Genomic DNA, 57,671 nt, shown 5'->3' on the forward strand with positions numbered 1-57,671 from the left:
CCAGCCAGGGACTGATCCGTTTCAATGCGAAGGAGCAGGCTCTCGGCAGATCCGGTGACGGAGGTGATGTGCACTCCAGTGATACCGAGCAGAGTGTCAGCGCGTTCGCACCAGCGCCCACCGGGACAGGACGTAGAATTAGACAAGTCAGGGTCTCTTTTGAGGTTGGAAGTTTGGTCGCTACCAATTCAAAGAGACCCTGACCCCGTTCCGTGCGCGCCACGCCGCAGCAGCCGCAGAACATCCCGCCATCTCAAATTCCTGAGGACACCCTAACCACGCTCAAATGCGAAGGGCCGTTAACGGACGGCCATCTTCTGGTCGGGTGCCGGGAAGGTGACTACGGATTTGATGTTGGTTCCGTTCTCCATCGCCTCGAAACCGGCCTCCCATTCCTCAAGGGAGTAGACGCCGTCGAGAACGGTATCGGGATTGAGTCGACCGCTGGCGAAGAGTGAGAGAATCCGCTCCCAGGTTTCCCACGTGTGCGAGAAGGACCCATAAATGGTCGCAGCCTTGGCTACCAGCGGATCAAGGCTGTAGCCGAGGGCCTGCGGCCCCCAACCGACCTTGGCGATGGACCCGAGGGGGCGGACAAACTCCATGGATTGGTTCAGGGCAGCGCTGACCCCGGTGGCGTCGACGACGACGTCTGCACCGATTCCGTCGCCAAGGGTCTTGAGGAGAGCGATAGGGTCGTCGGTTCCCAGTTCCACAGCGTGGTCCGCTCCGAATGTCAGTGCCTTCGCCAGACGCCCCTTATCGGCCGCGGTTCCCACCACGACGATGCTGCTGGCCCCCTGCAATTTCGCGACCTGGACAGCCAGCGAGCCGATCGCACCTGCCCCCTGCACCACAACCACGTCCCCGGCCTTCACCGTCGCGCGTTCCACCAGAGCATTGAAGGCCACACAGTAGGGTTCGGTCATCGCTGCCTGTTCGAACGTCACCGAGTCGGGGATGCGATGCAGGACACGCGGTTCGGCAACAAGGTAGCCGCTGAAGGCACCGTCCCTTTTGGCGCCGTAGCCGAGACGGAAGGGGCACAGGTTGTAGCGTCCGGAACGGCAGTAGGCGCACTCGGCGCAGATGTGGGCGGCTGTCTCACAGACCACGCGGTCGCCAGCAGCCCACCCCGTGACCCCTTCTCCGAGGGAATGAATGACGCCGGCGCTTTCGTGGCCAAGGGCAACCGGAAGGTCCATCTCCCAGCTCTGCTTGTTGCGCCAGGCGTGGACGTCCGAGCCACACACGCCCACGGCGCGGGTGGCGATCAGAACCTCGCCATGGCCGGGCCGGGGCTCGGTGATGTCACGGACGTCTACGGCGCCGTCCTCAAATGCATACTTCACGAGTGCCTTCATCGGACCGTTCCTTTCACTTCGGTGGTTTTATTCGGCTGCGGGTGCGCGGTCGTGGGCGCGGACCCGCATGGCCCGGGAGCTTGAGAAGAACTGTTCGCGGGCCTCCACGAGGAAGTCGACTGAGCGGGCCATCTCCTCGAATCCGTTGACACCGTCCTCTATGCTGATCCAGCCGTCATATCCGGCGTCATCGAGAATGCCGAAGATCGCCGGGTAATCATTCAGGCCCTCACCGACCGCGCCGTGACGCAGCAGGTTCGAATACCCCTCCGCCCCGTCGGCGGCCTTGAGGTCCTCGAGCGAGGCTCCCGGTGCAAGGGTTCGGTCGGAGGCCTGCATCGTCACCACACGGTCAATGACGGTTTGGAGGAAATCAACGGGATCGTCACCGGCAACGGTCGCATTCGAAGGATCGAACTGCACGCCGAAGTGTTTCCGATCCTCGATTCGGTTGAGCAAGGCGAGGAACACCTCCCGCTTCTGCGCGAACTCGGGGTAGGACCAGTAGCCGTCTTTGTAGTGGTTTTCGAGTCCAAGCACAATATCCAGTTCCCGCGCAAGGGGAAGGAGTGCGTTGATGTTCTCCGCAGCCCAGTCCAGACCTTCCCCGGTTGTCACCTCGGGATGACGCTGGCCGCTGAGCACGCGGCACGATACCCCGGGCCCGCCGAGGTCCCGGGCAATGCGCATCATTGACACCTGCCGCTCGAATTCACTGCTGCGTACATCCGCGCTCGGGTGGGTGAAATCGGGGGAGGCACAGAACATCGGCATCTCCAGCCCGGTCTCGGCCAGCACATCCTGAACCGGAGCTAAATCGGGCGCACCGGCGTCGAACATTCCCGAGTACAGCTCCACGCCCTCGATGGGAAGCACGGACATGCTCCGGATCCAGGCCGGGACGGACAGGGAACGCTCCACGACGATGGCGTCGAGCTCACCCTTGGGAAACACGCTGATCTTCATTGAACCACCTCCAACTCAATGATAGTACTTTACATTCCTTTGAGCGGGTCCCACAATTGGGAAAAAGCGGGGAAGTGCATAAATTTGTCAGAAAAAGCTTGACCAGGTATGGGACCAAAAGTAGCATTTTTGAGCATGCGCTGGTGTTTTTCAGCGTTCGGACTCGCTACCAAGAGGAAGGCTGAACATGGATATCGAGGCAGATCTTCTAACTTCGTGGGCAACTGCGCTGTTGCGACGCTGGGGGTATACCGATGCAGATGCCGAATTTCTTGCCACCACGCTTGTTGATGCGAACGCCCGGGGTGTGGACTCCCACGGGGTGGTGCGCATTCCGGCCTACGAACGCAGGATCGCGGAGAATCTGGTGGATACACGTGCCGTGCCGAAGGTGGACGTCTCGGGCGCGGTGATCAAGGTTGACGCCAATGGCGCTGCCGGACAGATCGCGGCCAGGGCTGCCGTGGAGTCGGCGCTGGAGCTGAGTCGTGAGGCTGGGATCGCCTGCGCAGCGGTCCGCGGCAGCACGCACTTTGGCACTGCCGGATATTATGCGCGGTGGCTGGCCGGTAACGGTGCGATCGGCATTGTGGTGTCCAACTCGGAACCGATCGTTGTGCCCCATGGGGGGAAGAAAGCGCTGCTTGGTACCAATCCCATAGCGTTTGCCGCACCCACTGAAAGCGACGCGGTGAGTTTGGACATGGCAACGAGCACAAGCGCGATGGGCAAGGTGCTCATCGCCCGGGCCACCGGGCAACAGGTACCCGACACCTGGGGTGTCGACGACGCCGGCAACCCCTCCACCGATCCGAATGCCATCAGCGCACTGCTTCCGGCCGCAGGACCAAAGGGATATGGCCTGGCCTTCCTGGTGGAAATCCTCGGCGGAGTGCTCAGCGGCGCCGCGGTCTCTCACGGCCTTGGCAGTATGTACGCGGATTTCGACCGTCCCCAGGACGTGGGCCACTGGATCCTCGCCATCAACATCGAGCATTTCATGCCCGTTGCCGAGTTCACGAAGCGCTCACAAGCGCTCGTCGAGCTGGCACACGCCACCGAACCCGCCGCACAGGACAACGGCGTACTCGTTCCCGGCGAACCAGAGGAACGCACCAGGGCAGAACGGCTGCGAAAAGGAATTCCGATACCTGATGAAGTGGTCAACGAGCTTCAACAGGTCGGCGAACGCCACGGCGTCGCCTTCCCATGAGGCCCATGTAAACGGCCAATTGGCCGAACGGCCACATTCGATCATCACCCAGAGTACCTCAGCACAAGAAACAGGCGGACAGGCGCCTCAGTTCGAAGGAGAACACCTATGTCATCCGAATCCATCCGGTCACAGCCAGCGGGCACAGTCGTCGAAGGAGACCCGTACCGACTCGATCCTGCTGCAGTCAAAGAGCCGCCCACCACCTGGCTCAAATCCGTCAAGTTTTTCGGCCCCGGCCTGATCGTCTCAGCGTCCATCGTGGGCGCCGGAGAACTCATCACCGCAACTGCACTCGGTGCTCAAGCGGGCTTTATCCTGCTTTGGCTCGTCATCTTCTCCACCCTGGTCAAAGTCGCCGTGCAGGTGGAGATGGCCAGGTACTCGATCGTAACCGGTCAAGGTGGCATGGAGGGGTATGCAAAGGTCCCCCCACGCTTCGGCAAAATCGGGTGGGTATTCATCATGTGGGCCCTGCTGGCACTGGCGAAACTCATCCAGACCGGGGGGCTCATCGGGGGCATGGCGGCCGCCCTGAGCATCCTCTTCCCCATCGGCTCCGGACCCCTTGAAGCCACATCGGTGTCCATCTGGGCCGTGGTGGTCACGATTATCGCCATCATCTCCCTCTATTCAAACCGCTACACCCTGATCGAAAGGGTTGCGGTTTTCCTCACCATGACCTTCGTTGCCGTGACTCTGGTCATCGCACTTGGCCTGCCCCTCACGGAGTACGCATACACCGGTGCAGACCTGGCCTCCGGCCTGTCACTGCAGCTTCCGGTCGGTGCGATCGGCGTCGCCATCGCCATGTTCGGTCTGACAGGGATCGGGTCCGAAGAGATCACTGCCTACACCTATTGGTGTCTTGAGAAGGGGTACGCACGCTGGGCAGGCCCGAACGATGGTTCCGTGGACTACAAGCGGCGCGTGAAGGGTTGGACTGCCGTGATGCAGCGCGATGCCGTGGCTTCCTGGGTCATCTACACAATCAGCACCATGTCCTTCTACATTATGGGCGCTGCCGTCCTTCATCCGCAGGGACTGGTGCCACAGGGCAACGACATGATTCTGGTTCTATCCGAAACGTACTCCAGCACGCTCGGTGACTGGGGCCGCATACTGTTCCTCGTCGGCGCGCTTGCCGTGCTTGGCTCCACCATCTGGGCCGGCATCGCCTCCTGGTCGCGGTCCTGGGCAAACGCGCTGAGCATCCTTGGCGTCTTCGACTGGACCAACGCGACAAAACGCAACAACTGGATGAGATTCTTCATCGTTGCCCTTCCGATCCTGTGGCTGCTCACTTTCCTATGGATCTCCGCACCATTCATCATGATCCTCATCGGAGGCATCGCCGGCGGCATCTTCCTCGCTGGCGTCGGTGTTGCAGCGTGGTACCTGCGCAGGAAGGAAGTCCCCGCAGACCTGCGCGGCGGCAAGTTTTCCAGCGTGGCGCTCAGCGTCAGCGTCATCGCCATCCTGCTGCTCGGCGTCTACAGCGCCACAAGCGCAACCGGACTATTCAGCATCGGATAGGGTACGACCGGCGTCACGGCGTGGCCTCGCGGAGTGAGAACCAACTTTACGGGGCCACGTTGATGGACCACCGAGCGTGACATTGGCCGCGGGAACCCGCCCCCGTTAGGGGAATAGTAGTATTTTGTTAGTAACGTCGGCGGCGAAGGACTGGATCTTGGGTAGGGAACGATGACAGTTGATCGCATTTATGGGGTGCCGAACGAGTCCGGCGGGCTGACTCGTTTCGAGATGATCCTCGACGCCTGGGGACGGCGAATCGTCTCAGGTGAATTCGGCCCTGGCCAAGTGGTCCGTTTGGAGGATTTGGAGCGTGAATTCAACGCATCGCGCACCATCATCCGTGACGTCGTTCGGGTTTTGGAGGCAGCCGGAATAGTTGCTAGCTCCCGCCGGGTCGGCATCACCGTACAGCCTGCATCTGATTGGAATCATCTCGACGCACGTCTGCTTGAGTGGCAGTTGGACGATCCGCTGGCCCGTCCGGAGCGGTTACTGAGGCTGTCCGAGCTGCGCTATGCGGTGGAGCCGGTCGCTGCCTCCTTGATGGCGGCGGACGCCTCCCCGGGGGACCGGTCCCGGCTGGTGCTCGAAGCGGAAAAGCTGTTGCAGTTGGCTACGGAATCGTCGGAGGAGTTTATGCGCGGGGACATCGCTTTTCATGCACGCATCCTCCGATCATCGGGCAACAATTTGTTCATGGAGTTTGAGGACGGATTTGCGGCAGCGATACGCGGCCGACACGGCCATTCTCTGATGCCGGAACGCCCCGATCCCGCCGCAGTTCAACTGCATGTCGACGCCGCTCACGCGATTTTCCACGGAGACCAGGTGGGATCCGCAGAAATCCTGCGACGTCTGCTCGGTGAGGTCTTGGAACGTTTTACTCCGGCCAGCTGAGACAAAGTCCCGCTTGCTTGTAATCCACCGCGTACCGGTACCAAAAGTAATTATCTGAGCCCAGAAAGTGGCAGCCCTATGAAGATGCTGATTCCGAGCACCATGGAACTCACAGTGAAGAATCGTCCTGGCTGGGAAATGGTCGTATACCAACCCGATGTACCCGTCCCCGAGGAGCACCGCGACGCCGAGGCGTTAGTTATCTGGGGTGCCCGGGATCCCGACGTGGTTGCCCTGGCACAAGAGCTGCCCCGCGTCCGGTGGGTACAGGCACTGAGCGCGGGAACCGATGCGATCACCAATGCCGGATTCCCGCCGGCGACGGTCATAACCAGCGGCAGAGGCCTTCACGACGCCACCGTTGCCGAGCATGCGCTCTCGCTGATTCTGGCCGCGGTGCGTTCACTCCCCGGGGCATTGCGTGCCCAAAACGAGCACCGGTGGGCCGCTGAGCTGGGGGGCATGCAAAGCGAAACCAAGGATGAGCCTCTTAAAACCGTTTCCGGAACGCACATTGTCATCTGGGGCTTCGGCAGCATCGGCTCGACACTTGCCAAACATCTTGATGCCCTCGGAGCGGGAGTATCAGGCATCGCGACGAATGCAGGGACCCGTCACGGATTCGAGATCACAGCCACTTCCGATGCGCCAGAACTTCTATCGAAGGCCGACATCCTGGTGATGATTCTCCCATCGACCGAATCGACCCGACATGCGCTTGACCAGGATCTCATCCGCCTCCTGCCACGCCGCGCCTGGGTGGTCAATGTTGGGCGGGGAAGCACGATCAATGAAGCCGCTCTCGCCGCCGCTCTGTCGGAAGGGACGATCGCGGGCGCTGCGCTCGATGTCTTCGAGCAGGAGCCGCTTGGCTCCGACTCGCCGCTGTGGGATCTCGACAACGTCATCATCACTCCCCATGCGGCCGGCGGCAGGCCACGTGGGGCAGGCCAGCTCATCGAAGAGAATCTCTCAGCCCTTGAAGAGGGCCGCACGCTGAGGAATGTCGTAGGTCGGAAATTGCCCGGCCAAACCGGATGACGGCGCGACGAGGTGGCCAAACAAGGCAACCTGGTCGTGGTGTTTACCGCTTCGGCAGATCGTGCGGTGGATTACGACTGCGGCAGTGCGGTGGAGCCAAAGTGAAGATTGTCAGCCGGAGATGGGTGTTCACGCTGCGAGGTGGTCGCCGAGTCAAAATGACGCCGGCAAAAGTTCGGTTTGGCCATAGCGGGCATGGCCCAGTCCGAGACCAATATCGGCGAACTGTGCAAGGAGCTGGGAGTCACGTGGCAATCGCTCCACCGCCACGTCTTCCCGACCTAAGAGCTCCGGTTCGAGGGACAGAAAGTATTAACGAAGCGTCCGTCCAAACCGCATCGGTAAAGTCCGCGCGGGGGCGCGCCAGTTTTAGAGTGGGGCATACTTGGGCGCCCAAATAAGGGCGATGGCCGGCTGTGAACCATCTGGCGGAGCAACGGCCGAGCAGGCCGCACTGTACTGTCTATGTATGGCGGCGATGAGCCTGGATCCGCCGGGCGGGCCGGCATAGATTTCGGGCACTCTCGGTGATAGATGCGTCTTGAAAAACTACTGCTTTCGAGACAGAAGTCCTTTTCCGAGCAACCACTTCCATCGGATCAAGTCGAATAAGCCGCGCTGACCGACCGCCATCGCGCGCTGCTGTTGAGCTCAGGTGCGCCCCGAAGCCTGGTCGACAATTGTAATTTCACTGTGCGTCGTCGGGAACGCCAAGATTGTCGGTGGCGCAGGGCATACTGGTTCCCATGATCCGAAAAATGACGCCCGCACAGCTCAGATCGGCGATGAATAAAGCTGAGCGGGAGCAGAAGCAGGCGATAGACAAGTACAACCGCGAGGCGCGAAGACATAACAGCGCGGTCAAGAAGGGAGTGAACGACTACAACCGTGATGTGCGGGCTTACAACTCCAAGGCACGCGTTCACAACGCCAAGGTTGAGAACCAGCGTGGGCGACTCAATCAGGAGATCCAGAGACTGAACTCGAGACCGGCTGCGACGACCTTCGTGACGTACCGCTCCTCGGTCGACACCCTGACACAAACCTATTCCGTGACAGTGGATAGGCTGGCTAGTCGGACCCTGACGCCTGCGGGGCGGGAACTGGTTGACCGCGGCAGCGAAGAGGCAGCTAACAGCGTTTACCTACTCAACGCCATGGACGGCGACGGCGCGCCGGAGGACGACCCGACCGAGGACGCGCTGCGCAGCCCGAGCATGCAGACCGAGTTGGCCACCTTCGGGCCGGATCTGGTGGACCGATGGACCGGAGCCCTGTTCTCCCTCAGTCCGCGCAACCCCGACGCCGCTCGCCACTTCTGCACCAGCGCCCGCGAAGTACTCATCGCCATGCTCGATCAGGCAGCGCCGGACTCCGGCGTCACCGGAGCGAACCCGGAATGCGCTAAGACGGACAAGGGGGTGCCGACACGACGCGCCAAAGTCGAATACCTTCTGCATCGCAAGGGTGTCGAGGAGGAGTCGATCGAGAACCTCGTAGAAGACGACATGGACAACGCCCTGACGCTGTTCCGCGCCTTCAACGACGGCACCCATGGGCATGCCGGACGGTTCACGATCACGCAACTGAACGCTCTCCGAATCCGCGTGGAGTCGGCGATCGGCTTCATCCACGCCCTTTGCACGGCCTGACCTTTGGGGTGGGTCGCACCCCGCGTTGTGGCCCGCCGGGTGTGACCTCGGTTGGTCCTGAGAACGCCGAGCAGGCCCCACGTATCGATCGGAGTTGGTTTCGGCTCCTCACACCAATTGCACTATCCGGCGTGTTTGTGCGGTTAATATGTCAGCGCTGTCTGCACCTAAGTCGATCTGATATCCCCTAAATCCATCCTTCAGCGGCTGCCTCTGTCGTTCCAGGGTAAACCCGGGTGTGCGGTACTGATCGCGTTGGCGAGCCACTGGTGCGCTGTCGGGTCGAGACGGGAGCAACCAATTCCCGCTAAAAGGGAAAGGGCTGGTAAGCATACGGTTCCGCAGGTTTGGGGGATGGGGACGCCGGCGGGCCATGGAGCGGCCCCTTTCCTTGCTGCGGTGTCGGCCATTTCATCGGAAAAGTTCATGACATCCCAACTCGCGCCGAGTCCGGGTCAGAGAGGCTTGCCGTCTTTGGCGGTGCTCCAGATGTCCCCGATCGACCTACCGCTCTGGAGTGCATCAAGAGTAGCCCGTCGACGGTGATCGCTGGCTTTTAGCAGGTCAGCGACAGTCCGGCCCTCGGCTATGCTGCGGATTGAATTGTCCAAGGCTGTGCCCACGATGAACCGCGAAAAGCCCCGAACAGATTGAACGCTTTCTAGGGCAACGGGGTTACCGTGCATGAGGGCGTTGCGGCAGCGGCTCAAACGGCCCTTGAGTACACCAGCTTCCGCTGCGAACGAGGCGAGCATCTTCAACGCCGTGTCTGCATCGCCGATGCTCTCGAGCAAGGTCTCCGCACGGGCGCGCTCGAATCGACCAGGGCAGGCCGCAATCAGCTGGTCGCGGACATCGAATGCCGTGACAAAACTAAGGTGCCGGCGTCCCGACGGGAAGCTGACGACTTGGTGGAAGAGTGGATCCCCTCCGCCACCGACCCCTGACAGACATTGCTCGACGGCCCACGCCAGGTTCTGGTGGTAGCGGACGAGGGGCCAATCCGCAGCCAGTTTCGACGCGTATGGATCGCCATCCATACCTGTATACGCGGCCAGCCGTTCCATTGCGGCGACCTGGAGCACGATGACCGACTGTTCCGCGATGGTCGCCGTCCCGTTGAGCGCGTTCTCACGCGAGTCCACCTGTCCCGCCTCTCCGACGAGTCGCAAGGCTTCGGCGACGTCTGTGGGAAGTGGCCCGCTCGACAGCAGACCGGCGAGTTCTGTCCTATAGTCCTCGAGGGCGTCCGCGAACCCGTTCATCCCGTAGTGGTCCGGCTCCGTGAACAACGACTCGTCACCAGGTCCGAATGAGTACGTGCCCACCTCACCATCCATCACGAGGCACGAGAACCCAGCCCGGCGCCAAGAGGGGGCACCGGTACGGACGGTCACGAGGCCCACCACCGAGCGGACCTGCGCTACAGCCTCCTCCTTCCAGCCAAAGGAAGGACGATGCCCCAGATCGACCCGAGCGATCACCTCGTGGCGAGGATCCGCGTAGGGATCGAAGATACCACGATCGTGATCGTGTTCAATGACGCGGGTGAGTTCGCTGCGGTACGGATAATCCTGCCATGGAGGCACCAGCGCGTTCGAGATGCACCAATCCGCATCGAAGAAGGTAACTGGGCCCACCTCCAGCACGAATTCCGGCAGACGCGCCGCGGCGAAGGTCAGCCACGCGACACAGTGTCCCGTCGCCGCGGCTTCGCGCACCAATGCATCAGCGGCCGCAAGGCGTTGAGCGTCCGTCCAGCCCGGCGGCACTGCATCCGGGTCGCGAGCCAACGTCGCTTCCGAGGGACTCAAAATGTCGGCCAGACGCCCGAACCGCTCCCCAGGGGCCACGCCCGCGCCGACCAGCATCGCGTTCAGCAGTGCGATGCGAGGCTCGATCACGGTGATGTCCGGATGATCCGCGCGCGCGGCGTCCACGAGATCCTGCCAGGCTGCAACACGCATCGGAGGGGATCGCAACAAAGCTTTGGCTCGACGGGACGCCGCGCCGAGCGACGCAACGTCCGCACGGCGGTTAGCTTTGGGGCCGACAGCTACTCGGTCTAGCGCTTCTATGACCGGCACGCTGAACGGCTGAAACTGTCCCTGTAGCGCTGAGCCGCACGTAGACAGCCCAGCCTCGATATCAGCGCGCAGGGAGCGAGCGTTGTCCCGTCGAGCCCACGCCGAGGAGGGTGCACGGTCCGCCCAGTCGCACCCCTCCGCGACGACCGAGTGCAGAGTGAACGACGACGGCTTCCCGAACCCGCTTGGCAGCGCGGCGGCGAGCGCTGCGCGCCACGAGCCGTCGTCACCCGAACGAAATCGCATGAGAAACTCCTAAACGCGGCTGGCGGGCACCGTCATGCTTGGCGAGGGACTACAGGTACGCTACCGCGGTTGATGGGGTTCTTGCGACGAGGGCACGAGTCCCATAAGTCCTCGCCGTGGAGACTCGCCGTCTTCGTCGACGGATGCTGCTGGAGCGGCTGCTCAGAACACCGGACTGCTACGAAGGTCAAGGCGAACTATTGGTAGGCGAAAATCTAACGGCACACCAGCCACAATACGGAAACACCGTCGCTGCGATCACTTGCTGAGCAGCAGCCTGCCCGGCTCATTCAGGGGTTCCTCTCTCGCAGATCTGCTCCCTTTTCTCCGGTGTATGAGGCGCGACGGGGGAGTGACAGTCGTTGCGACGAGCATCCAATTGAACCGGCCGGAGAATGCGGAACTGTGATTTCTGCACTGTGATACACTTTTAGTGTTCGTATTGCATGCGAAGAGAAGCTGCTGAATGACCCATCCTGAGCTGGGAAACTTCTCCTCGACTTCCGCGGCCCTCGAGGCCAGTGTCCCATGTTGTTCGGCGGCTGAGTCCGCATACAGATTATGCTTGAGCCGTCACAGTACCCGTGTCAAAGCCACCCAGCTGACGGCATCTGTTTGGGCATACTAAAAAGTGCCGGCCGGACAATCAGGATCGGGGCAGCGCCACACTCGCTTGGCCCCAAACCAGCCGGACCGGGTGGCCGAAACAGGGAATGTCATGGATCCGGACACGACGGCGTCCATGGCCAACCGCGACGACGCCGCAGATCCGGCAACCGGTCAGAGTTTCATCAGTCTCGACACCGAGCAGCAGGCAAGCGTCAACATCTTCGATAGAAGTCAGGTGCAAGCCCTCAACTCCGAGTAACGAGTCGGCGCGCTCGCACCAACGACCGCAGGAACAGGAAGTAAAACGGGACTTTTTTCACGGCCCCGCCACGCAGAACGCCACCAGCTTCCCTACGCGCCCGCGATATCAGCCGCCCAACCATGCTCAACTGCGAAGGGCCGATTATGGGGGTGGACTGCGCCAATGACTCGTTGGCCGCGATCGTGCGGGCGTATAGGCTCGCCCAGCAGCCATAATCGGAGAGACGCTGACAAATCTCGACATCATACTGGCCTTCTACCTTCGTTGTTCCTTTGGTTGCTCTCTTGTTGAACGAGTGCAGCCTCGCCCAGTCGAAGCAGGATTCACCCTCAGTCTGCAAAGCCAGACCGCGCATAATGCGGCTGTGATGTATTCGACTCCCATGATTATCAACATGGGGACAACGTCGTGGCTATTACTGCCAGCGGAGCTCTGAACTACGGTGTGGTGATGGCCGGAATGGCCAGCAGGGTGCGACGCAAGCAGGAGAGCCAGATGGATGAGCACCATTGCCAATGACATACCCATGAGCATTCTGGCCGCATGTTCTGTGCCCGTGCGCCACATCGATACGACGCAAGGAATGCATCCAGCAGCCATTGCCAGCATAAAGATACTTGCCATTGTTCCGTGCGAGTGATCAGTGGCCATCCACACATGAGCCACGGCCGCTGACGCGCCAATCACGGCCACAAGACGTGCGTGCCAAATATTTGCTGGCCTCCACGAAACGTTTCGTTGTCTCACTGCCGAAATCATTAAGCCCGCCTGGCTATTCGCATGGCTTTAATTATTGTCAGGCATTCAACCGAAGACTCCTCCCACTCGGTTGCCACCCACACTGACTTGAACGCGGTCACGAATCAATCCTTCGAATACACTGCCCTGCCATCCACCATCGTCAGTTGCACTTCGATGTCGCTGAGCTCCCGCGACGGGGTTTTGTACGGGTCCCGGTCCAGCACAATTATGTCCGCCGACTTCCCCAGTTCGAGGGTACCGGTGGCGTCGTCGAGACGGTTGGCCCGAGCTGCACCTATGGTGTAGGCAGCCAGTGCGTCATGGGTATCAACTGATTCGTCGGGCAGCAGAGGTTCGGTCTGCGACTTCTTGTCCAGGGCGTGCGGGTCAGTACGGGGTGCGGTTCTGTTGACTGCGACATGGGCTCCCCACAATGGGTCCGGGCTGGAGACGGGCCAATCGCTGGAAAAGGCCAGCGGACTGCCGGCATCACGGATGGTCCGGAAGGCAAAATGATGGATTTGTTGCTCCCTGGTCAAATATGGCAATTTCGTTGAAACGAGCACCGGGTCCAGACGAGCCCATAGTGGCTGCAGATTGGCGATAATGCCCAGATCGCCCATCCGAATGGCATCCGGTTCCTCGATGATGTCCAAGTGAGTGATCTGATGGCGGCGGTCGCCATGATTCCGCGGAACCAAACTGAGGGAATCCACGGCGTCCCTGACGGCGCAGTCTCCCACGGCGTGGATATGAACGTCAAATTCTTCAGCGTCGAGGTCTGCGACCACTGAACGCAACGCTTCCGGTTCGATAAAGGACAGGCCACGGTTATCGCCCTGGTTTCGGTAGGGCTCCAACATGGAACCCGTGAGGTTCTCGCAGACACCGTCGAGCATGATCTTGACGGCGGTAGCTTGAAAATTGCCGATCTGCCCTTGAGCGCGCCTTTTCAATAGTCGCGCCAACTGCTCCTCGGGATCAGCGTCGTGATTCCACCAGAGAGCTGCTGTGACCTTCGCGGTCAGCATTCCACGGTTGGCGAGACTGCGATACGTGTCGAACGCATCCGGCATGTCGAGTGCATTCCCAACGGCAGCATCTTGCCACGCCGTAATCCCGAGACTGTGCAGATACCGTTGAGCTTGCAACAGGGCTGCCTCGATATCGTCTGCCGTTGGCGGGGGCAGCAGATCTGTGACCAGGTCTGCCGCCCGTTCGATGAGCATTCCGGTAGGTTCGCCATTAGCATCACGATGAATTCGGCCCCCGACCGGGTCTGCTGTGTCACGGGTGATCCCCGCGCGCTGCAGTGCCTCTGAATTGGCCCATACACCATGACCGTCATGGCTGTTTAACACTATTGGCCTGTGCTGCTCGATAGCGTCCAACAGGCTCTTGTCCGGGAAGCCATCCTCAAAGACATCGCCGTACCAACCCGCTCCCTGAATAGAGGGGGCCGATGGGTTCGACTTTGCGTACTCTCCGATCGCGTCGAGATACTCGCTACGGTCGTGCATGCCACTTAGGTCGCATCGCAGCTGGGCGAGCCCGCCAGCTGTCGGATGGATGTGTGCGTCCTGAAAACCGGGAAGCAGAAACTGACCGTTGAGGTCGACGATTTCCGTCGCCCTGCCTTTCCAGGCTTCCACATCTGGCATACCAATCGCGACAATCAGCCCATCCTTAATCGCTACGGCGTGGCTCAACGAATCTCTGCTGGTCATGGTGTGAACCGTGCCATTGTGGAAAATTGTGTCAGCGGATCTCATAGTCTTGCCGCCCCTTTCGGTTGTGTGGTGGGCCTGTCTCCTGGGTCTTTGCCTGCCGAACAATGAACTCACAAACTTGGTCGTTCACAACCGGCCTTTTGATAGGCGCGTTCGAAGGACCTCATACCAGACCGGCCTTCCTGAACAACGGACGGCAGACTACGAGCAACAAAGCCGCAGCAACGGTGATGACGGCTGTTACACCAAAGAACAAAGTGTCTCCGGAAGATTCGACGTATAGCTGGCCGGCTATACCCGACAAACTGGCACCGGCGGCGGAGGACAGCCCATGCAAAGCCATCATTTGAGTCGAAAACGCACGCGGGGCCGCCTGGGTTGTTACTGACATCCACAGTGGCGCGTACATCACCTCGGCCAACCCAAAAATAACCATCCCAATAATAACCGGCCAAATGTTTATCCGTGCATCAGACCAAATCGGAATAATAGCAAATACGAAGTACGCAAAAGCCATAACACACAATCCCAAGGCCATTTTCATTGCTGTACTTGGTTGCTTCTTGCCCATCCTTTGCCAGATAAACGCGGTCATCGAGGCGAATACAATACCCGCAACCACTTCGAAGGTACTAATATACGCAGGAGGAATCCCGACCCCGTTTATGCTCATATGCACGCGCGTTTCAGCATACACCGCAAACGTCGTGAACAGTTGAAGAACGAGAGTCCAAAATATAACGCCCGTACAGAACAACGGGATGTAGGCAATAACCTTCAAACGTTCCTGTGCACTAGTCGATGACGAGAATATCAGAACCACGAAATAGGATACTGATGCGATGATGACCATAATCATGACTACAAAGTCAATATTCGTGAATGTCAGTATCGATGATCCCACCAGCACCCCGACGGCAATGACGAATAGGCACAAACAACCCAATGCCACCCGTCGCCCACGGGTGTTTAGGGGGTTCGGTACAACATGTGCAGATTCCGGAAGATGCTTCCATCCCTTCACATACATGGCGAGTCCGATGGCCATCCCAACCGCCGCGGCGCCGAATGCAACATGGAACCCGGCGCGGGTCTGCAGAAACCCCGTTACGATGGGCCCCACAAGGGCACCGATCATGATGCCGGTATAAAAAATTGCAAAACCAGCGTCACGATACGTCGCCTTATTTCTGTACAGCCCTCCCACCATCGTATAAATATTCGGCATCAGGAACCCAGTACCAGCGATGAGGAAACCGAGGCCCATGAGGAGTCCGGTCAGCCCGGGAACGAGTGCGAGAACTATGTGTCCCGTCATGATTAGGCTGCCACCCAGAAAAGCTACGTATCGAGCGGCGATCACCCGGTCCGCCACCCATGCGCCGAGTATTTCCACGAAATACACCGAGGCACCATACGCACCAGCGACCCCTAACGCTGTGCTCTGGGGAAGCCCCAGCCCACCATCAGAAACCGAATAGTAGATGTAATATACAAGAATTACTTGGAGGCCGTAGAAACTTAGCCGCTCCCAGAGTTCGGTTCCTGTGAGCATGAACAACCCTCGGGGGTGCCCTGCCACATTTCCTTTCGACGGAGCGTCTCTTTCATCTAGAGCAGTATTATCGTTGGACATTTTCCCTCTTTACGTAAGAAGATCTTTAGTTCACGACACCGCTCTTTGGCGCCATCGCCCCTATCCTGTCCTGTCCTCCCTTATGTGTTAGTCGAACTGAATCCAAGTCGTCTTTGGCGCGGAGTACGTATCGAGCGCATGTAGCGACAGATCCCGCCCAAAGCCGGATTGTTTGAAGCCGCCGAATGGCGTGGTCACACCCAGGGCGTCGACCGTGTTGACCGACACTGTGCCGGCGACTACGGCTCCGGATACGCGGTGTGCGCGGGCCAGGGAACCGGTCCATACTGATGCGGCGAGTCCGTAGGGTGTGTTGTTGGCCAGCCGTACAGCCTCGTCCTCAGTGTCGAACACCTCCACGGTCAGCAGCGGGCCGAACACTTCCTCGTGCAGCGTGAAATGATCGCTCGGCAAGGAGCCGACGATAGTCGGGGTGATGAAGGCGTCGGAGCCGTTGATGGTCTGGCGTTCTCCACCATGGAGCAGCTTTCCTGCTGTTTTGGCCTGTTTGATGGCTTCCCATACTTGATCGGCGTGGGCACGGCTGACCATGGCGCCAGTTCCGCTGGCGGCATTGAGCGGGTCTCCCGGCAGGAATCCGTCGCTTGCTGTGGCCAGCAGCGCGATGAACTCGTCATGGATGGAACGCTCGACCAGTAACCGACAGTTGGCGGAGCAAACTTCACCTTGGTTATAGAATGCGCCGGCCGCTGCCATCTGTGCCGCTGATTCAAGATTGTCGGTATCGGCGAATACGATGTTGGCGCTCTTGCCACCTGCCTCCAGGGAGAGGCGTTTCATGTTCGAGCGTCCGGAATACTCCAGCAACCGCTTGGCCACTGCGGTGGAGCCGGTGAAGGTGAGGACATCGACATTCGGATGCATGCCGAGGGCCTCGCCGACGTCGGCACCGGGACCGGGTACGACGTTCAGCACGCCTTCTGGGATCCCTGCTTCCAAAGCCAGATCCGCCAGCCGCAGCATTGATAGGGGCGACTGGGTGGCGGGCTTATGCACTACGCTATTGCCCAGCGCCAAGGCGGGAGCGAGCTTCCACCCCGCGATTTCGAGCGGATAGTTCCATGGTGTGATAGCAGCGACCACACCGATTGCTTCCCGTGTGACCATGGCGGTGGAACCGGGTGCGGTCGAGGGGATTTCATCGACTAATTTGTCGATCGCTTCGGCATACCATCGATACGTTTCCGCGGTGCCGGGAATGTCGGCAGTCCTTGCCTCGACGACCGGTTTGCCCATCTCGAGGCTGTCCAGGAGCGCCAGTTCGTCGCCGTGCATTTCGATGAGGTCTGCAAGACGAAGCATCAAACTCTTGCGGGACTGTGCCGGCAGTGCCGCCCAGCGGCCGTCGTCGAAAGCACTGCGGGCAGCGGCGACGGCACGGTCGACGTCCTCGACTCCGCAGGATGCGACTTCCGCTATGGCTGTGTCCGTAGCCGGGTTCACGCTGGCGACGGTGTGTCCGGTGGCTGCATCGGCACGCTTCCCGTCGATGACGGCGCGGCCATCAATGGACAAAGTCATGGTGCGTTCGTTCCAGTCTGGCTCGGGTGTCATTTGCAGCATCCTTTCTCTTTGTTTTCTGTGGTGTTCTGCTGTGCATCGGTCGCGCAGTGACCGGATACAGGGCGTGGAACATCGAGCGTGGGGTTCTGGTCGAAGAATCCCTGCGGTTTGAGTACGAATCCGCAGGAGTCGACGGGCATGATCGGCCAGTCTTCCGGCCGGGGGAAATGGGTCATACCGAAGTTGTGCCAGAGTACGATGTCCGCCCCGTCGATCGTCCGGTCCTGCTTGACCCAGTCGGTGATAGTGCCATTTCCCGGATTCTGGTTGACGTAGGTGCCGGATGGGAAACGCTCGTCCGGGTCGTAGGCGGTCACCCACAGGTGCCTGGTGGCGAATGAGGCGCGTCGGGAGATGGATGAACCGTCATCGGCCAGTAGCGGTGGTTGTCCTTCAGGACGCAGAACGTATCCCACGGGTTCGCCGTGACTGTTGGTACGGCCAGGGTTGCTGACCTGCCAAACCCGGCCTTCGGTGTTATCAGCGAGCCGGCCTGACTCCGGTTCCCGGTCCAGTCGGGACACGGAGCGGGTGAATGCGTTCCCGTACGGGTTCTCAGGACCGGTGGGGACCCTTTGGACCTGGATCTCGTCCACAGCATTCTGCGTCCCGTCGACTTGCATATCGAGCCGCGCGGAGAATAGATGCTGATGGTAGGGCGCCCCGATGCCTTCACCAATCCTGCTGGCGAAGCGGCTGGGGTTCGAATCATCATAGGCGGCCGTATAGACGACGCCGGTGGCCTTGCACTCCAGTTCAATGGTCCCATCGAGGTAGAGGTACCAGTAGAAGCCGTAGTCGTAGTTGCCCACAGTCACGAAGAATGAGATGACCATCCTGCGTTGACGTCGTACGTCGACCGATCCGGTGTATTCGTCGGTATGCTTCCACAGCACCCCGGCGTCCTCTTCGTGCATGCAGATCGCATTTTCGATGGTGCTGGCGTGGCCTAAGGCATCTGCGAGCACAGCGTCCTCGTAGTGGATTTCGCCGAGGCAGTCGCAGCCCAGCTTCAGGGAATTCGCGCTCTTTCCCAACGAGTATTCGCCGGCATCGAAATAGTTTTGCCAGAATCGCACCGGGCTTGGATCGCCGTAGGGGACTACCATCTCGGCGATCGAGGCACGATAGATGATCGGGCGGACACGTCCGTCTTCTTCGAATCCCAGTTGATGCAGTACCAGACCTTCGACGGGATCGAATCCGAGTCGGACCTGCCACTTTTCCCACGTCAGCACGTCTCCATCGATGGTGAAACTCGGCCCCTCCGGCTGGCTGATTTCGATCGGCTTTTGAGTGGTGCGGGCAGGTGGAAGCCCCTCGTCCAGGTGGAAGTTGAACCGTTGCTGGGGAATGGGCAGCGCATCGGTCTCGATCAAATCCACCACTTCACCGGTGTTCAGATCCAGGTAGGCAACCAGACCTTCAACAGGGTGGGCCCACGCATTATCGTTTTCGTCCAGTTGCACGAACGAGGAGCCGCGGATCAGCCGTCTGCCTTCCTCTCCGGGAATGTCGAAGCATCCAGCGCTCAGGGCACAGATCCGTACCAGAGACATGTCAGTGACGCCCCGCGACTCCATGGCAGCCCGCCAACGGGGGTCACGGCGGATCATCTCTTCGGCCAGCTCGAATTCTTCGGCAATGATCGGTGGCTGGCCTTCACCGATAACATCAACCGTTCGTGCTGATACGACGGCGGATTCGTTCAGAGAGGCAGTGATCTCTGTGACCTCTCCAGTGTTGCGCTCCAGCAACAGGGACCGGACCAGGCGCGGAGCCGGCGCTGCGGCGCCATGAGCCAAAACCGCATTCTTCTCCGGTTCCAACAGACTCACCAGAGTGAAACGCGTCTGGTCGGTGACATATCCAGCAGCGACCAGGATTTGTCGGTTTGCCTCGATTTCGGCACCAGTCAGCCGGTCCAGCGGATGCTTGTTTCCGATCGAGATGTCGTGAGCGAGGGTGGTCATGATGTTGTTTCCTCCAGCAGTTCGGATGCTTCAGTATCGGGGCGTTGGGAACGGATGTGGCGGCCGCGGACATAGCCGGTCAGGCAAAGGGCCACCAGTGCGGCGAGGGTGCCGAGGGTGAGGATCTGGAAGGGTACGCGTTCAACCCCCCAGATCTCCTGGAAGTTGTAGTCGAGCCCCACGAGTGGCCCCAGCGTGCCGGGAAACACCGCGACCCAGGATCCGAGCAGGATCCAGGCGAAGCACAGTATGCCCAGCGCTGTAAATCCTCGATTGCCGACGCGGACCCGGAAGGGACGTTCGACATCGGGGTACTTCCAGCGCAGTTTGATGGCTGCGGGGATGATCAGTAAGTAGCTGAGCAGGAATGTAGATATTGCAATGGACAGCACCACGCCGAATAGCGCTGCGGAGGTTCCAGTCAATTGCAGGGCAGTGAGCATGAACACGGTGGCGACGACTCCGGAGAGCAGGTTCACGTGAACTGGTGTGCCCAGCCGGGGGTGGAATTTGCCGAAAAAGCCGCCGAAGAAGGAACCGTCGGCCGCTGCCAGTCCCTGCATCCGGTCACTGATGATCATCCATGCTGCGCCTTGGCATGCCAAAGCCGCAACAAAGATGGCCGCCGCAAGGACCAACAGGATCTCGGAGGCTGGTCCGTATACGCTGAAGACGGTGCTGACCGCGCCCATCAATCCGCCGATTCCGGTGATGGTGTCTGCGGGAAGCACCAGCAGGATGGCCAGGATGGGCAATAAGTAGCACGCTGCCGCCGTGGCCCCGCTCCGGGCGATGGCTGCCGGGATATCTCGCTGAGGGTTCTTCATCTCCCCGGACGCGCTGTTCGAGGATTCGAAGCCCAGATAGGCGAATAGCAACAGCGGAACCAGCCCGAGGAAACCGGCAGTCGTAGGCGCGAATCCGCTCAATTCCAGGTTGGAGACGCCGTGTTCGAAGGCGTACAGAATGGTGGTGAACAGGAAGAAGGCCAGAAAGAGAAGCTTAAGGATGGCACCAAGGCTGGGAATCCACTTTGCCCGGCTAAGCGAGAGTATGGCGGCCACCACGGTGAGCCAGATGAAGCCGATCTTGAACGCGTAGTCGGCGAAGGACCCCGGCTCCGTCGGCAGCAGGTAACTGTCCCACACCGCCGATGCCAGAAAGGCCATCGATCCCCCGACCCACACCGGTTGGGTGATCCAGCTTAGAATCGAGGCCAGGGCGCCAAGGGGGCGGCCGAATGCCTGACGTACCCACAGATAGGCGCCGCCCTCGCCAATAAACGTGCTGCCGGTCTCGGCGAAGATCAGTCCGTACGGCACCAGGAAGAAGATGGCCAGCACCAGAGTCCAGGTGAACGTTTCGCTGCCGAAAGACGCCGTCTTTGCCAGTGTCTCGATTGCAATCACTGCGGCTATGACAAGGAAGACGATGTCGAAGCGGCCGAGCGATTTTTTCAGATGTTTGGTCTGTTGGTCGGCGAGCACCGACAAGCTGTGGTCGCTCATTGTCCTCACTCCTTTGGGAGTTCTTTGTGGTTTAGCTCATAGAATGACACGCATCTGTCGGTGCGATAAAGAGGGGACGGGTGTTTTATCTATAGCTTTTTCCGATGTGGGCATAGATAATTGTTCAATGGCAAGACCGAAGAATCAGACAGTACGTCGAAATCAGCTGATCGAAGCAGCGAAGAGAGCCATCGCCCATCATGGCTTGAATGGCCTGCAGTCCAAGGATGTTGCCGCAGAGGCGGGCCTGTCCGCCGGTTCGGTGGCCTACTACTACCCGGACCTCACGGATTTGATACGTGATGTGCATCAGCGGGAACTGGACAGGTTCTACTGGGAGCGGCTGCACGAGGTTGAGTCAGCGCAGGATCCGCGCACCCAGCTTGGAATGGCGGTCACGAGCGGAATTCCGAAATCGGGTGGGGATATCGACTATCAGGTGCTCAACGAGATGCATGTCCAGGCCTTCCGGGATCCGTTCCATGCCCGCCTGATGGCAAACTTGTTCGAACGTGAAGTATCGCTTTACCTATCGATCCTGGATTCTGGCGTCCGCAAAGGAGTGTTCGAATTGCGTGCCCCGGATCGAACGGTGGCCCGCAATATCGTGGCGTTGGAAGATGCGTACGGCCTGCACATTCTCGGCGGCTCTTCCGTTTCCGTTGAACAAGCGCTCAGCCTGCTGCTGACCTATGTGGAATCGGCAGTCGGCTGCGAGTTGGCTATTGCAGCGGGTTCATAATCAAACGAGCGGCCGGGCAGCTACAAGCCAAGCGTACTTGGAGTTCACTGAACTTTCTTTCCAGCTATGAAGGCCCTCGGCCGAGGTCGTACGTAGGTGCCTCAGTGAACACGGCTTTGGCTGAGGCCACGAAGGCATCCACTCGACGTGTGAGACGGTGTCTGCTTGGGGTAACCACTATTACGCCTAAAGGCTCATAGTCGCCTTGGAGCTCAACGGCAGCATAGCCTAGCCCCTCGTGACTTGTCGTTTGTCGGGTGCGCTGAGTCAGCAATGAGTACCCGAGCCCGCGAGCTACCAGCCCGCGTAGCACTTCGTAGTTCCCCGTACGGTACCGCACATTCGGTGTTAATCCCCCTAAATCGAAGAGGGAAAGAAAATATTGATCCGCGGGTTCCAGGCCGAAAAGTATTAGGGGGTCATCTGCGAGATCGGCGAGGGAGACGCTGCTTTGTCCGGCTAACCGATGATCAGGCGGTAGCAGCGCGTACGGAGGGATAGAGCCCAGCGACGTCGAGCGACCAATTTCGGAAAGATCGTCCTTGAAGCGGTAATCGTAGAGGACCAGAACGTCATGGCGTCCCAGGGTTAAACCTTCGAGCAGTTCGTCCCGGGAACCTTCCTCGAACCGCACATCCACGTTTGGGTATTTGGCTGCGAAGTCAGCTACTACACGTGGCAGCAACATTGGAGCGATAGTTGAGTAGCACCCAATGTTCAGAGTTCCCGAAAGGGCATCGCTCAGTTTGGCTGCGTTGCGCTCAAGATCTTCGGCGTCCCGGAGCAGCGCACGTGCATGGCCCAATGTTTCTCTGCCCTCGCGGGTGAGGGAAAGGCCTCGAGCTTGCCGAATGAAGAGCTTGATACATAGATGGCGCTCCAGATCGGCGATCGCATTGGATACGGCAGACTGAGACACGAAAAGCTGTTGTGCGGCGGCGGTGACAGTTCCGAGGTCTGCCACGGTGGCGAAGTATTCAAGCTGCCGCAGAGTGATGGCCACGTCACCCTCCCTCCACCACAGAATGTTTCGCCCGGGGTCGACGCGAGTGCCACGGACCCCGGACGGATGGCGTGTGATTTAGACTAGCAGGCTGTCAGTGCTCGTCGGCTGTGGAGACTTTTACGTTTTCCGTCTTGTTGTCCCCGCTGCGAGCTGTGTCTGAATCGTGGAGCAAGTTGGTGCCCCGGGTTTCTGGAATGGTGGAGACTGTGATGAGACCGACCATTCCCACCACCATCAAGGTGAACGCCGGTACCATGTGATTGTTCGTTATGCCAATGAGCCAGGTGTTCACGTAGGGCAGAGTTCCGGCGAAGAAGGCGCCCGCGATGCTGTACGCCAGCGACAAGCCACTCTGGCGAGTTCGGGTGGGGAAGAGTTCGGCCGCCGTGGATGCGTGGGTACCGAGGATAAGAGCCAGAATGGCGGCCAGCCCGAAGGTGGAGAGGAAACCGGCCATGGCTGTGCCCTGATTCATGTAGGCAAACAGAGGGTAGGGCAACAGGACGAGCAGGAAACCCGCGGTGATCAGCACGGGCTTGCGTCCCAGCCGGTCAGAGGCCATCCCGGACAGCGGAATAATCATAATCGCTGTCAAAGAGGCCACAGTGGACAGCACCGCTGCTTGAGCGGATGGAAGTCCCACCATCTGCTCCTGGTAGGTGATCAGATACACGAGCACCACGTAGAAGGTGCAATTCATGAATGTTTCGATGCCGATGGTCTGGAAGAACTGCTTGCTGTTATGGCGGAACAATTCACGTATGGGCGCGGCGGGGACAGTGTCCAACTCCTGGAGGGCACGGTACTCCGGCGTATCCTCGATCTTCAGTCGAATGTAGAGTCCAACCAGCGCCAGAGGCACTGTGATGAGGAAGGGCAATCTCCATGCCCAGGAGTCGATCTGCTCCGGAGTGAACATCGCAAACATGGCAGCCACGACCATGGACGCCAGAAGGAAGCCCAGCACTGAACCGAACTCGATCCAGGAGCAGCCGAAGCCGCGCTTCTTCGGTGGCGAGTATTCGGCCAGAAACGCGGCGGCCGAGCCAAACTCGCCGCCGGCGGCAATCCCCTGAATGATTCGGGCAACGACAAGGAGGATGGGCGCCCAGATGCCAATCGATTCATAGGAGGGAGTCAGACCAAGCATCAACGTGCCCGCAGCCATCGTGATGATGACAATGGACAAGGTCTTCTTACGGCCGAGAGTGTCACCAAGGTGACCGAAGATTAGCGATCCAAGAGGACGGACGAAGAACGCAATGGCGAATACGGCAAACACGGACAGCAGGGCTGCGGTCTCATCCTGTTGCGGGAAGAAGATGCCAGCGATCGTCGTTGCCAGATAGGCATAGATGGCCCAATCGAACCAGTGCACGAGCACTCCGATAGCACCGGCCGCAACATTCTTCCGCAGCCCTTTGCGGTTTCCCTCATCACTCATATTCGCCGCGTCGACCATTCCGTCCTCCTCGTGATCTTGGGTCCGAAGCCCTCGATTTCTTTGAAACCCACGCTAGAGGTGTGAGATGGGTTACGACCATCGCCTTATTCAGAATGCCCTATCGGATCGACTCATACCCCATGAACTGCAGCGAGCAGGTGCACCTGCTTCGCAGTCTGCGATAGATCCGCGAGGAACAAAGGTCACGGCTCTTGCCCGCGATTTAGAACTTCACGGCTCTCGTCAATGAACGCCTGTCCTCGTCGGGAAAGCGTTTCACCTGCCCGATGAGCGACACCGACCTGGAGGTAAGACCTCGTGCCAGTGATGGGAAGCCTGACAATACGTCCTCCGTCATTGGTCAGGTCATGCACTGGTCTCTGATTGAGAATGGTGTAACCATGACCCCGGGCAACCATGGAACGCACGACTTCGTAGCTTTCGAACCTCTGGTGGATCTGTGGGCGCAGGTGCGCGTCGTGGAAAATCGAGAGGAAGTAGTTCGTGCTCTTGCCCATATCCAGCAGGATGAGGGGCTCGGGCGCCAGCTCCTCAAGCGAGACGACTTCTCGGCCGGCCAAATGGCTGTGCTCTGATACCGCAGCATAGACAGGGGCTTCGCTCAACTGCTCAAAATCAATGTCCCGGCCGTAATCGAAGCCGTACGTCAGGATGACTTCCATCTCGCGCCGCTGCAGGAGCTGCTCCACCTGCTCGCCGGTGACTTCGCGGATTCTCACGTTCAGATCCGGGTAGGCGGATTGCAGGCTCTCATACACTCCGGGAAGCCAAAACGGCGCCAGTGTGGTGAAGCAGCCTGCAACCAGCGATCCCGTTAGCCGTTCCGGTTTGAGGGAGTCGACAGCCTCATCGACAGTATTGAGGATGTCCAGGGCGGCCGCATAAAAGGTCCGTCCCTGTTCCGTCAGCACGATCCCGCGGGAACGTTGTCTGATGAAGAGCTGACATCCAACCGTCCCCTCCAATTGCGCAATTGCGGTGGAGACGGCGGATTGGGCCACGAATATCTCCGCTGCGGTCGCGGTCATTGAGCCAAGTTCGGCAGCCCGCACGAAGTACCTTATTTGATTGAGCGTGAGGGACGTCTGTGGCGTCGGCATAGCTCCCGTTTCTGGTATCGGATTCAAAACCTACAGGGATGAGCGATCCCGCCATCCCTAAGTTGGACCTCATCCCTGGATACCCTTCGTCGATCTTGCAAGAAATCCTACATCTGAAATATTGATGAACAACCTCATTTTCGACTATTTGCTATCGATATGGTGACGAGCAGAGACTGTAAGCAATCGTCCAGCGGCCGTCGTATCGTCCAAAACCCGGCGACCTTAGATTCGATCGGTGCAGCCGTCGTCAGTGGCTGGTCGCGGTGAACCGTCCTGAAACATACGACGGTAGATGGATACTCAGGACTTATAGGGAGTGGTAAAGATGTCGTTTCAAGACACTGAGGTGCTCATCGTCGGCGCAGGACAAGCCGGCGTGGCGATGAGCGAGCACTTGGGCCAGAACGGTGTGCCGCACGTTGTGCTGGAGCGCGACCGTATTGCGGAACGATGGCGCACGGCACGGTGGGATTCGCTCGTGGCAAACGGTCCTGCATGGCACGACCGCTTTCCGGGCATGGAATTCAACACCGACCCTGACGCCTTCGCCACCAAGGAGCAGGTGGCAGACTATTTCGTGGCCTACGCCGAGAAAATCGCGGCACCGATCCACTGTGGTGTCGAAGTCACCTCAGTCCGCAAGAATATCGGCCGACCCGGATTCCACGCAGAAACGTCCGAAGGAACCATCAATGCTCGCTATGTGGTGGCAGCGACAGGCCCGTTCCAACAACCGGTCATCCCGGCGATCGTTCCCGACGATGCGGGCATTCATCAAATACACTCCAACTCTTACCGCAACCCCGATCAGTTGCCGGAGGGTGCCACACTCGTAGTAGGCGCCGGGTCTTCGGGAGTGCAGATTGCCGACGAGATCCGGGAATCGGGCCGGAAGGTCTATCTCTCCGTGGGCCCCCATGACCGTCCCCCGAGAAGTTATCGAGGACGCGACTTCGTTTGGTGGCTGGGCGTCCTCAACAAATGGGAGGCCGCAGCGCCACCTCAGGGTGCGGAGCACGTCACCATCTCGGTCAGCGGGGCCAATGGCGGCCGCACCGTCGATTTCCGAGACCTTGCCGCCGACGGCATCAGCCTCGTCGGGCGCACCGCTTCATACGATAACGGAATCATGCGGTTCGCACCCGACTTGAGCGACAACATCGCCAACGGCGATGCCAACTACTGGTCCCTACTCGACGAAGCCGACGCGTATATCGAGCGCAACGGCCTGGATTTGCCCGAAGAGCCAGAGGCGCGCATTTTGGGGCCGGAACCGGAATGCGTCAGCGATCCCATTCTCGAACTCGACCTCGCCGGCGCTGGCGTCACCTCGATTGTTTGGGCGACCGGTTTTTCGGTCGACTACGGATGGTTGCAGGTTGACGCGTTCAACGAAAGCGGAAAGCCGAAGCACCAGCGCGGTGTATCCGTCGAACCGGGCGTCTATTTTCTGGGACTTCCTTGGCAATCCCGTCGCGGATCGAGCTTCATCTGGGGTGTCTGGCACGATGCCAAGTACTTGGTTGACCACATCATGATCCAACGTGGATATGCGCATTACGAATCGTCTGCTGCAGCCCGATCCGCGCCGGCAAGGCAGTTAAGTGGCGCCGCTGTCTCCGGTTCCTGATCCAAGCCCTGAGCAACAATCGAAATAGTTTCAAATCGGGCAAACAGAAGCCGGGGAAACAGACAGCGCGGGGGCGACCAGCCCTCGATCTCGAATCTAAAGGACAACACTGATGAAGCACACCAGAATCCGTCCATTCAACACTAAAGAAACCTATCCTGAGCAGAACCTGGACAACGATCTCTGCCAAGCCGTGGTCGCTAACGGGGTGGTCTACCTCCGCGGGCAAATTGGCCAAGATCTCGACACCCGTGAGTCGGTCGGCATTGGAAACGTGGAAGAGCAGACCGAGAAAGCAATGAGCAACATCGCAATGCTCATGGACGAGGCAGGCGGCACTCTCGAAGACATCGTCAAGGTCATCGTCTATGTAACAGACATCCGGTACCGGGAGATCGTCTACCGAACTATGGGCAAATGGCTCAAAGACGTCTACCCAGTCTCAACAGGCCTCGTTGTCAATTCATTGGCCCGGCCCGAATGGCTGGTAGAGATCGATGCCACAGCAGTCCTTTCACAAGAGAGGCAACCATGACATTCAGCATTGCAGGAACCGATGGCAACGGCCGCCTCGGCATTGCCGTCTCATCATCGTCACCGGCAGTAGCCGCACGGTGCATCCACCTCCATGACAGGATCGGCGCCGTCAGCTCACAGAATATTACCGACCCTCGGCTGGGCGATGTATTACTGTCATATCTCGAGGAGGGAATGTCAGCGCCTGCCGCGCTGGATCAGCTTCTCTCCAGGGAGGAGACCCGGGATTTCAGACAGCTTGTCGTTCTCGACTCCCGGGCAGAATCCGCCGTCTTCAGCGGTTCCCACACTCTGGGCACCCATAGCGAAGGAACCGGCAACGACTGTGTCAGCGCCGGCAATATGCTGGCCAACGAAGGTGTTCCCCAGGCCGCTTGCGATGCTTTCGAGGCGTCAAAAGGGAAAGAGCTGGAAGTTCGACTCATGAGCGGACTTCGCGCCGGTCTCATTGCCGGAGGTGAAGAGGGCCCTGTCCGTTCGGCTGGACTCTCCGTTGTCTCGGGCCACGGATGGCGTGACACCGATCTCCGTGTTGACTGGCACGAAGATCCCATCACGGAGCTTGAGCGAATCCTTGAGATCTGGCTGCCACAGCGGGAAGACTACGTCATTCGCGGCCTGGACCCGGCATCATCTGTTGGATATGGAGTACCCGGTGACCAGCGCTGAGAATCTGCGAAATGAGGACAGCGACTTCATTAGGGTCAAAGATGCGGTTAGCTCTCACTCCGACGCCTTGATCGAGCTGTCAGAAATGCTCCACGCCAATCCCGAGCTCGGCTGGAAGGAACATCAGGCTGCGGACTGGACCGCCAATTTACTCTCCGATCATGGATTCGAAGTAACAAGGACATACCTGGGCTTCCCAACCGCCCTCCGCGCCGTGTTAGGCACTGGCAGCCACCGAATCGGACTGATGGCCGAATACGATGCCCTTCCCGGACTCGGTCACGCCTGTGGACACAACATCATCACCGCCATCTCCGTCGGTGCCGCGATCGCACTATCCGAGTTCGCTGATGAACGAGATCTGACGATCGAGGTCTATGCCACCCCCGCCGAGGAAGGTGGCGGCGGCAAGATCGAACTACTGAAAAAGGGGGCGTTTGCCGGCCTGGACCTGGCAATGATGGCCCATCCAAGCCCAGTGGATTCCGCCAAGGCACGCCCTTACGCGGTCTCCCACAGTCACATCGAATACCGCGGTAAATCCGCTCATGCCGGGGCATATCCGGATCAAGGCGTTAATGCCAATGATGCATTCGTCATCGCACAGGTGTCCCTGGGGCTGCTCCGGCAACAGTTGCCTGCTGAAACGCGTGTCCACGGAGTGCAAACTCGCGGAGGCGAGGCACCAAATGCGATCCCCGAAAAGACGGAAGGACGCTGGTATGTCCGCGCCGAAACACTGAAGGATCTTAACGCCCTCCAGGCACGGGTTGAGCGCTGCTTCGAATCTGGAGCGTTGGCAACTGGTTGTGAGTTGGTGATTACACCGGAATCGGAACCATACTCGGAATTCCGGACAGAGCACCGGGCGCTGGAACTATACGTGAAGCACGCCCAGAACCTGGGTCGGAATTTCGACGCTCCGGCGGAGCAGGCAACGATGAACCGCGCATCGACTGATATGGGCAACGTTTCGCAGGTGGTGCCGGCTATCCACCCGTACATCGGTCTCGGTTGCTATCCAACTGCGAATCACCAGCCGCAGTTCGAGTCCCATTGCATCGGCGAGGCAGCCAACCGTGCTATCACCGACGGCGCTACTGCCCTTGCATTGACCGCGCTGGACTATTTTGTGGTTTAGCCACTCAGCTCTGATATGGAGAATTTTATGACTTCGGATACTCCTCTAATGCCGGAGAATCGAACCGAGTCCGACAGCCTCGGATCCCGGGAGGTACCCGGCGATGTTTATTGGGGTATCAGCACGCTTCGCGCCATGGAGAACTTCCCGATGACGGGCCGCCAAGTCGGCTCCATGAGATCGATGGTGTGGGCGCTCGGGGCAATCAAGTATTCGGCGGCGCAGGCGAACGGAAGCCTGGGCCTCATTCCTACAGAGAAGGCCGAAGCCATCAGTACCGCCGCACGTGAGGTGATGGACGGGAACTACGACGATCAATTTATGGTTGATGTGATCCAAGGCGGCGCGGGTACAAGCACGAATATGAACGCCAACGAGGTTATCGCAAACCGCGCATTGGAGATCATGGGCTGCGCTAAGGGCGAATACTCGGTGACCCATCCAATCGACCACGTCAATCGGTGCCAATCCACTAATGACGTTTACCCCACGGCTGCAAAGATGGCTCAGTCAGTAGAGATCCAATCCCTGCTTTATGAGCACGAGCTCCTCAGCAACGCCATGGAATCTCGAGCCGTTGATTTCAAAGGCATCTTCAAGGTCGGCCGCACCCAGCTTCAAGATGCGGTACCCATGACTCTGGCACAAGAATTCCGGGCGTTTGCGGCCACCCTGCGTGAGGACCAGTCCCGCCTGCAGGAACTCCAAAAGCACCTCCTGGAGACGAACCTCGCCGCAACAGCGATCGGTACCGGTATCACCGCACCAGAGGGCTACCGAGTACGAGTAGTCCACGAACTCGCTGCGATCAGTGAATTACCCGTCATCCCGGCCGAGAACCTGATCGAGGCCACCAGCGACGCAGGGGTATTCATCCTCACCTCAGGAATTTTGAAGCGGACAGCGGTCAAGCTCTCGAAAATCTGCAACGACCTCCGACTTCTATCTTCCGGGCCACAGTCCGGATTCGGGGAAATAACGCTTCCTGCAGTCCAGGCCGGCTCATCGATCATGCCGGGCAAGGTCAACCCCGTTATCCCCGAAGTGGTGAATCAAGTCGCCTTCCGGGTGGTTGGCGTCGATGCCGCAGTGACCATGGCCGTCGAGGCCGGTCAGCTACAGCTCAACGCCTTTGAGCCGATCATCGTCGAGGAGCTGTTCGAGGCCACCACGCTATTGACGCGGGCATGTCGGCAGCTAAGGAAACTGTGCATTGATGGTATTGAGCCAAACGTGGAAACGCTGTCCACACGCATGCACGAATCCATCAGCATCGTGACGGGGTTGGCACCACACATCGGCTACGCCACAGCAGCAGAGCTAGCCAAAGAAGCATTGCTCAAACGGCGAAGCGTCCTGGACCTTGTGTTCGAAAACAAACTCCTCACACAACAAGAGCTGAATCAGGCGATCGATCTGCCTCTGCTGGCCCGCGATTCCTGATCGCGAAGGCCTTCGCCTTCTTCTTCTTCTTCTCCTCCTCCGGCGGGTCGCTTACCCTGAATTTTAAGCGTCCCGTGGCGACTATGGGTGGCTTTCGGGTATATCCCACTGCTTCCAAGGGGCTACAGCTGAACCATTGCCGCGGCAGTCGCTGTCTGGCTACCGTGTAACTGCTGGCTCCGCCTTCCCAGCCCTCCATGACGCAACGGAAGGTGGAGTCTTCCCAACACTCGATTCGGCTCATCCGCACCGGCGTGGTCGACGTTGATCTCTACCTTTGGCAAGGTCTGCACCTCACGCTGGGCAGAACCGGCAGGTAAGAGCGCACTCCATCCGGGGGAGGAATCGAATGCTGCTCCCGGTAAGCTCCTGCCGACCCTGTCAGTGAGCTGCCGATGGGGAACAGGCAGCCCCCTACTCATCAGTCGCATGAGCCACAAACGACTGTACCAACCACATAAAGGCATTAGTATAGCCGCCAAACCAAAGTTGGCCAGTGACCTCCCACATCCCACGTTCGAGGTGCGGGTAGTTTCTGAAATGACATGCGACGCGGCCTCGGAATGCAGTTCTGCACGTTGGATATGGCACTGCCTATTGAAATTAGTTTTGACACGAAAACTGGGCCTGTGTCTCGTTCGAAGGTTGGCTGCGGGGAAGCGTTTCGTTTCCAAAGAAATAAGGCGCCCGGATGGTGTTCGTCTCATAGGGCAGGTTTTGAAGTGAACATTTCTTCGCTGGGGGAGACGAGCATTTGTTCGAGTTTGTCGATGGTGGCGTCGAGTCCGAGGTTGAAGGCATCGTCTTGGCGTCTGCCGGTGTGTCCCGATGTCAGCGCTCGTGATAGTGCCGGGCGGACACTGTGGGAGGCTTTCCATGGTGGTTCGGGGGAGGCGGCGTCGACGGCGGAGCCGAGCGCCAGCACGTCGATCAGGGACAGGGCCTGCAGCAGAAGTTCATCCTGGAACCCGGCTGTTTCAAGGATCTGTACCAGGTTTTCGTAGATGTTGAGCGTGTCAGTGTCGTCGACGGGTTCGCCGACGAGGGCGGGAATGGCCATGGGGTGGCGCCCCATGGCGTCCCGGTAGTTGATGGCCCATTGGCGCACTTGGCCCTGCCAGGTGACGCCTTGTGGTGGGAAGTCGCCGCGTGAGTATGCTTCCTGGCTGATGAGTGCCCGGATGCCTTTGATGATGTCGGTACGTCCGCCGCTGACGTGGTGGTATAGGGATGAGGGGCTGACCCCGAGGCGTTGGGCGAGCCGGGGGATGGAGAAGTTGTTTTGTTCGTCGAACAGTTCAAGGGCGGCGCGGTGAATCTTTTGCGAGGTGAGCAGTTGTGTGCGGGGCCGGGCCATAGCGGGCCTTTCACTCATGGAGGAGGATTGTTAGAACATGATGACGCTGTGTGCCCGCTCGCCACGGCGCATGGCTTCGAACGCTTCATTGACCTCGTCGAGGCTGATGCGGTCGGATATCAGGTCGTCAACTGGTAGTTTGCCTGCCAGGTACAGCTCGGCCAGCCGTGGGAAGTCCCGTCCCGGTACGGTGGAGCCATAGTTGGAGCCGAGGATCCGCATCCCGCTTTCGGCCAGTTCAAGGCCGTCGAAGTTGATCGACTGGCCGGCCGGCGGCAGTCCCACCAGCACGGCGGTGCCGCCGCGTACCAGCAGCGATGGAAGTGATTCGAAGGGTTGCTGGTTCGAATCCAGCTGGGGGAGCGAAAATAGAAGAAAAAAGGCCCTCTGACTAGGCAAAACGCCAGTCAGGGGGCCTTTCTTTTTGCCTCGAAAAACCCCAGGTACCGGGCAAAGGATGTTATTTTCCGGTATCGCGCAAAGCGGATGACCCTCTGTTACTACGACTTACTGCCCATCATGCTGCAGGCCGCACTTGACTCCGACAGGGCGGCTCGGGCCGCCTCACCTCACCAGACTCGACGGTCGCATCAGAACTGGTAACCCTGTCAGATGGCAGCACGCAGTGCTTGCGCATATTCGAGTAGCAGGCCGCCGTCGGCCACGTCACAGGAGTCGGGACGCAGGCATCGAGACACAGGCAGTGTGGCAGAGCGGGATTGCCGGCTTATTCTTCTTCCAGGATCAGCGGCGTGAAGCCACCCAAAGCTTCAGGCGACAGGCACGCCGCACAGCAGGGCAGTCCGGCCGAGACGCACTCGAGCAGCAAGTCCCGGTCATGACCGGTGTTCCAGTCGCCGGTGCGTTCATCGGGTCCGGGCGTGGTCCCGCACCAGGGCAACAGATCAGCCGGGCGGGTATACAGGTGGTGGACGACATCAGTGCTCATAACCACCATGGTGCCACTGTGGCGGCCACATATGTGAGCCGGGCGCGGTTATTGTATTATCGTCGCGATCGTGGCCGCGAAAACGCGGGGCCACTGACCCATATGCGACAATGATAAAGAAAGATGTATGTCAAATGGCATGCAGCGACCAATCAGGCAGCGATACGAAAGAGCACAAGTCATGATATCCGCGTCGACGAAAAGAAGTCTTCTGACCATGGCGGCAGTGCCCGTGTTGGTTCTGGGACTGGCTGCCTGCGGTGGTGGAGCCGACGGTGAATATATTGGTGAATCCGAGTCCGCCACCGCTGCCGGTTACAGCACACTCATCATTGACGGTGACACCATGACCTATCAGACATTCCGCTGCGGAAAAGAACCGTATGCGGGTGAAAGAAATACAAGCGTCGGTCAGCTCAATGATGACCAGACCCATGTCATCTGGACCCAAGAAGGTCAATGGGAAGGTGATAACCAGATCTCTATGACTGAAGATTCCCTCTCGATGTCAGGTGTGACCTTCACTCGTAAAGGGACTGACGCGGCCCAGGCCCAGCTCAAAGAACATCGGGAAACCTGTTCAGATTCGGATTAACTAAACCAGTATTGAAGAAGGCCCGTGGGAATCATCCCCACGGGCCTTCTTCACGGTACGCCCGGCATGGGCATTCGCTTGGAGGTGGAAGTCCTCTGGAGGAGAAGGTGGTTTAACTCCGAGCCAATGGCAACTGCGTCACCGCGAGGTGGGGTGGGAAGGAAGCCGGAGGCGAAACTCTGCATCGAGGGACACGAATCGCATATAAGGCATATTGGTCGGGGTGAGGCTGCCGTAGAAGCCGAAGCCCGTTCCACCGAAACGGCCAGTGTGTAAATGCGGCGGTGTAGAGGGAAAGTGAATGTTCTTATCCGGGGAGGTCTGTCCCAGTGCCTCATCACCGTTTGGCGGTGGTGGGGCGACATTGCTTTAAGGGCCGTGTTGATGGGGCAGAAGTCAGCCGAGGCCATAGTACCGGCGGGGAATCGTGATGATTTGCCGGGAAGGGCTGAACGTTAGGAAATGACATGTTGAACGGGTGTTCCTCGTGAACAACACACCGATCGCAGCCAATCCGCGCAACGCGGGCGAGTATGGGGAGGCAGCGGTGAATCCGTCAGATAACCATATTCAGCGTAGTGATGTTCCGGCGGGTGCCGGTAATACTGTCAGCGGCCAGCAGGAGGTCCTGTGGGAACGAGTGTTCTCGCGGGATAACCTGCTGGCTGCGTTACGCCGTGTCGAGAAGAACGCGGGGGCGGCTGGTGCTGACGGGCTGCGTACGGAGGAACTCCGTTCGTGGTGCTTAGGACACTGGACCGGGGTCCGTGAACAACTCGATACGGGCACGTACCATCCTTTGCCGGTGCGTCAGGTGATGATTCCCAAACCTGACGGCGGTGAACGGAAGTTGGGCGTGCCGGCGGTGCTGGACCGGTTGATCCAGCAGGCCATCGCGCAGGTGCTTGTGCCGGTGTTTGATCTGGGGTTCGTGCCGGTCTCCTATGGGTTCCGGCCGGACAAGAGCGCCCATGATGCGGTCCGGGCCGCCCGGACCGCGATCGGGCAGGGCCGTAAGTGGGTGATCGAGGTTGATCTGGATGCGTTCTTCGACCGGGTTGCAACGTTGCTGGGATACGGCTTCTACTTCACCGCCTCCGGGGTGGGACTGCGGGTCGCGCCGAAGGCCCTCAAACGGGCCAAAGCACGGATCAAACAGCTCACATCCCGGAAGTGGAGCATCAGTATGGGCACACGCATCCGGAGGTTGAATCAGTACATCCGTGGCTGGATGGGCTATTTCCGTCTGGCCGATACTCCGCGGAAGTTCGCGGATCTGGATGAGTGGTATCGCCGTCGGCTGCGGCAAATCCGGTGGAAAGAATGGAAACGACCGCGGACGCGGGTGGTCAACCTGGCCCAGCTCGGTATCTCAGCCCAGAAGGCGTGGGAATGGGGCATGAGCAGCAAAGGCTACTGGCGTACTGCGGGCTCGCCGATCCTGCAACGGGCACTGCCCAACGAATACTGGCACACCCTGGGCTTGACGTCCTTTCACGACGCCTGGCGCCGCTACAGAACACCCTAACGAACCGCCGTATGCGAGACCCGCACGTACGGTGGTGTGAGAGGTGGGCCGGGCAACCCGGCCCACCTACTCGATTCGCCGTCTTCACCCGTCGGCGAGAAAGCCCCGCATCCGCTCGGCCTCGTATTCGCGACAGGTCTGCGGCGGCTTTGACCCTCTTGCGCCGTACCGGTCGATGTAGTCGATCACTGACCACTCAAATTTGTTGGTCAGCCGGGAGGCGACCAGCACAGCCACCATCACGGAGGCGACCAGCAGATTCAATACACACAACATCATCAGTGCCGCCAGCCCGAAAAGCCAGGACCGGTCCCGCGCCGGCGGCGCGGCGGCCAAAGCGATAACAGTAAACACCACCAGGATGCTGTTGGCCACACCGGCAGCGACGAAGGCTTCGCCATTGATTTTCGCCAGGGCCGCCGGACGGCGGCGGCAACGCAGCGCAATCACTACACGCGGCAGTAAAATCACTGTCACCACCATCGCCGCCAGCCACAGACCCAGTTCCCTGCTGCTGATAGCCCACCACTGACGGCAGTGCCACCAGCCGGCCGGGAAATCATCACGGATACGCGATCGGAGACCCATCATCACCCCTGTCTGTCGTCACTGCCGCGGTGTGGGTGCCGATATCGCACATCCTCAGTTACTTCGGCCCGGACTGATCAGGACCCTTTGGCTGTCTCGGCTGCCTGGGCGGCGGCTTCGATTGTGCCGGTTGTACAGGTCGCGCCGGACGCTTTGGCTGCTGCGGTGCCGGACGCTTCGGCTGCTGTGGTTGTGCCTGCTGCGCTGGTTGTACCGGTTGTGCTCCCTTCGGCTGTTGTGGCTGCTTCGGCTGCTCGCCTGCAGAGGCAGTACCACCGGAGGCTGCAGCACCACCAAAGGCCGTCGCGCCGACTGAACCACCGGCACTAGTTGCATTCGAGCCACCCTGTGACGACGTGCCGCCGGCCGGGGCCTGAGTACCCTGCGACGGTGAACCCGAGGCCGGGCTGTTGGTCCCACCAAGGTTCGTGTCAACACCGGCAGTACCGTTGGCCGAACCGACACCGGCACTTGAAGCACCAGGCTTGGATGGCTGCTGACCAATTGAGCCACCTGTTGCATTCGAGCCACCCTGTGACGGTGAACCCGGTGTGGGGCCGTTGGTTCCTGACAGGTTCGTGCCTCCACCGACAGTGCCGTTGGTCGAGCCGGTACCGGAACCTGAAGAACCAGACTTCGAGGCTTCGGGACTCTGCTGACCAGTGGAGCCGGCGGCTGCACTGGTACCACCGGCCAACGACGTACTGCCGGCAGCGGCCGGTCCGCCGAGCCTCGACAGCCCGCCCTGGGCGTTGACGTCGCTGGCCACGGCCTTGTCGGTGCGCTCGGCGTTCGATGCACCGGCGCTGGTCAGTACCTGCGAACCGGCGGCCGCAGCGGGGCCGCTACCGGCGCGGCCATCAGCCTCGACCGGGTTCTGACCGTTGTCACCGTGGAGACCGCCTTCGCCCTGCGAGCCGTCACCGGCGATGCCGTCTTCACTGGTGCCGTCAGCGCCCAACTGACCAGAGCCGCCGACGCCGCCGGCGTGGCCATCACCAGGGCCGCTACTGCCAGCCATGACGCCGACATTGGCACCGCTATTGGAGTCAGAGGCACTGTCCGGGCTGTTCTGCCCGTTCGGATCAGCAGGATCGCCCGACCCGCCGGCACCGCCGGCAGAACCTTCAGCCGGTGATACGCCACCGGCACCACCGGCCGGCAACTGTGACTGCGACCCACCTGAAGACCCCCCGCCGGACAATTTCTTCGGCCCGTTGGTCCCGCCGGCGTTGGTCCCGCCCGATTTGGAACCGGACCCGCCACCGCCGGTGGTGGGCTGAGAGCCAGACCCGCCACTGTTTCCGCCGGACTGCTTGTTCATCAAGCCGCCGGCGGCAGCGGAACCGGCAGCGGAACCGGCAGCGGAGCCGGCACCACCGGCCATGGCGGGCATGACACCACTGCCGCCGCCGGATTGCTGCGGAGGCGTGTTCGTCTCCAGGAACTTGTCCACGAGCTTGGTCACGACCTCGTCCATGGCTTCGAGTACCGACTTGCGAACACGCATCAGCACAAACGTGACCCCGATAATCATGATCGTCGAAATGGCCGTCATCACGACCACGGCCACGGCCCCGAGAACGCCGCTGCTGAAGATACTGGTCTCCGTACCCGAGACCAGATCGGCGATCGGACCTTCAATGATCTGCGGCAGTGAGACCAGAAACTGTGAGACGAACTGGTAGAGGAACAACGTCACCAGTATTTCCAGGATCAGTGCCACGGTGTAGATGATCACCTTGCTGATGCCGGACAGTGAGCCCATGGTGGCAAACGGCACCGCTGCGATCAGGCTGAACATCCGCTTAACCGCGGCCACCAGCATGCCGATGGCATAGAAGAAGCCGATGACGACGATCGAAAACAGCAGCACGACCGCGTTGACCCAGTACATGAACGAGGCCGGGCCGGTCCCGACCTGGCTGACCGCGTTGTGGGTCTCGCGGGTGAAGCCCGAGGTTGCCTTGTCCGAGGAGAAGATGGTCATCGACTGCGGCGCGAACGAAGTGTTCAGATAGTTGTATGCGGCCAGTGGGGACAGATTGCAGTTCGCCGGGTTACCCTGGCTGTCGACAATCCGGTAGCCGCAGTCGACCCTGGCCTCGCTGTGAGTGAAGAAAATCCTTTTCGATCCGCCCATTTTGTTCGCTTGCGAATCCAGGCCCGGCACCCCCGTGGAGATCAGCGGGTGATCGCGCGGCGACAGACCCGTCTCTTCACCGAACCCCTTGGCCTGCCCATAGCCTCCATCTTTGGTGAACCACTTGCGCTTCTCTTTCTGAGTCACACCATCCGATTCTTCGGTCAGCTGGGTGATATTGCTTTTGATGCCGGACTCAAAGTCGGAGGCGGTCACGGACTGGCTGGTGATGTACTGGCCGAGCATGCCCATCGTGGCCAGGACAGCGTTGCTGTCGGGATTGTCCACACTTGGATCGACCGAGGCCGACTGCCAGGCCTGGTTAGCGGTATGCGACATCATGCCGACATCAATGTTGGAGAAAGCGTCATGAGACTGTGCGTTGATCGCCAATGCCGAGGTGCGCACCGACAGTATCGACTTTGATGTCGGCTGCCCTTCGTCAGGATTCCACGAAATGGAGGCCTCTTCTGGAATATAGAGGCGGTTCTGCGTCATCCAGGCATTGAAGTCGACGTACGTGGAAAGCACCACCCTGGTCGGGCCGGCGTGCGAGCCGACCAGCGAATCGTCGAACTGATCGAGAATGCCGGTATACATGCTGCCGATCAGCGGCAGGCCCAGCCCGATAAAGGCCACGCGCACGACGAGTTTTTTGATCGCCGATCCGCGGTTCATCTTCTTGAAAAAGACCAGGCTCAACAACAGGAACCCGATGAACAGCGGCACCAAAACAGACCAGGAAATAGTAACCAACGTGCTATACCACTGGTTGATAAACGCCGCCAGCCCCGACAGGGGACCATCGGCCAGGGTACTGTCGCCGCCGGCAGTCATCCCGTTGGCGAAGAGCGCGCCAGCGGTATTCTTCACCGCCTCAGCGAACCACATGAACGGGTTGAGCAACTGGAGGATCTGAATCACCATCCAGAACAGCCACGACACGCCCATCGACAGGGCATAGGCGAACCAGATCACCGAACCGGCGATGGCGTGGATCATGCCGCCGCCGATACCCGAAGACATGCTGTCGAAACCCAGAGCCGCGTTGGCAGCACCAAAGTGGGCATAATTCAGCAGACCCTGATAAATATTCTCGTCGGCATCAGGAGTCTTGAAGGTGTCATAACTGAGCGTCTGAGACGATCCCGAAACGGCGGAGAACAGCCACTTGACGGTAAAGCTGAATTCCGGGTCGGCATAGCCCAGCAGTGAACCGGCCATGCCGGGATGCTTAGTAACTTCATGCCATTCGTCGGTCATCCGCTCGGCGGCAGCGTCTGTGGCCTCGTCGTTGCCGTCCCCTTTGGGGGAGTTCTCGTTGCTGAAGTACGACGACGCGTTCGAGGACAGCTGATAGAGACTGTAATCGGCTGTCTCTTCCTCACCGGCGGCAGAGGCCGAGCCGGAAAAGAGCGTCAACACCGCCGGTACCAGTAGGGCCGCCAGCAGCGCGCCCACAATCGCGCGTACCGCCATCGAGTGCGTCGCAGCCGCGCGTGACCGTGGCGTGGCCGTCATTTTCCGGTTCATCGCCCGCTCCTTCGGTTGCCGGTGGCTCGCTTGCTCATCGTCGTCTTGGACCGTGTCTTAGCCCGATCAGCCGAAAGAGCCTTCCGCTTGGTCCTGGTCATCTTCATCGACCGATCCGCCGAACCGTTCGATGAATCATGATCCACAGAACCCGTGCCGGTGTTGTTTTTCGGCTGCGTCGGCTCGCTGGACCGAGTATCCTGCTCGGCTATACCGGCCGCCAACGCCATTGCCCGGCGCTGGTCTTCGCGCACGGGATTGATGCCCAGTGCCAGATCGGGTCGAAAGACCACGTTGGAGACGCCGCGACGCAGATACGACAGGTTCTCGCCGCGGCGGGTGATCAGCCGGGCCAAATCCGGCGGGATCTGCTGGTGCAGCTGCCTCTGATACTCCGTCACGGTCTTGTCCCGCATCGGACCAAAGATGGTGAAATCGGCGGCGTCGAATTTGTTGAACGCGGTGTCGTCGAGCATCTTGTCGATGTTGTTGTAGCTGAAAACCACCCGTCCGCCACGCTGATACAAGTGTTCGAACTGCGTCTCCATATAGGATTTAACCCGGTCGTCGACGTATTCGGCCCCGTGGATGATGACCGTGTCACCGCGTTCGAGCTTACCGATGGCAAAACCGACGATGTTGACCAGCTGTGCCATGGCCACACCCCGGCCGCGGCGCAGCAAACGCGAAAAATCATAGACGACGCGCTTGGCATCACGGATCCCGTCAACCGCCGGAGCCGTATGGTTATTGAATAGATCGCCGTTGGTCGACAGCATGGACTTGGCAATACCCTGAAGCACGTTGTAAGCGCGCAGCTCGTCCGGGTCAACCTTGGATGAGTTGATCAGTGCCTTGTGCGCGGTGGCCAGGTAGGAGACGAACATTTGCAGCCGGGGTACCTGCCGGTGCGGGATGCCCACCACACGCAGCCGATTTCTTTGGTGCTTGGCGTTGTGCGACCACATGCCCTGTTCAATGTAGAAGTCAGTCGCCACCTTCTCCAGCTGGGACCGGATGATCGAGGCCACCGAGCCGTCGGTGGATTCGTACAGCTGCTCGAACATGAGCTTGAGCTTCTGCATTTGCATGGAAAAGATCGCCAGCTCATCATCGGCGTCACCGAACATTTCAAACATGTTCACGTCACCGCTGTTCAGATCCACCCGGGAGGTGATGCCGTCGAAAGCCGGCCCGAGCCGGTCCAGATCCGCTCCGTCCAGCACCAGATGGACCACGTTGTGGTTGGATAGCAGCGCCGACTGGGACAGCTTCGAACACCACATGTCGGCGACCTGGGCACCTTCAATATAGTCACCGAGGGCCGAATCGGCGATCACGGCATGATGATCATAGTTGTTGGCATCGAAGAGCACCGCTGAATTGTTCACATCCCCGACCATGTAGCCGACATATTCGCCGCGGCGGTCGTTGAGGCCGTTGGTCACCAGCGAATACGAGCCGGCCAGCTCCATGGAGGTGAAATAAAAACCCTTGCCGCGCTTCTTCTCGTTTTTCTTCATCAGCGCCGACAACTCCTGGCGCTGTTCGCCGGCGTAGGCGGCCACGCTCAACGTGCCAAACCGTTCGATGTACAACCGCGAAATGGCCTCGATTGACTCTTCAAGCACTTCCAGGGACGGGGCCTTGAGCAACAGGCGGTTCTGGACGGACAGGTATGAGGCACCATCGGCGAGTTCGTCGATAATGATCTCCAGATCCGACGAAACTTTCTCCGCCTTGCGCTTCGACGACTTCGTACCTGTATCGTCCTGCTCACCGGAGTCGAGCTTGTCCAGCTTTTCTGACTGCTTGGTGTTCTGGTCAATCCACTTCTCGCTCATCCGCGTCACTTGCTCCAGCACCACGGCCGTGACCCGGTCGTCGAGACCGTCCGGGATCCGACCGATGCCCCAAAACGGTGCGAAGGCATCTTTGGCGGCCTCGTCGTGAAAAAACGCCAGCACGGCCCCGACCGAGTGGTCGACCTCGAAGTAATCCGAGCGAAAGACATATTTTTCTTTGGGCTTGAGGGCCAGCAGATGAGGATACGATTCGAACCGGCCCTCAAGCTGTTTCATCTGCTGGTGGCGCTTGAACCAGCCCTGCTTCTTTTCCGGTTCGTCGGTGCCGCCTGTGTCATCGGCGGCATCAAGATGGCCTTGAAGCTGCTTCTTCTGCCGCCGGCGCTTGAGCCGGCTCTGCTTCCCGGCAGCGGCAGCGTCGTCACCAGCTTCATCCTCGTCGGCCATCGTCGGCTCAGCGGTCCCGATCAGCTCATCGGCCAGGGCCGTCGTACCGGTGTCAGTCTCATCCGCTGCCGCGGTATCGGCCGTTGTTCGGCCCTTCGTTATCATTGCCATGTCTGATACCCCTGTGTGGTGTTCATGTTTCGTCAAAATCTCAGGTTCCGGTGCGGCCGGTTGTGAACGGATCGTCGTCGACGCCCTGGTAGAAAACCCGCAACGTCTGCCGGGTCTCTTCGCGATCGAGCATCGTTATTTCTTTGACCATCAGCGACGACCCTTCAGCTTCGGACTGCAGGATCATCTGCCCCTGGCGGAGACCGTCGGCGCTGACGCCTTTGAGCAGCACGTATTGGTGGATCGAAGTGAACTTGCCGCCGACGTGTTCGGTCAGGATGTCGTACTGTTCGTCCTGCAGTTCCAGCAGGTCCGGGTCGCGGACTTGAAGTTCGCGATTGCGCTGCTCCAGGTTCGCCACCTGGTGGTGGATCCGCTGCGGCTCCTTGGTAGTGATGAAGATGTACTCACATGAGGTCTGGACCTTCCGCCAGAAGGCATCGACCCGATTCAGGATTCCGCGCCGGTCTTCGTCGAACAGCAGATGGCTGGCCGAGCCGACGATCAAATACAGCTGGCCGACGCTGCCGTCGGAAAAATCGATCCGCCCGTCTTCTTCGATGCTGTTGATGCCCACGATCGAAGCGAATTCACTGGGGTCCGAGCTGCGTCTGGCGACCATTTTGCGGGCGCGGGCGGGAAGGTATGACAGCAGTGCCGGCACCGTCATCAGCCGCAGCTCTTTCGTCTTGGTCAACCCGCCGAGATAGAAGACCATGGCCAGCGACCAGATGACGAATAAGACAATGATCCCGATAGAGGCGTGAGCCACGAACGTTGAGCTGACAAACCATATAGTGACCAGGATTCCGCCGGTCAAAAACAGCAGTTGCTTGATCGGCGACGGCTTCGCCTGCCACCCGCCGCCGGTCAACGTGATCTCGTGATCCAAAAAGCTGCGGTTCAGCGACGAAGGCATCTTGAAAACTTCCTTGGCCATGTCGACCCCTCACTGTATGTCTATCACGCCATCATGTTTACTCTGTCTCATAGACGAGTGATCCATTATCCAGCATACAGCATATGAATGATCCAGATAGATCAGTGAAACATCATCGACCGTGGTGGTTACGAACAGCCACCACGGTCGACAACACCTGTTCTCAACATTCGAGCGCCACCTTTAGGCGAAGGCGGGCACGATTTTCTTCTTGCCCTGTTCTTCTTTCCAGGTCACGGACGCGTCGAAGTTCTTTCCTTTCTTCGAAGTGAAACCCGTGACGAAGACCGACTCGCCGTCGGTGAGCTTCTTCTTTTCCTCGTCGGTGAAAGAATGCTGGCACCACGAACGCGGCGGCTCATCGACGCCAAAATCCGGGACGATCTTTTTGGTTGATGCGTCCCACGAGACCCTGGCCCCGAAAGTGTTGCCGGTCCTGGCGCTGACGAAATCGTCGATCTCCAGGGTTTGCCCGGCCTCGAGCTTGACCTTTTCGTCCTCGGTAAACGTGCGCCCGCACCAGGATGCCGGCCGGTCGGGGACCTCGAGCTGGAAACCGACGAACTTGCGTCCCTTGAATTCGCCGACGCCGAGCTTGCCAACGGCCGTATAGGCCTTGCCCGCCTTCGACGTGGCCTCGAACGAGATCGTCTCACCGGCCAACAGCTTCTCAGCCTCTTCGTCGGTGAACTCATGTTGGGAGAAAACCTTCTTGAACGTGACCTTCTGCGGGCCGGACGGGGCGGCCTGCCACACGCCTTCGCAGCGGCCGACCACCGTTTGTTCGCTCAGGCCCAGCTGCTGACGCATGGATGCCGCGTTGGTGCGCATCTGCTCGATGTCGGCGCGGACCCAGTCGGCGACCCGGGCCAGGCACTGACCGGCGTCGGCGGTGCCGTCGGCAATGGCGCGCATGTCGGCGTAGACCTGCTCGGTCAACGACAGGTCCCCGATCCTGGTGCCCGGAAGCAGCATCCAGCTCATCTGTCCGGCCTCGGCCAGGACCAGCTTTTTGCCTTTCTCCACCAGCAGCGGGTATTTCGCTTTGGTCGAGGTTACGTCCGAATACGTCGAGGTGCGCGTGGCACCGGTGCCCACGTCGCGCTTCTCGAGCTGTTTCATCAGCCATTTCATGCTCGGGTGTTCGGGGCGCTTGTTCGCACCCTCGAAGACAAACGGCTCAGCGTTCGAGCCCAGGCCCTTGGCGGACTCGTTCTCGTCGCCGTCGGCGTCGTCGTCACCGGCGTTGGGATTGAACACCGCTTTCCAGCCGGGTTTCTTCGGCACGTTGGCGAGTCCAACGAAGTTCGGGTACTTTTCGACATGGCCTTTCTGCTGCTCGTAGACGTAGTCTTCGGCGACCATAGCCAGGTAGTTTTTCGCCAGTGTCTGGTAGATCAGCCGGCCGGTGGCACCGAAGCGCTGCTCGACGTCCTCGAGCGAGGCCGGCACCTTCGGTCCCGGGCGGTTGGCACCGTGTGCGCCGGCTGCCTTGACGTGAGTCTTGCGTGGTTGCCGGTGGGTTAACAGCGCTGTATCGACGCCGGCGACAGAGGCGATCTGGTCAAGATGGGGGACAAGTTCGTCAAACTGCTCGCCCGTGATGGTCTTATCCTCGGTGCGCGGATACGAGACCACCTGTGCCTCATACATTTTCTGATAGGTATCCAGCGTCAACTTCGCCTTGACGCCCTGGCCCACCAGCATCGAAGACAGAGTCGCCAGATCCAGCAGCCGCGGGGGAGCGGTCTTCTTCGTCTCGGTGCTGTCAACAGTGACCGGCGAGGGGCCGTACTGCTGCGGAACCTGGTCTTTCTTGTCGAACCGCGGCTCATCCGCGTTCGTGTACATGACTTCGTTTTCATCACGAAACCGGTTCTGGAAGAACGGCTTCTTCACGTAGTCGTTGTAAGCCTTGAGCTGATCGCCGACCAGCAGCGTCATGGCTGACTTCAGCCGGCCCTGGCGCAGCACGGTGTTCTGTCCGGAGGCGTGTGCCATGTTGGTGGCAATACGCGTGAACTGCATGCTCAGCAAATCGAACTGAGAGCGGTAGCGTGCCTTCTTGTACTCGTCGAAATCAGCCAGTGAGGCAAGACGCTGGCGCGAGGTGAAAGCTTTTTGCAGCGACGCCGGTGCCTCATCGGTGAAATACATCCGCGACCAGGACTTCGGTTTGAGTCCGAGCTCAAGGAACGCGTTGACGGCGATCATGCCGCCCTCGCCGGTGGGATCGACATCAGTGGCGACCACCAGTTCATCACAGCGCGCCAGCTTCTGTTTCACTTCGGAGGCGACCTGGCCGGCCCCTTGGATCGTCTCCAGCTGCCAGGACAGATCAGCCGGGTTCCAGGGCAGATTCACCAGATCCCATTTTCGATACTTCTCGGCCAAATCCGCATCGGAGACCATCCGGTGCGGATCGACGAACTCGTACAAATGACCGCGGGCGTGGGCGATCACATACGGCTCGCCGTTGTACGTGCCGCTGTCACCTCCCAGGGCTGCGGCAAAATGACGTGCCGCGGACGGCTTCTCGGTGAGGATTCCCATAGTCATCTGCGTGCTCCAATGGATAGACAATTCATTCTATCGCAGAATAATTGGAAATGATCCATCAAAATGGGTTTATCGTGACAGCGTGAGTGACCACGCCGTTGTCCACCGGCAGCGCCAAGACCAGTCGGTGTAACCGACTTCGGGCGACATCTTGAAGAACGTACGATCAAGTTCTTCAAGGAGGTGACGAGTATGTCGCAGCACATCGAGCAGGCTATGGCTCCCCATGGGTCGCTATATGGTGCTGAGTATCGTGATCGCTGGTCTCATCATCGCCAAAGCCGGCGTGGACATTGCTCTTCCGCAACGGTGAACCGATCAGTACTGAACCGATAAGTACGTCGGGATCCAGGAGCACCGGCGTACCGGCGGCATAGACTTCTGGCCGGCGGTAATGGCCGGCGTCAGTATCTAACTCGGCTGATCCTTAGCCCGGAACCTTATCGTCCAATGCGAATTGAAATTTGACGCCGTGGCTTCCGAGTGTGCGAGGCACCTGGTGCCGGCCAGTTGATCCAGCCTGTCGTGGAGGTCGGTGTACCCAAGTTCCGCACTGTGGATAATTCGGTTCTCGTCGACCACCATATATCCATGCTCGGACAAGGCATCGCAGCTTAGCCTCGATCTTTCATCGGGGCCCCGCGGTGAGGGCGTGTTTAAGCGGTGAAAGGTACCCCTGAGGGACATCTCGTCTTTAAAACGCCGAAGCTGACCCCAAGTTCATCGGTGGATCAAGGCTTAATGGAAAATGACCTACCCCGTCCGGCGCAGGCTCATGTTGCGCGGGACCTCACCAACTTGAGTCGCATCGTGACGCTCTCATAGAGGGTGCTTTTCCGATGGTCAGGTGCAGGATCTGGACGCCGCTGTGCAGCTCCAGTCCGTCCAGACGGATGCGAATGGCGAAGTCATGCCCGGTTACGAGCAGATCTCAGCGACCGTGCGAGAGCAGGCCAGGAGTCACTCGCAGCGTCGGTCAAAAAGCGGCCCACCTGAGCTAGACGGTATGAGGATACTGGTTGGTGCTTGGTGGTGGAAGATCGACCGCGCTCGGGAGGCCGGTCTTGGTCTGAACTGCCCGGCGTGTTGCCCCAAAGGGGTACTCTTCCCATCGACCGCCGTTCATAGAGTCATTTTCGATGTCGGGTGCGCATCACCCACCGTCGTTAGGCTCTATTGCCTCGGCCGTTTTTAGTTGTGTTCGATCCGCCAAGGACATGGGCATCTTCAGGTTGATGAGCATAAAGCGGCTTAGGAGTAAACTTTGCGGAAGAAGAAGGATCGTTCAATGGGAAGCAGTGTGGATACGGATTTGTCGCGGGAAGACGACTGCTCGGCTGTAGAGCCGGGCCAATGAGCCAGCTTCCATCACGACATTTATCCGCCCATCACCGGAGTGATGGATGCATGTACCAAAGATTGCTCGGTTATGTGGGTCCAGATGAACGATGGGGCCGGTCGCCGACTGATCCACTGTGAAAATGGATATTGCCTTGAAACGGTCGGAGAGCAAGGTTCTTGAGCTACACCCACGCTGGAGTTACATATTTATCCGTTACCACCCGCTAACAGCGAGCGTTGACCAGTCGAAAATCCATCCGGAGGGCTACCCGAACGCCGCGCCCGCTGGAGTCTGTTGCCATAAATACTTGAGGCGCAGGGTAGAGCAATATCAGAAGGGCTTATCGAATGACAGTTCTTGGAGTTGATGAATCGCGACGACCGAACGTTGTCTTAATCGTTTCCGACGATCACGGCTATGCAGACCGTGAGCGACTCGGCGTTCATGAGAACGTGAGGACTCCTCGTCTCGATCAACTCGCCGCTGAAGGCGTGACGTGTACGGACGCATATGTCAGTGCCCCGATCTGTTCACCTTCACGAGCTGGCCTGCTCGCCGGCAGCTATCAGCAGCGCTGGGGAGCCCAATGGTTTGATAGTTCGGCCGTGCCTCCCGAAGAGTTCCCCACTATCGCGGAACTTTTTCGCCAGGAACAGTACGCTACTGGATATTTTGGGAAGGTTCACTATGGAAACGAGCGCGACGGCGATCGAGGTGCTCCTCCTGAGCATGGTTTTGATGAATCTCTCTACGGACTCGCGGGGCAATCTATGGGTCGTTTGCATTATCTGCTCCATTCGTCGGAAGCTGCCCACCAGATGGGCGAGGAGGCAAGCGCTGTTCATGGTGTAGATGCCCTGTGGGAAGGGAACGGCACGAAAACTAGGCCGGCTGACGCTGACGGTTTTTTGACTGAAGTCCTCGGTGAGCGCGCGCGTCGCTTCATAACTGAGCATCAGCACGAGCCCTTCTTCACTTACATTGCGTTCAACGCGGTTCATAATTTTACGTGGCAACTGCCGGAAGATGAGCTTGAAAAGCGTGGATTACCGAAGCATGAGGACTGGTATCCGGGAACGGCAGACTATGTCGATTGGTACGACGGTGCTGTTTCACCGAATCTGCCCCATGGCCGTGACTACTATCTCGCACAGCTGGAACTTATGGATCTGGAGATCGGCAGAATCATCGATCAAGTTGATGCCCTTGGGTTGGGCCGCGATACTTTGTTCATATATTTGACCGACAACGGCGGCAGTATGTGCAATTACGGGTCGAATGAGCCGCTGCGAGGGTCAAAGTACACTCTGTTTGAGGGTGGTATCCGAGTTCCCTTCATCGCACGGTGGAAAGGAGAGCTGCCGGCTGGGGGCATCCATGACGGGTTGGTCAGTGCCCTGGATATCCTTCCAACCGCCCTGGCCGCAACGCGTGCAGAGCCTTCGACTTATGAAAATGTGGATGGCCAGGACCAGATGCCATTTCTCCGTGGTGAGCAGCACGGCTCACCTCATACAGAGCTGCACTGGGACTGTGGCTGGTCTTGGGCTGTACGGTACGGGGTTTGGAAGCTGATCTTCACTGAGACCAATGGTGAAGTAGCGGAGGCCCTACGGAAAATCGAGCACACAGAAGTTCCAGAACAACTCGTGCTCACGAACCTCTCCCAAGACATTTCCGAACAAACAAACCTTGCTTCGCAGTATCCTGAGTTGGTCGCGGAACTCACAACCTTACACCAACAGTGGAAATCCCGCTTCAAGGTTCGCGATTGATCTTCCAATTTTCGGTCGAGCCCACCGGTCTAGTTCCCGGTGGCGCGGTAGAGGTTTGAATTGCTAGTTTCGCTTTTTTGCAAAGAGGGATAACAATCGGGCGACCTCAGGGACGATGGCCTCCCGTCCGGCGCCAAGATACTTACGTGAATCGACTAGCGTGGGGTTGGTTTGAAGATGTTGACGCACAGAGCGTGTAAAGAAACCGTTTAAGTGGGTGGAAATATTGATTTTAGTCATTCCCGCCGCAAGAGCGTCGAGAATGTCTTCATCTGCAACGCCTGAAGATCCGTGGAGGACCAGCGGGACGTTTAATCTGCCGCGCAACTCAGATATTAACCCTAGGTTAAGTGTTGCACTTCGTTCTGTCATTGCGTGTGAAGAACCAACGGCAACGGCGAGGGCGTCGACACCTGTCGAAGCCACGAAATCGGCCGCTTCCGCGGGATCTGTGCTTACTCCGGGGGCGTGCGGGCCTTCTTTGCCGCCCACCTCGCCCAGTTCGGCCTCTACATAGACTCCTCGAGCATGAGCGTATTCACTAACACGTATAGTGGCAGTTACATTGGCCTGGTAGTCCAAGCTCGCTCCGTCATACATAATCGACCCGAACCCGAGGTCGACGGCCTCCAGCGCAAGCCGTTCGTCCTCGACATGGTCGAGATGGAGGGCCACAGGCACACCGGCTCGTCGAGCGGCGGACATCGAGGCAAGAGCCAGTGGTTCTAATCCACCGTGATACTTAACGCAGTTCTCAGAAATCTGCAATATAACTGGTAGGGCCGCCATCTCCGCGCCAGCGATTAGTCCCTCAAGGGTCTCCAAATGAATGATATTGAACGCTCCCAGACCGGTACCTGCGTCCACTGCTTCGTTCATTAAATCTCTCGTGGATGTCAGGGGCATGGAGATTTCTCCTTAGTGATAACCAACTGTTGTTGAAGCTCCATATAGTTTTGTGAAATTTCTCCTGCTCGCGGCATCAGCACCGCTGCAGCTGACCACGCCGTGGCGGTGCACAGTATTTGCTCCACGTTTTCGACGCCCGAAGCCAAGGCTGCGGAAGCCGCTGCGACGGATGCATCGCCGGCGCCAGTCGGGTTCCCATGCAGTGGACGCGGCAGCCGGGCGTGCCAGTAGTGCTGGCGAGCTTCAGATGTGAAAGCCAACATTCCCTCTGCCCCCATGCTGACCAAGACACGGTGGGCACCGAGTTCAATGAGTTTCTGTGCAGCGCTGCACAGATCCGTCTCTCCCATGGCTTCGACCAATTCATGGCTGTTCGGCTTTAACAGGTCAGCTCCGGCTCGTGCAGCATCAATGAGCTGTTGGCCGGAGGTGTCAATGATCGCGAACATCTGGTGGGCATGCGCCAACTTGACCAGCATTGGGTAGAAATCAACCGGAGCGTTGGGGGGAAGACTGCCGCAGCCCACGAGCACACCTGGATTGGAGCCTCTTTCGGCAGGATTCTCCAACATACCGACGATGGCCGATCTCAAAGCCTGCCATTCTTTCTCATTCAGCGCTGCACCAGACTCATTCAAGATACTAGTTTGATCATTGACTGTGTCGACCAAAGCAATCGTTCGTCGCGTTTGCTCTTGGATAGGGACCAAAATGTGCGGGATTCCACTGAGTTCAAGATCAGCACGAATTTGAGACCTGGGAGTGTCCTCAACAGGTGCTATTGCCAGTACGCGGTGGCCCATGTGGTGAGCTACTCGTCCCACATTCAGTCCTTTGCCGCCAGCGCGATTCAGCGGATTGGGCACCCGGTGGCTCTGCCCAAGCTGAAGGTCATCGATCTGGTATGTGACATCTATGGCGGGATTGGGCGTCACGGTAATGATGTCGAGGGCACGGTTCGTTGACGACGATCTCATCCGGACCGTCCAGTACTGCAGTGCAGACGTTTCTCCATCTCACGTGTTCTTAGGGCTGCGCCGATAAGACCGGCCTCTTGACCGAGCATGGCCGGGATAATGCGCGGACGCCGTTGGCACCCAAGAAGCTCATTTGTTTTGCGTCGCAGTGGAACAAATAGGGCGTCGTCGGCGCGTGAGAGCCCTCCCCCAATAACGATTATCTCCGAGCCCAGCGTGGAAACACACTGAGCAATACTGAACCCCAGTGCGTCTATGGCCTCGTTCCAAACTTGACGTGCATGCTGCGCCCCGTTCTTGGCCAACCGCAGTACCTCACGAGCGCCGTCCACTTGATCGCCGGTTATCAGCGTGTACCTGGCCGCAATCGCACCAGCTGACCCAACAGCCTCCAATATGGTCATTTCTCCGGGCCGCTTTGGATCCGGTACAAGGGAGTGGCCCAGCTCTCCAGCATAACCATCACCGGTGAGCCGGTGGCCATCGCAAAAAAGGGCACCGGCGATGCCGGTACCGACCACCATTACGACGGCTTGCTTTGCATGCTGGGCTGCGCCGATCCGAAATTCGGCATCGCCGGCGGCGCGAACGTCGTGTCCGAAAACTACCGGCATTCCCAGCCGCGTTCGTGCCCGCGTTGCAAAGGGGAAGTCCTTCCAGCCGAGATTTGCCGAATACTTACCTACTCCTGCGGCCTCATCCACGAGCCCGGGTACGACGAGTCCTATTGCATCGAAGGGATGATCGGGGTATCGCACCTGGTAAGACTGCACGAGAGCACAAACTGCGTCGAGCAGCGCTTCGCCCGGATTAGTAGGGTCACGAGGTGAAGCCAGCCGCTGCAAGCCGATAATACGATTGGAGGGCAAAATGATGCCGACCTTCATGTCCGTTCCACCGACATCGAGGGCCAGCACGGCTGAATTACCCATCCAGGAACGCATGCTCAGTCACCTATGCGTCCAGAATAACTGAGCGGGCAAGATTACGTGGTTGATCGGGATCGAGTCCCCGTGCACGGGCACGCTCCAGCGACACTTTCTGTGCGCGCACTAGTTCCGCCAGCGGAGCAGAATTACGGTGGATGTACAGTGCGCCTGTCCTGGTAACATCGGTGCCCAAGTCACTCGATTCTTCACCAAAAAGCCACGTAACACGGCCCGGGCCGGCAATAGCTATAGGCCCGTGGCGATATTCCATCGCGGGATAGGATTCGGTCCACGATTGCGATGCTTCACGCATTTTCAGCGCGGCTTCGTGGGCGAGGCCGATAGTCCAGCCGCGCCCCAGGAAACTGAATTGCTCCGCGTCGATGAGTTCCTGGGGCACCGGTTCAGCCACGGCGGTGCGAGCGTCAGCAATGACCGGGCCCACATCATAGCCCATTGCCGACTGTAGGTATAGCAATGTAGTCGTAGCGAAACGCGTTTGCACCACGGATTGCTCATCGGCGTATGGAAGTTCCACGACAGTATCCGCTATTTCCGTGAGTGGTGAAGCCGCATCACCCACTATGGCACCAGTGCGTACCTCCCCCTTAAGGTCTGTTAGAGTTTCGAGCACCTCGGTCGTGGTGCCGGAACGGGTAATGGCCAGAACCTTGTCGTAGTCCCTGTTGATAAAGGCTTCAGAGGCAGTGAATGCGTCAGTAACTCCCAGCCCCATAGATTCACGCATAGAGGCATAGGACTGGGCCATGAACCATGAAGTGCCGCAGCCAATAACTGCGACCTTCTGACCATTCAAAGGAAGCAGGTCCTCGGCTTCGCTCATTGCCTCACGGATGGCACGCTCCCATATCTCGGGCTGGGACGATAACTCGGCGTCCATGTGGAATCCAAGATCAGATAAATTGCCATGTGGGTCGTTCATGAAAGGTTCTCCGTTTCAAAGGGATACGAATTATTGATATGCTCCACTTTTGCGATTCGTTGGCTGCACACCTCATGGTGAATTGCTCGTTGCGACGATTACATCGACCTCCCATGACCGCAGTTCACGCGCAAAAGCATCATCCACGCCGGAATCGGTGACCAATGTGTCAATTTGTGACCAGTCGCAAACCCTCACAAGGGACCGATGCCCCATCTTCTCTGACGTCGCTACGACGACAACACGCTCGGCGCGCTTTACCATTGCCGAATTAATTTCAGCCTCGCCATCATGATGTGCCGAAACGCCCCCTCTCAGCGTCAGTCCATCGACGCCTAATATGAGGACGTCGATCCAAAGTTCCTGAAGGACCAGTTTGGCGAGAGGCCCGACTTGCTCGTAGGAGTTCGGGCGTGCGACACCACCGAGAGTGACAGTACGAATATGCGGTCGAAGAACCAACTCTGTCGCGATATTCAGTGCATTGGTCACCACCGTTAGAGCTGGACGATCTGCCCGGTCGGCCAAATCGGACCGGAGCCCCAACTGTCGGGCTGTCGCCGACGTCGTCGTCCCGCCGTTCAAGGCTACAACGCTACACGCGGGGACAAGTCGGCTTGCAGTCGTGGCAACCTGTTGCTTCGCACGACTGACGTCACCATCTCTGTACTGAACCGGAAGGTCGTAAGCGCCTGCGGTAGCGACGACACCACCGTGAGTACGGGTTACCAATTGCTGAGCTGCCAAAGCTGTGAAATCTCGGCGAATAGTCGCCGGCGACACCGACAAGGCCTCCGAGGCTCCCGCGACCGTCAATTGACCTCTGTCTGAAAGCAAGCCGAGGAGAGCCTGCCAGCGTTGTGGCCTACCAAACGAACCGTCCATGTAAATATTCTGGCCACCCTCGGTCGTGCCCGCTGGCGAAGATGACGGCTTAGCGACTACTTCATCACTAGTCATCAGACTCTCATTCTCCTCGACTACCCCGTCCCCGGGGAACAACTTGGATGATGCCACCTTCAGCTGCATCATTGAAACCGCTCCACTCTAGACTTTCACATTTGATTAGTATAAGCGTTGTTCGAGCAGTTTCGAGCATTGACAGTCAGAAAGCGCGCATATAGCGTTTGATCGTAAACCGGGGGTCGAAGTCGTAAGTTCCGGTTGTACTGGAAGTGCCAATGCTTCCCGGACGCTGGTGTCTTCGTGGGGAACTGATGAAGCACATAACTCGAATGGGAGTTCATCGTGGAACGTCCAAACATTGTTTTGATTTGCGTTGACCAGTGGCGCGGTGACGCTTTGTCTGCGGCAGGCCACCCAAGAGTGCACACTCCCTATCTGGACCAGCTGGCAGCCGTGGGCACACGATTCAGTCGTGCCTACTCGGCTACTCCAACATGCGTCCCGGCGCGGGTAGCGCTAATGACTGGACAGTCACAAGAAGCGCACGGACGGGTTGGCTATAGCGACGGCGTCAGTTTTGACGAGGCACATCCGGTGACTATGCCGCGCGAGCTACGGAATGCCGGCTATCAGACTCAGGCGATTGGCAAGATGCATGTCTACCCGGAACGCTCGCGAATTGGCTTCGACGATGTCCGGCTGCACGATGGGTACCTGCATTACTCACGACGCCGCCACGACCGGGACCTGCGCCAGATCGACGATTACCTACCCTGGTTGCAAGCACAGGCCGGAGTGTCGGCCATCGAGGACTATACCGACCATGGACTGAGCTGCAATTCCGTGGTCGCGCGTCCGTGGGACAAGGGCGAGGCATTACACCCCACGAACTGGGTTTCAACCGAGGCTATCTCGTGGCTGTACCGTCGCGATCCGACCGTACCGTTTTTCCTGTACCTCTCCTTTCACCGACCGCACTCACCGCTCGATCCGCCCCAATGGGCCTTCGACCAATATCTCAACAGACCCCCACGGGAGCGGATCGTGGGGGACTGGACCGACGCGTATGAGACGCATCGGCGTGACGGTGCCCATGATGCCTTCTTCGGACGGCAAGATGAATGGACCCACCACCGCGCTACTGCCGGCTATTACGGGCATCTCTCCCACATTGATCAACAAATCAATCGGTTTCTGGAAGCGCTGTGGGAGATGCGCCTCCGGGAAAATACAGTCGTCATCTTCACCTCTGATCACGGCGACATGATGGGGGACCATGACATGTATCGGAAGGGCTTTCCATACGAGGGGTCAGCACACATTCCCTTTATCATGTCGGTGCCGGAGGGATACGGCGAGCGTGGCACAGTGGTGGACGAAGTCGTTGAGCTCCGCGACATCATGCCAACCCTGCTCGACATGGCCGCGGCACCCATTCCAGAGTCCGTAGACGGTGAAAGTCTTACCCCCTTTCTACGTGGAGATAGTTCTGTCTCCTGGCGCAAAGACTTGCACGGCGAACACACTTTGCTGGGGCAGTCGCTGCAGTGGGTGACAGACGGCAAGGCAAAGTTCGTTTGGATGTCGGGGGAGGGACAGGAGCAGTTCTTCGATTTGGTTAACGACCCAAACGAGACCGTGAACCTGATCGAGGATCCATCCTGGAGCGTCGAATCTGGAAAGTGGCGCCAGCGGCTCATTGACCATCTTAGGGACAGAGAAGAGGGGTACGTGAAAGACAACCGCCTCGTCATCGGGCAGCAACCGGCCACCATGCTGTCACACGTAGAAGACAACTTGAAAGTTGCGGGATCGTCATGAGTTCCACTCTGAACCGAAGAACATTCTTAAGCACGGCCGCAATCGCCGCCATGGGTGCTAGCGCCGCAGGATGTTCCAACCCTAAACCTGGAGGAGGGCCGGGAGGCTCGCTGGCATATACGTTTTGGGATCCGAACTTTATGGAGTCGAGCACAAAGCTTATTTCAAAATTTGAGGCGAAGAACCCGAAAATCGACGTAGAAATAGCGCAAATTCCCATCACCCAGTATTGGACACGGCTTCAAACCACATTTACGGGTGGGAACGCGCCTGACATAGTTACGATGAACGGGCCAAATTTTCAACTGTACGCGTCAAATGACAAATTGATGCCGCTTGACAGAAGGATCGCTTCCGACGACGTAAATCTCGCAAAGTATCCGTCGAATTTGAACGAACTCTACACTTACGAGAATACTCAGTACGCTATTCCCATCAACTTTTCCACCATCGCTCTTTGGTACAACAAGAACCTCTTTGACGATGCCGGGGTCGCGTATCCGAACGAAGCATGGACTTGGGACGACCTGAAGGACGCTGCGGAAAGAATCACCGATCAACGCAGGGGAATTTATGGGATATCACCTGGAAGCCCAATTTCAATGGCGCAGGAGAACTACTACAACACGATCCTTCAAGCCGGCGGATATATAATTTCCGATGACGGCCGACACTCGGGGTTCGACGACAAGCGGTCTATTGAAGGACTTAAATTTTGGCGGGACTTCATGAAGGAAGGAGTATCGCCCTCATACGCGCGAATCTCCGAAACCGACCCCACACAAATGTTCCAGAGCGGACAAGTCGCGATGTACTACGGTGGCTCCTGGCGGGCTCCGCAGTGGCGACAAGCGAATATGGACGCCGTTGATCTTGCGCTCCTGCCAAGTGGGCCGGTAGGGCGTCAGTGCACGGTCCACGGGATGTCATATGCGGTTGCGGCTGGCTCGGCAAACCCTCACGATGCATGGAACCTTCTGAAGTTTCTAACCAACCAAGAATCACAGGCGCTGTTCGCGCGAGCAGGCATATTGATCCCTGCCCACGCTGACAGTCAAAATATCTGGCTTGAATCGATGCCGGAATACAATCTCAATGCGTTTATCGAAATGCTTGACCATGCTATGCCTTATCCCGTTTCAGAGAACACGCAAACCTGGCAGACTCAAGCCATCGAAATACTTGCTCAAGCATGGGCCGGACACGAGTCCATGGAAACGGCAGCAGAAGAGCTGGCCGCGAAAATGAACGAATCGCTGGCAGTGGAAGAATAAGGCGGAATAGCCGATGACGACTGAGACTCAAGTAACTGTTCCGCGGAATTTAAGTCTTGTAACAGCGAAAGGTCGCAAACGTAAGAAACGAGACACGCTTGCTGCGATCATTTTTATTGGACCAATGACGCTGGGACTTAGTATATTCTATCTGTGGCCCCTCGTACGTACCTTCTTTTTATCGTTCACTAAATGGGGAGCGTTCGGGGGGACGGAATTTACTGGCCTGGAGAACTACGAGCGCCTTATTAACGATTCGGATGTATGGCAGGCGTTACTCGTTTCATTCGGGTACACGGGCATCGTGCTTCTCGGCATCCCGGTGGCTATCGTAATGGCAGTCTTGCTCAATCAAAAAAACCTAAAGTGGCTGACAGGCTACCGAGTGCTGTTCTTCCTGCCAGTCGTCACGATGCCAGTTGCAGCAGCCTTAGTATGGCGCCTGCTATACAACGGCCGGTACGGCGCAATCAATTACATCCTGAGCTGGTTTGGAATCGATGGTCCTAGCTGGCTTACCCAACCAGGACTCGCGTTGGTAGCTATCGGAATCGTCGGGGTGTGGCTTCTGCTCGGACAACAAATCATCATATTGTTGGCCGGACTTCAGGGGGTGCCTCGGACCCTTCTTGAATCAAGCGCTATTGACGGTGCCAACGCGGTCCAACGGTTTCGCTATGTGACTCTTCCGCTGCTGACTCCATCGATTTTCTTCGTTGTCGTAATTACAGTGATCGGTTGCTTACAGATGTTCGACCTTGTCTTTGTGATGCTCGAGCCCGGTAACCCTGCATTGGCGAGCACAAAAACGATTGTATACTATTTTTATCAAGTCGGTTTTGTCTATAACGACCGAGGCTACGCGGCAGCTATAGCGTTCCTTCTAATGGTCATTATTTTCATTTTGACGGCGCTTCAGTTCCGTTTGCAAAAACGATGGGTGCATTATGAGTAGAAAGCCAGAGCGTACGGATGGCGTGGAACGGAAGTTCACTAAACCGAAATATTTAGTGCATCTGACTTTACTGGTTGCCGTCATCGTGATGATTTCGCCGTATTTGTGGCAGCTGGCGACGTCGCTGAAAACCTTTGAAGAATCTGTTCAGGTTCCGCCGACAACTATCCCGGATGATTTCTACTTCGAAAACTACTCGACGATCTTTGAAGTAATCCCATTTGCTTCGATGATGGGTACAACGATCGCGATGACTGTGGGCCGGATCATCGGTCAGTTGGTTGTCATCACATTAGCTGCCTATGGCTTTGCTCGCTTTGAATTCCCAGGCAAGAACCTGATTTTCCTTGTGTTTCTATCGGTGATGATGGTGCCAGACGAGCTTCTAATTATCCCCCAATATGAGATCATCCAGTCTCTGGGATGGCTCGACACTTTGCCTGCGTTAATCGTTCCCCGTATTTTCTGGGTGTTTGGGCTTTTCTTGTTGCGGCAGTTCTT

At 58.6% G+C, this 57,671-nt stretch carries 44 protein-coding genes (1 of these 44 running past the window's edge); 20 read left to right on the forward strand and 24 right to left on the reverse strand.

The genetic code is table 11. From position 1 onward, the window contains the following. Positions 1-299: 299 nt before the first annotated feature. The gene (locus H535_RS0118555) at positions 300-1,364 is read right to left on the reverse strand and encodes a zinc-dependent alcohol dehydrogenase (protein WP_026820725.1); all 1,065 of its coding nucleotides are present in this window, start codon (positions 1,362-1,364) and stop codon (positions 300-302) included. A gap of 27 nt (positions 1,365-1,391) precedes the next feature. Next, positions 1,392-2,330 carry a sugar phosphate isomerase/epimerase family protein gene (locus tag H535_RS26600; protein WP_051299532.1) on the reverse strand — a complete coding sequence of 313 codons (939 nt, stop codon included), beginning with the start codon at positions 2,328-2,330 and terminating at the stop codon, positions 1,392-1,394. A 187-nt stretch (positions 2,331-2,517) separates the two neighbouring features. Here H535_RS26600 and H535_RS0118565 point away from each other — a divergent pair, with 187 nt between their 5' ends. From H535_RS0118565 to H535_RS0118590, 5 genes are all read left to right on the forward strand, one after another. Beyond that, the gene (locus tag H535_RS0118565) at positions 2,518-3,543 is read left to right on the forward strand and encodes an Ldh family oxidoreductase (RefSeq protein WP_026820726.1); all 1,026 of its coding nucleotides are present in this window, start codon (positions 2,518-2,520) and stop codon (positions 3,541-3,543) included. A gap of 108 nt (positions 3,544-3,651) precedes the next feature. After that, a complete protein-coding gene (locus H535_RS0118570) occupies positions 3,652-5,079 on the forward strand; it encodes an Nramp family divalent metal transporter (RefSeq protein ID WP_026820727.1) in 1,428 nt (475 codons plus the stop codon). A gap of 171 nt (positions 5,080-5,250) precedes the next feature. Continuing rightward, on the forward strand, positions 5,251-5,979 hold the full coding sequence (locus H535_RS0118575) for a FadR/GntR family transcriptional regulator (protein ID WP_051299533.1): 729 nt from the start codon (positions 5,251-5,253) through the stop codon (positions 5,977-5,979). A gap of 78 nt (positions 5,980-6,057) precedes the next feature. After that, entirely contained in the window at positions 6,058-7,020 is a 963-nt protein-coding gene (locus tag H535_RS0118580; protein ID WP_026820729.1) for an NAD(P)-dependent oxidoreductase, read from the forward strand. A gap of 746 nt (positions 7,021-7,766) precedes the next feature. Then, positions 7,767-8,672: a pPIWI-associating nuclease domain-containing protein gene (locus H535_RS0118590; RefSeq protein WP_026820730.1), complete on the forward strand. Its 906-nt coding sequence runs from the start codon at positions 7,767-7,769 to the stop codon at positions 8,670-8,672. A 455-nt stretch (positions 8,673-9,127) separates the two neighbouring features. Here the strand turns inward: H535_RS0118590 and H535_RS0118595 are convergent, their stop codons facing one another. Then, the gene (locus H535_RS0118595) at positions 9,128-10,639 is read right to left on the reverse strand and encodes a hypothetical protein (RefSeq protein ID WP_155838773.1); all 1,512 of its coding nucleotides are present in this window, start codon (positions 10,637-10,639) and stop codon (positions 9,128-9,130) included. A 1,084-nt stretch (positions 10,640-11,723) separates the two neighbouring features. Between H535_RS0118595 and H535_RS0118600 the strand changes: the two genes are divergently transcribed. Together H535_RS0118600 and H535_RS29170 are read left to right on the forward strand one after the other, a co-directional pair. Next, positions 11,724-11,873: a hypothetical protein gene (locus tag H535_RS0118600; RefSeq protein ID WP_155838774.1), complete on the forward strand. Its 150-nt coding sequence runs from the start codon at positions 11,724-11,726 to the stop codon at positions 11,871-11,873. Positions 11,874-12,375: 502 nt separating this feature from the next. After that, on the forward strand, positions 12,376-12,516 hold the full coding sequence (locus H535_RS29170) for a hypothetical protein (protein ID WP_155838775.1): 141 nt from the start codon (positions 12,376-12,378) through the stop codon (positions 12,514-12,516). A gap of 223 nt (positions 12,517-12,739) precedes the next feature. Here the strand turns inward: H535_RS29170 and H535_RS0118610 are convergent, their stop codons facing one another. The 5 genes from H535_RS0118610 to H535_RS0118630 form a co-directional block, all read right to left on the reverse strand. Beyond that, complete coding sequence (locus tag H535_RS0118610; RefSeq protein ID WP_245580380.1) at positions 12,740-14,344, reverse strand: amidohydrolase; 1,605 nt, start codon at positions 14,342-14,344, stop codon at positions 12,740-12,742. Between the two features lie 166 nt (positions 14,345-14,510). Next, the gene (locus H535_RS26605) at positions 14,511-15,983 is read right to left on the reverse strand and encodes a peptide MFS transporter (RefSeq protein ID WP_051299534.1); all 1,473 of its coding nucleotides are present in this window, start codon (positions 15,981-15,983) and stop codon (positions 14,511-14,513) included. Positions 15,984-16,070: 87 nt separating this feature from the next. Next, positions 16,071-17,558, reverse strand: coding sequence for an aldehyde dehydrogenase (locus H535_RS0118620; RefSeq protein WP_026820735.1), 1,488 nt, complete (start codon positions 17,556-17,558; stop codon positions 16,071-16,073). Continuing rightward, positions 17,555-19,540 (reverse strand): primary-amine oxidase, encoded by a 1,986-nt coding sequence (locus H535_RS0118625; protein ID WP_051299535.1) that lies wholly within the window; start codon positions 19,538-19,540, stop codon positions 17,555-17,557. The genes H535_RS0118620 and H535_RS0118625 overlap by 4 nt, the downstream gene beginning before the upstream one ends. Continuing rightward, on the reverse strand, positions 19,537-21,048 hold the full coding sequence (locus H535_RS0118630) for an APC family permease (protein WP_026820737.1): 1,512 nt from the start codon (positions 21,046-21,048) through the stop codon (positions 19,537-19,539). Before H535_RS0118630 ends, H535_RS0118625 begins: the two co-directional genes overlap by 4 nt. Positions 21,049-21,175: 127 nt before the next feature. On the opposite strand from H535_RS0118630, the gene H535_RS28655 reads away from it, so the two are divergent. Then, positions 21,176-21,790, forward strand: a complete 615-nt coding sequence (locus H535_RS28655) for a TetR/AcrR family transcriptional regulator (protein ID WP_026820738.1) — start codon at positions 21,176-21,178, stop codon at positions 21,788-21,790. Positions 21,791-21,854: 64 nt separating this feature from the next. On the opposite strand, the gene H535_RS26610 is transcribed toward H535_RS28655, so the two are convergent. The 3 genes from H535_RS26610 to H535_RS0118650 all read right to left on the reverse strand — a co-directional run bounded on the left by H535_RS26610 (position 21,855) and on the right by H535_RS0118650 (position 25,361). Continuing rightward, positions 21,855-22,793 (reverse strand): LysR family transcriptional regulator, encoded by a 939-nt coding sequence (locus tag H535_RS26610; protein WP_051299537.1) that lies wholly within the window; start codon positions 22,791-22,793, stop codon positions 21,855-21,857. A gap of 94 nt (positions 22,794-22,887) precedes the next feature. Next, positions 22,888-24,258, reverse strand: coding sequence for an MFS transporter (locus tag H535_RS26615; RefSeq protein ID WP_051299538.1), 1,371 nt, complete (start codon positions 24,256-24,258; stop codon positions 22,888-22,890). 185 nt (positions 24,259-24,443) lie between these two features. Beyond that, positions 24,444-25,361: a LysR family transcriptional regulator gene (locus H535_RS0118650; RefSeq protein ID WP_026820739.1), complete on the reverse strand. Its 918-nt coding sequence runs from the start codon at positions 25,359-25,361 to the stop codon at positions 24,444-24,446. Between the two features lie 328 nt (positions 25,362-25,689). On the opposite strand from H535_RS0118650, the gene H535_RS26620 reads away from it, so the two are divergent. The 5 genes from H535_RS26620 (at position 25,690) to H535_RS0118675 (ending at position 30,784) form a co-directional block, all read left to right on the forward strand. Further along, positions 25,690-26,994: a flavin-containing monooxygenase gene (locus tag H535_RS26620; RefSeq protein ID WP_051299539.1), complete on the forward strand. Its 1,305-nt coding sequence runs from the start codon at positions 25,690-25,692 to the stop codon at positions 26,992-26,994. Between the two features lie 112 nt (positions 26,995-27,106). Next, on the forward strand, positions 27,107-27,529 hold the full coding sequence (locus H535_RS0118660) for a RidA family protein (protein ID WP_026820740.1): 423 nt from the start codon (positions 27,107-27,109) through the stop codon (positions 27,527-27,529). Further along, on the forward strand, positions 27,526-28,200 hold the full coding sequence (locus H535_RS0118665) for a DUF1028 domain-containing protein (RefSeq protein ID WP_026820741.1): 675 nt from the start codon (positions 27,526-27,528) through the stop codon (positions 28,198-28,200). Before H535_RS0118660 ends, H535_RS0118665 begins: the two co-directional genes overlap by 4 nt. A 28-nt stretch (positions 28,201-28,228) precedes the next feature. Then, positions 28,229-29,341 (forward strand): M20 family metallopeptidase, encoded by a 1,113-nt coding sequence (locus H535_RS0118670; RefSeq protein ID WP_425387300.1) that lies wholly within the window; start codon positions 28,229-28,231, stop codon positions 29,339-29,341. Between the two features lie 27 nt (positions 29,342-29,368). Next, on the forward strand, positions 29,369-30,784 hold the full coding sequence (locus H535_RS0118675; RefSeq protein ID WP_026820743.1) for an aspartate ammonia-lyase: 1,416 nt from the start codon (positions 29,369-29,371) through the stop codon (positions 30,782-30,784). A 703-nt stretch (positions 30,785-31,487) separates the two neighbouring features. Here H535_RS0118675 and H535_RS26625 read toward each other — a convergent pair. The 3 genes from H535_RS26625 to H535_RS0118690 all read right to left on the reverse strand — a co-directional run bounded on the left by H535_RS26625 (position 31,488) and on the right by H535_RS0118690 (position 33,090). Next, positions 31,488-32,159 carry a TetR/AcrR family transcriptional regulator gene (locus tag H535_RS26625; protein ID WP_081416809.1) on the reverse strand — a complete coding sequence of 224 codons (672 nt, stop codon included), beginning with the start codon at positions 32,157-32,159 and terminating at the stop codon, positions 31,488-31,490. Positions 32,160-32,171: 12 nt separating this feature from the next. Continuing rightward, complete coding sequence (locus H535_RS26630) at positions 32,172-32,540, reverse strand: MDR/zinc-dependent alcohol dehydrogenase-like family protein (RefSeq protein WP_051299541.1); 369 nt, start codon at positions 32,538-32,540, stop codon at positions 32,172-32,174. A gap of 328 nt (positions 32,541-32,868) precedes the next feature. Beyond that, positions 32,869-33,090, reverse strand: coding sequence for a hypothetical protein (locus tag H535_RS0118690; RefSeq protein WP_026820744.1), 222 nt, complete (start codon positions 33,088-33,090; stop codon positions 32,869-32,871). Between the two features lie 217 nt (positions 33,091-33,307). Between H535_RS0118690 and H535_RS0118695 the strand changes: the two genes are divergently transcribed. Both H535_RS0118695 and H535_RS0118700 read left to right on the forward strand, forming a co-directional pair. Beyond that, the gene (locus H535_RS0118695; RefSeq protein ID WP_026820745.1) at positions 33,308-33,685 is read left to right on the forward strand and encodes a hypothetical protein; all 378 of its coding nucleotides are present in this window, start codon (positions 33,308-33,310) and stop codon (positions 33,683-33,685) included. A 487-nt stretch (positions 33,686-34,172) separates the two neighbouring features. Beyond that, positions 34,173-35,213 carry a group II intron maturase-specific domain-containing protein gene (locus H535_RS0118700; protein ID WP_245580381.1) on the forward strand — a complete coding sequence of 347 codons (1,041 nt, stop codon included), beginning with the start codon at positions 34,173-34,175 and terminating at the stop codon, positions 35,211-35,213. An 84-nt stretch (positions 35,214-35,297) separates the two neighbouring features. Here H535_RS0118700 and H535_RS0118705 read toward each other — a convergent pair whose 3' ends face one another. The 5 genes from H535_RS0118705 to H535_RS0118725 form a co-directional block, all read right to left on the reverse strand. Next, positions 35,298-35,804 carry a hypothetical protein gene (locus H535_RS0118705; protein WP_035770163.1) on the reverse strand — a complete coding sequence of 169 codons (507 nt, stop codon included), beginning with the start codon at positions 35,802-35,804 and terminating at the stop codon, positions 35,298-35,300. 55 nt (positions 35,805-35,859) lie between these two features. Then, positions 35,860-39,477: a hypothetical protein gene (locus H535_RS0118710; protein WP_026820748.1), complete on the reverse strand. Its 3,618-nt coding sequence runs from the start codon at positions 39,475-39,477 to the stop codon at positions 35,860-35,862. Beyond that, positions 39,474-41,840, reverse strand: coding sequence for a hypothetical protein (locus H535_RS28005; protein ID WP_211236633.1), 2,367 nt, complete (start codon positions 41,838-41,840; stop codon positions 39,474-39,476). The genes H535_RS0118710 and H535_RS28005 overlap by 4 nt, the downstream gene beginning before the upstream one ends. Positions 41,841-41,880: 40 nt before the next feature. After that, positions 41,881-42,780, reverse strand: coding sequence for a hypothetical protein (locus H535_RS0118720; RefSeq protein ID WP_026820749.1), 900 nt, complete (start codon positions 42,778-42,780; stop codon positions 41,881-41,883). A gap of 183 nt (positions 42,781-42,963) precedes the next feature. Continuing rightward, positions 42,964-45,339: a type IA DNA topoisomerase gene (locus tag H535_RS0118725; protein WP_026820750.1), complete on the reverse strand. Its 2,376-nt coding sequence runs from the start codon at positions 45,337-45,339 to the stop codon at positions 42,964-42,966. Positions 45,340-47,028: 1,689 nt separating this feature from the next. Between H535_RS0118725 and H535_RS0118740 the strand changes: the two genes are divergently transcribed. After that, complete coding sequence (locus H535_RS0118740) at positions 47,029-48,456, forward strand: sulfatase family protein (RefSeq protein WP_026820751.1); 1,428 nt, start codon at positions 47,029-47,031, stop codon at positions 48,454-48,456. A gap of 63 nt (positions 48,457-48,519) precedes the next feature. On the opposite strand, the gene H535_RS28660 is transcribed toward H535_RS0118740, so the two are convergent. The 5 genes from H535_RS28660 to H535_RS0118770 all read right to left on the reverse strand — a co-directional run bounded on the left by H535_RS28660 (position 48,520) and on the right by H535_RS0118770 (position 53,246). Beyond that, on the reverse strand, positions 48,520-49,362 hold the full coding sequence (locus tag H535_RS28660; RefSeq protein ID WP_026820752.1) for a class II fructose-bisphosphate aldolase: 843 nt from the start codon (positions 49,360-49,362) through the stop codon (positions 48,520-48,522). Further along, on the reverse strand, positions 49,353-50,342 hold the full coding sequence (locus H535_RS0118750) for a 1-phosphofructokinase family hexose kinase (RefSeq protein ID WP_035770166.1): 990 nt from the start codon (positions 50,340-50,342) through the stop codon (positions 49,353-49,355). The genes H535_RS28660 and H535_RS0118750 overlap by 10 nt, the downstream gene beginning before the upstream one ends. After that, positions 50,339-51,286, reverse strand: coding sequence for an ROK family protein (locus H535_RS28665; protein ID WP_081416810.1), 948 nt, complete (start codon positions 51,284-51,286; stop codon positions 50,339-50,341). Before H535_RS28665 ends, H535_RS0118750 begins: the two co-directional genes overlap by 4 nt. A gap of 10 nt (positions 51,287-51,296) precedes the next feature. Next, positions 51,297-52,214, reverse strand: coding sequence for an SIS domain-containing protein (locus H535_RS0118765; protein WP_026820756.1), 918 nt, complete (start codon positions 52,212-52,214; stop codon positions 51,297-51,299). Between the two features lie 72 nt (positions 52,215-52,286). Continuing rightward, entirely contained in the window at positions 52,287-53,246 is a 960-nt protein-coding gene (locus tag H535_RS0118770; protein ID WP_245580382.1) for a DeoR/GlpR family DNA-binding transcription regulator, read from the reverse strand. A gap of 216 nt (positions 53,247-53,462) precedes the next feature. Between H535_RS0118770 and H535_RS0118775 the strand changes: the two genes are divergently transcribed. The 4 genes in view from H535_RS0118775 to H535_RS0118790 are tightly spaced (at most 13 nt apart) and all read left to right on the forward strand, a layout consistent with a single transcriptional unit that may run on beyond the window. Continuing rightward, on the forward strand, positions 53,463-54,941 hold the full coding sequence (locus H535_RS0118775; RefSeq protein ID WP_026820758.1) for an arylsulfatase: 1,479 nt from the start codon (positions 53,463-53,465) through the stop codon (positions 54,939-54,941). Beyond that, positions 54,938-56,215 carry an ABC transporter substrate-binding protein gene (locus H535_RS0118780; RefSeq protein ID WP_026820759.1) on the forward strand — a complete coding sequence of 426 codons (1,278 nt, stop codon included), beginning with the start codon at positions 54,938-54,940 and terminating at the stop codon, positions 56,213-56,215. The genes H535_RS0118775 and H535_RS0118780 overlap by 4 nt, the downstream gene beginning before the upstream one ends. 13 nt (positions 56,216-56,228) lie before the next feature. Further along, the gene (locus tag H535_RS0118785) at positions 56,229-57,170 is read left to right on the forward strand and encodes a carbohydrate ABC transporter permease (protein ID WP_051299543.1); all 942 of its coding nucleotides are present in this window, start codon (positions 56,229-56,231) and stop codon (positions 57,168-57,170) included. Continuing rightward, on the forward strand, positions 57,163-57,671 hold the 5' portion of the coding sequence (locus H535_RS0118790) for a carbohydrate ABC transporter permease (RefSeq protein ID WP_051299544.1). 349 nt of this gene lie beyond the right edge of the window; the window shows 509 of its 858 coding nt (coding positions 1-509); its start codon is at positions 57,163-57,165; the stop codon falls past the right edge of the window. Before H535_RS0118785 ends, H535_RS0118790 begins: the two co-directional genes overlap by 8 nt.

This window comes from Arthrobacter castelli DSM 16402, from assembly GCF_000430705.1.
GTDB lineage: Bacteria > Actinomycetota > Actinomycetes > Actinomycetales > Micrococcaceae > Arthrobacter_C > Arthrobacter_C castelli.

Excerpts from the sequence above, each read along its gene's own strand:
- H535_RS0118740 (WP_026820751.1), top strand. The coding sequence starts at position 47,029 with ATGACAGTTCTTGGAGTTGATGAATCGCGACGACCGAACGTTGTCTTA.
- H535_RS28655 (WP_026820738.1), top strand. The coding sequence starts at position 21,176 with ATGGCAAGACCGAAGAATCAGACAGTACGTCGAAATCAGCTGATCGAA.
- H535_RS26625 (WP_081416809.1), bottom strand. The coding sequence starts at position 32,159 with ATGAGTGAAAGGCCCGCTATGGCCCGGCCCCGCACACAACTGCTCACC.
- H535_RS0118625 (WP_051299535.1), bottom strand. The coding sequence starts at position 19,540 with ATGACCACCCTCGCTCACGACATCTCGATCGGAAACAAGCATCCGCTG.
- H535_RS0118600 (WP_155838774.1), top strand. The coding sequence starts at position 11,724 with ATGGATCCGGACACGACGGCGTCCATGGCCAACCGCGACGACGCCGCA.
- H535_RS0118620 (WP_026820735.1), bottom strand. The coding sequence starts at position 17,558 with ATGACACCCGAGCCAGACTGGAACGAACGCACCATGACTTTGTCCATT.
- H535_RS0118660 (WP_026820740.1), top strand. The coding sequence starts at position 27,107 with ATGAAGCACACCAGAATCCGTCCATTCAACACTAAAGAAACCTATCCT.
- H535_RS26615 (WP_051299538.1), bottom strand. The coding sequence starts at position 24,258 with ATGGTCGACGCGGCGAATATGAGTGATGAGGGAAACCGCAAAGGGCTG.
- H535_RS26600 (WP_051299532.1), bottom strand. The coding sequence starts at position 2,330 with ATGAAGATCAGCGTGTTTCCCAAGGGTGAGCTCGACGCCATCGTCGTG.
- H535_RS0118720 (WP_026820749.1), bottom strand. The coding sequence starts at position 42,780 with ATGGCCAAGGAAGTTTTCAAGATGCCTTCGTCGCTGAACCGCAGCTTT.
- H535_RS0118570 (WP_026820727.1), top strand. The coding sequence starts at position 3,652 with ATGTCATCCGAATCCATCCGGTCACAGCCAGCGGGCACAGTCGTCGAA.
- H535_RS28660 (WP_026820752.1), bottom strand. The coding sequence starts at position 49,362 with ATGCCCCTGACATCCACGAGAGATTTAATGAACGAAGCAGTGGACGCA.
- H535_RS26605 (WP_051299534.1), bottom strand. The coding sequence starts at position 15,983 with ATGTCCAACGATAATACTGCTCTAGATGAAAGAGACGCTCCGTCGAAA.
- H535_RS28665 (WP_081416810.1), bottom strand. The coding sequence starts at position 51,286 with ATGCGTTCCTGGATGGGTAATTCAGCCGTGCTGGCCCTCGATGTCGGT.
- H535_RS0118580 (WP_026820729.1), top strand. The coding sequence starts at position 6,058 with ATGAAGATGCTGATTCCGAGCACCATGGAACTCACAGTGAAGAATCGT.
- H535_RS0118690 (WP_026820744.1), bottom strand. The coding sequence starts at position 33,090 with ATGAGCACTGATGTCGTCCACCACCTGTATACCCGCCCGGCTGATCTG.
- H535_RS0118630 (WP_026820737.1), bottom strand. The coding sequence starts at position 21,048 with ATGAGCGACCACAGCTTGTCGGTGCTCGCCGACCAACAGACCAAACAT.
- H535_RS0118785 (WP_051299543.1), top strand. The coding sequence starts at position 56,229 with ATGACGACTGAGACTCAAGTAACTGTTCCGCGGAATTTAAGTCTTGTA.
- H535_RS28005 (WP_211236633.1), bottom strand. The coding sequence starts at position 41,840 with ATGGCAATGATAACGAAGGGCCGAACAACGGCCGATACCGCGGCAGCG.
- H535_RS0118675 (WP_026820743.1), top strand. The coding sequence starts at position 29,369 with ATGACTTCGGATACTCCTCTAATGCCGGAGAATCGAACCGAGTCCGAC.
- H535_RS0118650 (WP_026820739.1), bottom strand. The coding sequence starts at position 25,361 with ATGCCGACGCCACAGACGTCCCTCACGCTCAATCAAATAAGGTACTTC.
- H535_RS26620 (WP_051299539.1), top strand. The coding sequence starts at position 25,690 with ATGTCGTTTCAAGACACTGAGGTGCTCATCGTCGGCGCAGGACAAGCC.
- H535_RS0118565 (WP_026820726.1), top strand. The coding sequence starts at position 2,518 with ATGGATATCGAGGCAGATCTTCTAACTTCGTGGGCAACTGCGCTGTTG.
- H535_RS29170 (WP_155838775.1), top strand. The coding sequence starts at position 12,376 with ATGAGCACCATTGCCAATGACATACCCATGAGCATTCTGGCCGCATGT.
- H535_RS0118595 (WP_155838773.1), bottom strand. The coding sequence starts at position 10,639 with ATGCGTGTTGCAGCCTGGCAGGATCTCGTGGACGCCGCGCGCGCGGAT.
- H535_RS0118750 (WP_035770166.1), bottom strand. The coding sequence starts at position 50,342 with ATGAGATCGTCGTCAACGAACCGTGCCCTCGACATCATTACCGTGACG.
- H535_RS0118780 (WP_026820759.1), top strand. The coding sequence starts at position 54,938 with ATGAGTTCCACTCTGAACCGAAGAACATTCTTAAGCACGGCCGCAATC.
- H535_RS0118710 (WP_026820748.1), bottom strand. The coding sequence starts at position 39,477 with ATGAACCGGAAAATGACGGCCACGCCACGGTCACGCGCGGCTGCGACG.
- H535_RS0118765 (WP_026820756.1), bottom strand. The coding sequence starts at position 52,214 with ATGAACGACCCACATGGCAATTTATCTGATCTTGGATTCCACATGGAC.
- H535_RS0118610 (WP_245580380.1), bottom strand. The coding sequence starts at position 14,344 with ATGACCAGCAGAGATTCGTTGAGCCACGCCGTAGCGATTAAGGATGGG.
- H535_RS0118695 (WP_026820745.1), top strand. The coding sequence starts at position 33,308 with ATGGCGGCAGTGCCCGTGTTGGTTCTGGGACTGGCTGCCTGCGGTGGT.
- H535_RS0118665 (WP_026820741.1), top strand. The coding sequence starts at position 27,526 with ATGACATTCAGCATTGCAGGAACCGATGGCAACGGCCGCCTCGGCATT.
- H535_RS0118590 (WP_026820730.1), top strand. The coding sequence starts at position 7,767 with ATGATCCGAAAAATGACGCCCGCACAGCTCAGATCGGCGATGAATAAA.
- H535_RS0118575 (WP_051299533.1), top strand. The coding sequence starts at position 5,251 with ATGACAGTTGATCGCATTTATGGGGTGCCGAACGAGTCCGGCGGGCTG.
- H535_RS0118555 (WP_026820725.1), bottom strand. The coding sequence starts at position 1,364 with ATGAAGGCACTCGTGAAGTATGCATTTGAGGACGGCGCCGTAGACGTC.
- H535_RS0118705 (WP_035770163.1), bottom strand. The coding sequence starts at position 35,804 with ATGATGGGTCTCCGATCGCGTATCCGTGATGATTTCCCGGCCGGCTGG.
- H535_RS0118770 (WP_245580382.1), bottom strand. The coding sequence starts at position 53,246 with ATGATGCAGCTGAAGGTGGCATCATCCAAGTTGTTCCCCGGGGACGGG.
- H535_RS0118725 (WP_026820750.1), bottom strand. The coding sequence starts at position 45,339 with ATGACTATGGGAATCCTCACCGAGAAGCCGTCCGCGGCACGTCATTTT.